Below are 40,866 nucleotides of genomic sequence, written 5' to 3'. Positions count from 1 at the left end.
ACGCCCGATGTCGGCGATCGGCGGCTGAGAGCCTGTCGGATGACCTTGGGTCGGAGAGCGGACGCGGCATGGCGCGTGCGATTCCAAGGCGCCGGCCCGCGACGAGGACGGTGCGCGGGCGGCCCTCCGGACGGAGTTCGGCGATACCGGCCTCGGCGGCGTGCCGGGCGGCGGTCCGTACCCGCGCGCCCGCCTCGGCCGCACCGCGCAGCAGATCGCGGCGGTCGGCGAGGGCGAGGGCTTCCGGTGCGTCGAGGAGGGTCTCGTCGAGCATGTGGCGGGCCTCCGGTCGTCGAAGCGGGGACCGGCCGGGCGGCCGGGTTCCGCGTGGTCTTCCTGCCGAGGGGCTTACCCGGTTCTCCGGGGGCCTCCCGGGATGCCTGGGTTTCCCTGTGTCCCGGGTGTACCGGGCCGGGTGTACCGGGTGTCCCGTGGCCTGACGGGCCGGGGGCTCCCGGGTCCGGGTCCGGCGGGGCCGCCCGGGGCCGGTCGCGTCGTCCAGCCATCCGGGTCGTCCAGTGGGATTCCCCCTGGGCCGGATCACCCAGTGGGGTCATCCGGGCGGACGGCCCGGTGGGTCGCCGGGCCGGGCGTCCGAGCCGGGTCAGGCGGGGCGGCGCGCCTCGTCCACGAGCAGCACCGGGATGTCGTCGCGGACCGGGTAGGCGAGACCGCAGCCGTCGCCGGTGCAGACCAGCTCCGGGGTCTCCTCCGCCGTACGGTCGTCCAGCGGGGCGTGGCAGGCCGGGCAGGCCAGGATGTCCAGGAGGCCGGCTTCGAGCGGCATGTGCGGTCCCTTCGGGGGCGGTGCGGCTGCGTACGCGGGGGCGTACGGGCATGCGGGGCGGACGGTTCCGGCCCCGGTCAGCCTACCGCCGGGTCAGGTGCGGCGCCCGCCCCCGCGGGGCCGGCGCCGGGGACCACGTTCCGTGGCCCGTGTGACGGACGAGCGGCACGGGGTGGGCGTGGCGCGGAACAGCGGGTGTCCGGGAGAGCGCGCGAACGCGCGGTGCCCGTGGCGGGAACGCGCGAAGCGCGCCCGCCACGGGCACCGTAGGACCGGCCGTCGGCAGAGCGACCGTCAAAACGACCGCCTCAGCCCCGGATCACGCCGGATCAGCCCCGGATCAGCCCCGGATCAGCTCCAGCGCCTCGTCCCGCACCTTCGCCATCCGCGCCTCGTCCCGCGCCTCGACGTTCAGCCGGAGCAGCGGCTCGGTGTTGGAGGCGCGGACGTTGAACCACCAGTCGGCGGCGGTGACCGTCAGTCCGTCCAGCTCGTCCAGGGTGACGCCCTCGCGGTCGCCGAACGCCGCCTTCACGGCGGCCAGCCGGGCGGCCTGGTCGTCGACGGTGGAGTTGATCTCGCCGGAGGAGGCGTAGCGGTCGTACGAGGAGACCAGCCCGGACAGCGGACCGTCCTGGCCGCCGAGGGCCGCGAGGACGTGGAGCGCGGCGAGCATGCCGGTGTCCGCGTTCCAGAAGTCCTTGAAGTAGTAGTGGGCGGAGTGCTCGCCGCCGAAGATGGCGCCGGTCTTCGCCATCTCCTCCTTGATGAAGGAGTGGCCGACCCGGGTGCGCACCGGCGTGCCGCCGTGCTCGCGGACGACCTCGGGCACCGACCACGAGGTGATCAGGTTGTGGATGACCGTGCCGCTGCCGCCGTGCTTGGCCAGCTCGCGCGCCGCGACGAGCGCGGTGATCGCCGACGGGGAGACCGGGTCGCCGTTCTCGTCGACGACGAAGCAGCGGTCGGCGTCGCCGTCGAAGGCGAGGCCGAGGTCGGCGCCCTCGGCGCGGACGCGCGCCTGGAGGTCGACGATGTTCTTCGGGTCGAGCGGGTTGGCCTCGTGGTTCGGGAAGGTGCCGTCGAGCTCGAAGTACATCGGGACGACGTCCAGCGGCAGACCGTCGAGGACGGTGGGCACGGTGTGGCCGCCCATGCCGTTGCCCGCGTCGACGACGACCTTGAGGGGCCGGATCGTGGTGAGGTCGACCAGTCCGCGCAGGTGGGCCGCGTAGTCGTGCAGGCTGTCCCGCTCGGTGACGGTGCCCTCGGTGGCGGCCGCCTCCGGCGCGCCCTCCTCGCTCCACCGCTCGACGAGCGCGCGGATGTCGGCGAGGCCGGTGTCCTGGCCGACGGGGGCGGCACCGGCGCGGCACATCTTGATGCCGTTGTAGCGGGCCGGGTTGTGGGACGCGGTGAACATCGCGCCCGGCAGGCCGAGCTGCCCGGAGGCGAAGTAGAGCTGGTCGGTGGAGCAGAGGCCGATCAGGGTCACATCGGCGCCGAGGCGGGTCGCGCCGCGCGCGAAGGCGGCGGAGAGACCGGGCGAGGAGGGGCGCATGTCGTGGCCGATGACGATGGCGTCGGCCTCGGTCACGCGGACGAACGCGGCTCCGAACAGTTCCGCCAGGGCCTCGTCCCACTGATCCGGCACCACCCCGCGGACGTCGTACGCCTTCACGATCTGCGACAGATCAGCAGCCACGGATCAAACCCTCCTGAAGTCTCGGCATGTCGCACCGGCGCGATGCGGTGCCCGTACGGATACGGAACGCCCAAACTACCCGGGACCGGGCCCTGGTCAGTTCTCGGGGGAACGCAGCACCCTCAGATGGCCGCGCCGGCCGACCTCCATCGGGTCGCCGCCGCGCGGGCCGCCCTTGCCGCCGGCCTCGGCCGCGCGCTCCTGGGGGCGGGCCGCCTCGCGGACCGCGTTGGCGAGGGCTTCGAGGTCGTCGCCGCTGGGGCGGGTGGGGACGGTCGCGTCGGAGAGCCGCACGACCTCCCAGCCGCGCGGCGCGGTGAGGCGCTCGCTGTGCTCGGCGCACAGGTCGTAGCAGTGGGGCTCGGCGTAGGTGGCGAGCGGGCCGAGGACCGCAGTCGAGTCGGCATAGACGTACGTCAGTGTCGCGACGGCAGGGCGGCCGCACGCGGTGCGCGAACAGCGACGTACAGGGCTCACGACGTTGGACGGTACCGCACTCTTGAGCGGGCCGCGACGACTCTCCCCCAGGTCACTCCACCGTGTCGCGGTGTGACGTCCGCCACGGCGGCTGTTCCCGGCACCCCTCCGACCTGCGGAAGTGGCCGGATTCAAGGCCCCGGCCGAGGCCTGATCCGGAGGGTCGGAGGGGGCGGGAAGAGGGTGGTGGGGGGTCCGGGGAGGGGCTCGGGAGGAGCGCCGGGAAGAGCGCCGGAGGAAACGGGAAAGCGTGAGCGGATGGAGAGAACGCCGGGAGGGACCGGAGAGAAAACGGGGAGGTCCTGGGAGGGGCGAGCGGGGAGGCGAGCGAGGCGGCGGGACGAGGGTGGGAAGGGGCCGGGAAGGGAGGGCCGCCCGCCCGTCGGCAGCCGGGCCCGGCGGGAGTTACGCTGCGTCAGTGACGGACACCACCGAGAGCAGGGGCACTCCTGCCGCACCGCGCCCGCGGCACCGTGACCGGCACGGCCGGGGCATGCGGGGGCCGGTCGCCCCGCCGCAGGTCCCGCTGTCCGCGAGCCGGGCGGACACCTTCCGCGATCTGGTCCTGGACTCGGTGGAGCGGCTGGAGCGCGGCTGGCCGCAGCTCACCGATGTCGAGTTCATGGTGCTGGAGGTGCCGCCGGCGGAGCCGGCCGACACGGTGCCGCTGGGGGTCGCGCTCCCGGCGGGCCGGAAGGACCCGGCCCGGGTGATCGTCTACCGCCGCCCCATCGAGCTCCGCGCCAAGACCCGCGACGAGCGGGCCCTGCTCGTCCACGAGGTCGTGGTCGAACAGGTCGCCGACCTGCTGGGACTCTCCCCCGAGACGGTGGATCCGCGGTACGGGGAGGAGTGACCGGGCGGGCGGAGCCGCCGTACGAGGAGGTCCGCGCCTTCACGGCGGTACGGCACCCGGCCCGCGCCGGGACCGGCGCCCGTGCTCGGACGCGGCCCCCGGCCCGCGTCCGCTCAGTCGTCCAGCACCTTCAGGTCCTGGCGGGCCGGCGGCACCTCCACCGAGCTGCGGTCGTCGGCGAAGGTCTGCACGGTGAACATCGGTACGCCGTCCTGCGGCAGGGCCAGCGTGCGCGCGGCGTACACCGGGCCGCCCGACAGCCGCTCCACGGTCAGCGCGTAGCCGCCCTTCGCCCCGTCCGGGACGGGCCCGTCCATCGAGACCGTGCTGCCCGCCTTGATCGTGACGTTCTTGGTGACCGGCGTACCGCCCTCCGCGCCCGCCGACGCCGTGATCCGCACCTGGGCGGCGTCGCCGGGCGCGCTGAGGGCGAGGGTGGTGCCCTTGGCGCGGTTGTCGGCGACGGTGGCCCGGCCCTCGATCGCCGCGGTGGCCGGGATGAACGCGATCTCCTTCTCGGCGCCCTTGCCCCGGACGACCTTCACCGCCGCCACGACGGGCACCGGCTTCTTCGGATCGGCGGAGGTCAGCAGCAGCGAGCCGGGCTCGCCCCGGGTGAGCTCGGGCAGGTCGACGGCGGCGGTCATGCCGGACTTCACGTGCAGGGAGTCGGCGCCCGCCGGGACGATCGTGCCGGTCGGGGTGATCAGCTGGACCTTCAGGTCGGCGTCGTCGTCGCCGGGCGCGAAGGCGACGAGCCGGACCGAGGTCGCGTCGGCCGGGATGCCCGGCAGGACGAGCTTGCCGGCCGCGTCGGCGGCGGCGGGCAGCCAGTCGCTGCCCAGCTTCTCGTCGGCGACGCCGAGGGCCGCGCCGACGCGGCCGCTGCGGGTGGTGACGTGGACGGTGAGGTCCTGCTGCGCCGGGTCGGTGGTCAGGGTGGAGAGCAGCACCGGCACGGTGCTGTGCCCGGGAACCGGGATGCCCTCGGTGACCTCGGTCTTCAGGGCGCCGTCGGGGCCGTACAACTCGATGTCGGCGACGGCCGCGCTGTCGTCGGGGTTGGTGAGGTGGACGTAGTCGTGCCGCTCCTTGGCCGTGGAGGCGGCCGGGAACCAGAAGTCGGTGTCCGGGGCGGTGCAGGCCACACCGAGCAGGCCGCGGGCGCCGCCCGCCGGGACGACGGTGGTCTGCTGGACGGTCCAGCCGGGGGCGAGCGCGCCGTTCGCGGCGCCGGTCAGGGCGGGCACGGAGCCGCCGTCGAGCTGTTCGGCGACGGGGGTGCCGGGCTTGGTGACGGTCGGCGGGGCCTTCGGCTCCTTGGCCTTCTTCTCCTGCTTCGCGGCGTCCTCGCCGGGGATCGCGGCCCTGGCGGCGGGCTTCAGGACGGCCTCGGCGGCGCTCTTGCCGCCGGCGCCGGCGGCCGTGCCCGTGCCGGAGCCGCCCTCGCCGCCCTGTCCGTCCTGGGGCTGCCCGGCGGCGTTCCTCGCCGGCGGGGTGAACGAGGTGTACGTCGTCTCCGCCACCTCCGAGGTGCTCGGCGCCGGGCAGAGCAGCCCGGTCCGCTCCACCGGGAGGCGGGCCGCCTTCGGGGCGGCGACGGGTGCGGCGCTGTCCGGACCGGGGGCGGTCACGGCGGCCACGCCGGTGACCGCGGCCAGGACGGTGGCGACCGCGATCAGGGAGAGGGTGGTGCGCTTCACTGGTTGCTGCTCCCGTCGGAACGCTGCTGCTGCCCGTAGCCGTACGGGTCGTAGACGTCGTAGCCCTGCTGCTCGTCGTACCCGGGGTGCGCCTGGCTCTGGTTCTGGCCCTGCGCCTGGCCCTGACTCTGACCCTGGCCCTGCTCGTGGGGCTGGGGCTGGGGCTGGTCGGTGGGCTGCTGCGGCGCGTACGGGTCGTACGACTGCTGCTCGTAGTACTGCTGGTCGTACCTCGGCTGGTCGTACGACTGCTGGTACGGCTGCTGCTCGTACGCCTGGGACTGTTCGTACGGCTGCTGCTGGGCGTACGGGTCGTACCCGTAGCCCTGCTGGTCGTACCCCTGGTCGTACTGCTGGTCGTACGACTGCTCGTACCGCTCCTCGTACGGGGCGGCCTGCTGCGGGACGGCGGCGTACTGGCCGTCCCACTCCTGCCGGCCCTCGGACTCGGCGGAGTCGGAGCCGGAGCCGGAACGGGAATCGGAGCGGGAATCGGACTCCTGCTCGTACACCGGCTGGTGCGGGACGGGCACGGGCTCGGGCATGCCGGGCGCGGGCGCCTCGGCCTGGTCGCCGGCGGCAGCGGCGGTGGCCGCGGCGGCCTCCGCTTCGGCGGCGGCGCGCAGCCGGCGGGCGCGACGGCCCTCGCCCTCGATGCTCCGGGCCTCGGCGGCCTCCTGGGCCGGCAGATCGGCGTCCTCGTCGGGCAGGTCGTCGTCGACGTCGTGGCGGCGGCCGGGCAGCGCGAGGACGATCAGGACGAGGGCGAGGAACGCCTGGGCCCAGATCCACACGGTGTGGGTGACCGGCGCGTCGTACGTGAGGTCGAGGCGGCCGCCCTCGGCGGGCAGTTCGAAGCCCTGCGCCCAGTCGTCGACGGTGATCGGCTTGAGCGCCTTGCCCGCGAGGGTGGCGGTCCAGCCGGAGTCGGCGCGGTCGGCGATCCGCAGGACGCGGCCGGCGGGACCGGCCGGGATGTCCGTGTGGGCCTCGACGGGACCGGCGGCGACGGCCACCACGCCCTCACCGGAACCGGAGGCCGAACCGGCACCGGAAGCAGCACCGGAAGCGGCGCCGGACCCTGCGGCCTTCGCGGCGGCCGGGGGCACGATCATCACGCGGGCGACCTTGCGGTCGACCCGCCACAGGGCGCTGCCGTCGAGCTGGCTGAGCCGGGTCAGGCCGGGCGTGGAGTCGAGGACGCGGCTCATGGCGCGCGGGGCGCCGTCGCGGACCAGGACGTAGCGGATCGCGAAGCCGCCGAGCTCGGTGGTCTGGTCGGCGCCGGAACCGGCGACGAGGTGGGAGACGACCTGGTCGAGGCGGGTGTCGGCGTCGCCGGAGGCGGCAGCGGCGGTGGCGGAGTCGGTGAGTTCGGCGTCGCCGAGCCGGCTGCCGGAGCCGCGGACCAGGCTGTACGCGACCTCGCCGGGCGCGCCCGCGCCGAGGACGAGGGTGCGGGCCTGGTCGCGGGTGCCGCTCTCCTCGGCGACGAACGCGGGCACCTGGACCGGGTCGCGGCGGGTGAGCGGGCCGTCGGCGCCGCCGATCATCCAGCCGGCCGCGGCGACGACCGGGCCGATGGCGCAGGCGAACGCGATGAGCGCGGCGAGCGGCTGGCGCCAGCCGAAGCCGTGGGCGGCGACGCGGGTGCGGCCGCCTTCGGCGCCGACCATGGCGGCGGCCAGCAGGGCGGCGCCGTAGACGAGGGTGGCGGGGCCGGCCCAGCCGGTGGCGCCGTCGCCGGAGCCGTTGGTGAGGACGGCGAGGAGCAGGCCCGCGAGGGCGGCGGCCCAGGCGGCGCGCACGGCGAGGGTCCGCTCCTCGCGCAGCAGGGCGCCGAGCGCGGCGAGCACGAGGCCGGCGAAGACGAGCCCGCCGAAGGTGCCGGGGCCGCCGGGGCTGGCACCGAGCAGGTCGAACGCCGAGGCCGTGCCCGTACGGATGTCGAGTCCGGCCTCGCGCAGGAAGCCGGAGGGGCTGGTCAGCAGGGTCAGCGACCAGGGCGCGAGGAGGAGCAGCGGGGTGCCGGCGGTGGCCAGGAAGCGCAGCCCGTACGCGGTGATGTCGCCTCGGCGCAGGACGAGCACGCCGAGTCCGAGGACGACGGCGAGCGGCCAGACGACCGGGGTGAAGGCGGTCGCGAAGGTGAGCAGGAAGGTGTACGCCCAGGTGGCGCGCCAGCTGCCGCGCTCGCCGTCGGCGCGGTTCAGCCCGTACGAGGCGACGGCGGCGCGGGCCATGAGCGGGAGCAGGATCGCGAGGACGGCGGTGCCGAGCCGGCCGGTGGCGAGGGCGCCGGTGGCGGCGGGCAGGAAGGCGTAGGCGATGGCGGCCCAGGCGCGCAGCAGCCGGGATTCGACGATGCCCCGGGAGGCGAAGTACGCGGTGAAGCCGGCGAGCGGGACCGAGCAGACGAGCAGCAGGGTCAGCGCGAGGGAGGTCGAGCCGAGCAGCAGTCCGGAGAGCGCGGCGAGGACGGCCAGGTAGGGCGGGGCGGTCTGGGTGCCGCCGGTGCCGAGCGCGTGCCAGCCGTCGGCGTAGCGCGACCACAGTGCGGAGACGGTGTCGGGGGCGGGCAGCAGGGTGCCGCCGGCGAGCGAGCCGCCGCCGAAGAGGTTGCGGCAGGCGACCAGGGAGACGACGAGGAGGAGGGCGAAGAGGACCGGGCCCGGCCTGCGGGCGATCTTCTTCAGCCGGGCGAACTGCTCGATCTCCAGGAAGTCGGCGTCGTCGCCGCCGGGGCCGGATTCGACGGCGCCGTGGCGGGAGCCGCCGGACTCGGCGTCGTCGGCGCCGAAGTGGGAGGCGACCTGTTCGGCGGTGGCGCGCAGGGTGGCGCCGGGCGGCGGGAAGAGGGGGCGGAGCTCGGACGCCGGGACGGCCGGGGTGCCGCGCCGCTTGCGCGCCGCGAGCACCTTCTCGGGCCGCAGCAGGGTGCCGAGCAGACCCATGATCTCGTCGACGGCCTGGCTGGGCGCCTTGCCGACGAGATAGCCGAGGGTGCGCACCAGGGTGCCGAGGACGAGCCGGAGCAGGACGTACGGCAGGGCGCGGCCGCGGGTGTTGGCGAGCAGCGTGTAGACGGCGCCGGCCTTGTCGACGCGGTGCGGGTTGGTGGCCGAGCGGCCGGCGCAGTCGACGGTGCGGCGTTCGCGGGCGGATGCCTCGGCGTGCCGGAGGACGGCGCTCGGGGCGACGAGGACGCGGTGGCCGGCGGCGTGGGCGCGCCAGCACAGGTCGACGTCGTCGCGCATGAGGGGCAGCCGGCGGTCGAAGCCGCCGAGTTCCTCGAAGACGTCGCGGCGGATGAGCATGCCGGCGCTGGAGACGGCGAGGACGGCGCGGACCTGGTCGTGCTGGCCCTGGTCCTGTTCGCGGCGGTCGAGTCCGGTCCAGCGGCGGCCGCTGCGGGCGATGCTGACGCCGGCTTCGAGCAGCTGCTTGCGGTCGTACCAGCCGCGCAGTTTGGGGCCGACGACGGCGGCGGTCTCGTCGGAGTCGGCGACGCGCAGGAGTTCGGCGAGCGCGCCGGGCTCGGGGGCGCAGTCGTCGTGCAGCAGCCAGAGCCACTGGACGGGTTCGCCGTGCGGCAGTTCGGGCAGGTCGTAGTTCTCGTCCTGCCAGGTCCGGGTGACGGGGTCCCAACTGCTGGGCCGCTTCAGATAGGTGAGGTCGTCCGGGCCGAGGACGGGCGCGGTGCGCGCGGCCTCCTCGACGGCGGCGCCGAACCCGGTGCGGCGGGCCAGGTGGAGGACGCGGTCGTCGCCGAGCGCCTCGGAGAGGAGCCGCGCGGAGTCGTCGGCGCTGCCGGTGTCGGCGGCGACGGCGTTCTGGACGGGGCGTTCCTGGGCGAGCAGCCCGGCAAGGGCGTCCGGCAGCCAGCGGGCGCCGTCGTGGGCGACGAGCACGGCGGTGACGACGTGTCGTGGGAACTCAGGAGTTGAGGACATCGAGCTACGGGCCCTCCGGCCGGGGGTCGCCCGCGAGGGGGCGTGGGTGCGTCTCGGACGGAGCCCCACACTAACGGCTGGTACGACGACGGTCCGCCGCCTGTGGATGGAGCACAGGGGGCGGACCGTTCGTTGTGGGTGTCTTTGGGTGCGTCTTTGAGTGCGTCTTCGGGCGGGGGCCCGGGTGGGTCCGGGGTGGGGCCCGGGCCTTGTGCCTGTGGGTGGTGCCGGTGGTGCCGGTGGTGCCGGTGGTGCGAGGACGGCGGGTGGTGCGGGGTCGGCCGCGCGTCCGGTGCGGTGGTCGCCGTCAGCGGAGGCGGCCGGTCGGCTCGTACGCACCGGCCCGTACGAGCCGGTGCGCGCGAGGCGGGTGCGAGTCGTGCGTACGTGCCGTGTGTGCGAGCCGTGCGTACGAGCCGGGTGTGGCCGAAATCGAACGGTGCCGGTCTCAGACCGCGGCCTTCTTCAGGCGGCGGCGTTCACGCTCGGACAGCCCGCCCCAGATGCCGAAGCGCTCGTCGTTCTGGAGCGCGTACTCCAGGCATTCGGAACGGACTTCGCAGGCGAGACAGACCTTCTTGGCCTCGCGGGTCGAGCCGCCCTTCTCGGGGAAGAAGGACTCGGGGTCGGTCTGCGCGCACAGGGCGCGTTCCTGCCAGCCGAGCTCCTCGGCCGCGTCCTCGACCAGCAGTTCCTGGAACAACTCGGTCATCTACGCCCCTCGTCTGTCTGTGCGTCCCCGTGGGGTTGCCGTTTCCGGTCGGCCGAACGACACGAGTGAAATTACAAGTTCGTCGCTCAGTACGAGTCAAGCCGAGATCTGCTATTAGGCCCCGTATTCACTCTGCGGAACCAACCCTATGCGGAAAGTACTCGAATCGGCAAAAAACGTGACACAAGCGACCAGCTTCGCCGCGCCCGCCCTCTCTCACCGGGAGGGACGCCCAGGAGGCGGATCATGTTGCGATCCAGCCATGGAAGCGATCCGGATCACAGCCCGATCACGGGACCTCCGTCACGTTTACGGCACCGGATGTTGCGCCATCTCTCCTGGCCGCAACACGAACAAACCTTTCTCCGTGCACAGTAACCGGATGAGGTGAAACATTACCCCCAAATCGGTCATTGAGTTGACAGTTGGGTATCGATCCCGCCACGTTGGTGGCATGCCAGCGACCGCAGCATCCACCGCGACCCACCGCCATGGGGTCCATCGGGCTGCTCTCGTTCGCTGTCGCTGTCGCTGCTGTCCCAGCTGTTGAGAGCGCCCTTCTCCGGCGCCTCCGGCTTCCCTGCGGTCCGCCCCCGACCGCTGCCTTGCGTACAGCTCCCCTTGCTCGACCTCTGTTCGATCCCCGCGTGATCCCCGCTTGAGCTCCGTTCCCCGACGGATCTCTGGCTGATTCCCCTCGCTCCACCCCTCCCCCGCATCACCCGTTCGGCTCGTTTACCTGCGTTTCCAGCGTTTCCAGCGTTTTCGACGTTTCTGCGTTTCCCCGTTCTGCGACACCCCGACTTCTGCCGAGGAACACCCGCATCCCATGAACATGGACAGCGACCTTCAGATCGCCGGCGACATCCTTGAGGTCCCGCACCTCCTCCAGCCCCCGCGCGCGCACCCGGCCACGGTGGCCGAGTTCGCCGGTCTCGCCCGGGAGATCGCCGCCGACCGCGACCAGTGGGCCCCCTACGTCCAGTACGACGCCACCACCCGCTGGTACCACCGGCTGCGCACCGGCCCCGGATACGAGGTGTGGCTGCTCTCCTGGCTGCCCGGCCAGGGCAGCGGACGCCACGACCACGGCCCGTCCTCCGGTCTCCTCACCGTCCTCGCGGGCGAGCTCACCGAGCGCTCGCGGCGCGGGCCGCGCGCCTTCGCGCCCGGCTCCCAGTACGTCTTCGCCCCGGGATACGTCCACGAGGTCGTCAACGACTCCCTCGAACCCGCCGTCAGCCTGCACGTCTACTACCCCGGCCTCACCGAGATGCCGATGCACACGGCTGGACGTGTGGAGGGTGGGATGGCGCGAGTGGCGGAACCCGCGCTGCCCGGCGTACCCGGTCAGGGGGCGTGACGGCCTGACGGGCCACCGGGGCCGGGCTGCTGTCCGGGGCTTGTCCGGGCCGTCGTCCGGGTCCGCCCGACGGCGTTTCGCCACCCCCCGGATGGCGGTGGCCCGCTGCTGACAGACTGTCCGCATGCGCATTGTGGTTCTGGCCGGTGGCATCGGTGGTGCCCGCTTCCTTCGCGGCCTCAAGCAGGCCGCGCCCGACGCGGAGATCACGGTCATCGGCAACACCGGTGACGACATCCATCTCTTCGGCCTCAAGGTCTGCCCCGACCTCGACACCGTGATGTACACCCTCGGCGGTGGCATCGACGAGGGACAGGGCTGGGGCCGCGAGGACGAGTCCTTCACCGTCAAGGAGGAACTCGCGGCGTACGGGGTCGGGCCCGAGTGGTTCGGCCTCGGCGACCGCGACTTCGCCACCCACATCGTCCGTACCCAGATGCTGGGCGCCGGCTATCCGCTCAGCGCCGTCACCGAGGCGCTGTGCGCCCGCTGGCGGCCCGGCGTCCGGCTGCTGCCGATGTCCGACGACCGGGTCGAGACGCATGTGGCGATCGAGGTCGACGGCGAGCAGCGGGCCGTCCACTTCCAGGAGTACTGGGTGAAGCTGCGCGCCGCCGTGCCCGCGCGGGCCGTCGTGCCCGTCGGCGCCGAGCAGGCCAAGCCCGCGCCCGGTGTCCTGGAGGCGATCGCCGAGGCCGACGTCATCCTCTTCCCGCCGTCGAACCCGGTCGTGTCCGTCGGCACGATCCTCGCCGTGCCCGGCATCCGCGAGGCCGTCGCCGCCGCGTCCGCGCCGGTCGTCGGCCTCTCCCCGATCGTCGGCGACGCGCCCGTGCGGGGCATGGCCGACAAGGTCCTCGCTGCGGTCGGCGTGGAGTCCACGGCGGCGGCCGTCGCCCGGCACTACGGCTCCGGGCTCGTCGACGGCTGGCTCGTCGACACCGTCGACGCGGACGCCGTCGCCGACGTCGAGGCGGCGGGCATCCGCTGCCGCGCCGTCCCGCTGATGATGACCGACCTCGACACCACGGCCACGATGGCGCGCGAGGCGCTGGCGCTGGCGGCGGAGGCCGGTGCGGCGAAGGCCGAGGCTGGGGCTGGTGCCGAGGCCGGGGCCGGGGCCGGGGAGGGCGACGCGTGAGAACAGGGGGTCCGGAGGCCCGGTTCGAGGTGTGGGCGCTCGACGGGATACCCGAGGTGGCGCCCGGCGACGACCTCGCCAAGCTGATCGCCTCCGCCGTCGCGCCCGTGTCCGCGCCCGTGTCCGGTGAGGTGTCCGGCGGCACGCCGGGGCTGGCCGACGGGGACATCCTGCTCGTCACCTCGAAGATAGTGAGCAAGGCCGAGGGCCGGTCCCTCGTCGCCGCCGACCGCGAGGCGGCGATCGACGCCGAGACCGTACGGGTGGTGGCCCGGCGCGGGCCGCTGCGGATCGTCGAGAACCGGCAGGGCCTGGTCCTGGCCGCCGCCGGCGTCGACGCCTCCAACACCCCGGCCGGCACCGTGCTGTTGCTGCCCGAGGACCCCGACGCCTCGGCCCGCCGGATCCGGGAGGGCCTGCGCGAGGCGCTCGGCGGCATCGACGTCGGCGTCCTCGTCACCGACACCTTCGGGCGGCCCTGGCGCAACGGGCTCACCGACGTGGCGATCGGCGCGGCCGGCATCCGGGTCCTCGACGACCTGCGCGGCGGCACCGACCCCCACGGCAACCCGCTGAACGCCACCATCACCGCCACCGCCGACGAACTCGCCGCCGCCGGCGACCTCGTGAAGGGCAAGCTCGGCGGGCGGCCCGTCGCCGTCGTCCGCGGGCTCTCCCACCTGGTGGGGGAGGACGAGGAGCCTGGTGCTGGTGCGGGTACGGACTCGGGTGCGCGGGCGCTGGTGCGGGACGCCTCCGAGGACATGTTCCGGCTCGGCACCTCCGAGGCCGTACGGGAAGCGGTGACCCTGCGCCGTACCGTACGGGACTTCACGGACGAGCCCGTCGACCCCGGCGCGGTACGCCGGGCCGTCGCCGCCGCCGTCACCGCGCCCGCCCCGCACCACACCACCCCCTGGCGGTTCGTGCTCCTGGAGACGGAAGCCGCGCGGACCCGGCTGCTCGACGCGATGCGGGACGCCTGGATCGCGGACCTGCGCGCGGACGGCAAGTCCGAGGACTCCATCGCCAAGCGCGTCCGGCGCGGCGACGTGCTGCGCCGGGCGCCGTACCTCGTCGTCCCCTGCCTCGTCATGGACGGCGCGCACCACTACGGCGACGCGCGCCGTGACGCCGCCGAACGCGAGATGTTCGTGGTCGCGGCCGGCGCCGGCGTACAGAACCTGCTGGTGGCGCTCGCCGGAGAACAGCTCGGGTCGGCGTGGGTGTCGTCCACGATGTTCTGCCGCGACGTCGTCCGCGACGTCCTCGCGCTGCCGGACGACTGGGACCCGATGGGCGCGGTCGCCGTGGGCCGGCCCGCCTCGGCGCCGAAGGAACGGCCGGCGCGGCACACCGCCTCGTTCATCGAGGTGCGCTGAGGGATCGCTGAGGGGTCGCTGAGGGGTCCGTCTTCTAGAAGGCCCTGATGTCGCCGGGCGCCATCCTCGGCGCCCGGCGCGGCGGCACCCGGCCGCTCAGCAGGATCAGCCGGGCCGCCCGGTGCCGCTGGCCCTCGTACGGGGCCAGCAGCTCCAGCATCGCCGCGTCGTCGGCCGACCGGTCGCCCGCCAGCGCCCAGCCGACGATGCCCGGGAGGTGCAGGTCACCCGTCGTGACCTCGTCCGGAGCGCCGTTGCTGCGCTGGACCGTCTCCGCCGACGTCCACGGGCCGATCCCCGGGATCAGTTCGAGCCGCTTCCTCGCCTCCGCCGGCGGCATCCGCGCGGCCTCCTCAAGCCGGGCCGCGACCCGCGCCGCCCGGACGATCGTCGCCGCGCGCTTCCCGTCCACATTCGCCCGGTGCCACTCCCACGACGGGATCGCCGCCCAGCCCCGGGCGTCCGGCATCACGTACATCCCCTCCGGCACCGGGCCCGGCGCCGGCTCCCCGAACGTCCGCACCAGCTGCCGCCAGGAGCGGTACGCCTCCGTGCTCGTCACCTTCTGCTCCAGGACCGTCGGAATCAGCGACTCCAGGACGAGCCCCGTCCGGGTCAGGCGCAGGCCCGCGCGGGCGCGGGCCGTCACCGCGACGATCTTGTGGCGCGGGACGAAGGCGGTCGGGTCGTCCTGCGCGCCCAGCAGGGCGGGCAGGGCGTCGAGCAGCCAGGCGGCGCCGGGGCCGTAGGCTTCCGCGTCGTCCGCGTCGCCGTTGCCCGGGTGGATGCGGAGGGTGCCCGGGCCGTCGGGGGTGCGGCTGGCGCGCCAGATGGAGCCGTCGGGGGTGGTCTGGAAGGTGGGGTCGGCGGGGCCGCGGCGGAGGGGGGCGAGGGTGAGCGACGCGTTTGCTTTGGGGGTGAAGCGGGCGGCCATGTCTTTGACGGTAACGCGGTTTGAGGTGGGCGCGGGGGGCTGCAAGGGTGAGCGCGCCACCCGGGGCGCCGTCCCGTGTGCCCACCCGTCCCGCCCTGCGGGACGATTGCCCACCCGGGGGTGGGACCCGCGGGGCCGCACAGGCGGGGGTAGTGGGTGGTGCGCGGGGTCCGGTCAGGGGTCGTGTTCTTCACTGCATGATTTACGGCGCGGGGGCCTTACTGGTGCGTTGAACGTTCTTCTTCCGCGCCACAAATCACGCTTTACGTTCCGAACACGACCCCTCCCCTCCCCCCGCTCCCCTCACCACACCCCCTCGCGCCGCCCCTCGTCCCGAGTAGGGGGAGGTCGACCTTGGCCGGCGCTGTCTTGTCTCTGCGGGCTGCCTCGACCGAGGCTCCGCCTACGGCGTCGTGACGTCATAGCCCTGCGGGCCACCCGTCACAGAGACAGTGAGCCCATCGCGAGAGGAGGGAAGGGACGGTGTGCCGTCCCACGGGCCGCCGGTCCAGGATCGGGGAGCTACGAGGCTCCCCGGCCCCCTACTGATCCGACGAGAAGCGGATCGAACCGCCCGGCAGCACCGTGTCGCACCACACCCGTGCGCCCCCGCGCAGTTCGTTGTCCGGGCCGATGTGGGCGCCGTCGCCGATGACCGCGTCCGTGAGGATCGTGCGGGCGCCGATGCGGGCTCCCGCGCCGATGAGGGAGTCGGTGAGGACCGCGCCGGGTTCGACGGTCGCGCCCGCGAGGACGGCGGAGCCGTGGATGCGGGCGCCCGCGCCGACGGTCGCGCCGGGGCCTATGACGGTGCCGCCGGTGAGCTTGGCGTCGGGGGCGACCTCGGCGGTGTCGAGGACGAGGCGGTCGCCGCAGCGGCCGGGGACCGCCGGGGAGGGGGCGCGGCCGAGGACGAGGTCGGCGGAGCCGCGGACGAAGGCCTGCGGGGTGCCGAGGTCGAGCCAGTAGGTGGAGTCGACCATGCCTTGGAGGTGGGCTCCGGCGGCCAGGAGGTCGGGGAAGGTCTCGCGCTCGACGGAGACCGGCCGGCCGGTGGGTATGGAGTCGATGACGGAGCGGCGGAAGACGTACGCGCCCGCGTTGATCTGGTCGGTGACGATCTCCTCGGGCGTCTGCGGCTTCTCCAGGAACGCCGTGACGCGTCCGGTGGCGTCCGTCGGCACCAGGCCGAAGGCGCGCGGGTCCGCGACCCGGGTGAGGTGGAGGGAGACGTCCGCGCCGGAGTCGCGGTGGGTGGCGACGAGGGCCTGGATGTCGAGGCCGGTGAGGATGTCGCCGTTGAAGATGAGGACCGGGTCCTCGGGGCCGGAGTGGAGGCGCGAGGCGACGTTGCGGATCGCGCCGCCGGTGCCGAGGGGTTCCTCCTCGGTGACGTACTCGATGCTGAGGCCGAGGTCCGAGCCGTCGCCGAAGTGCGGTTCGAAGACCTCGGCGAGGTACGAGGTGGCGAGCACGATGTGTTCCACACCGGCGGCGCGGGCGCGGGCCAGTTGGTGGGTGAGGAAGGGGACGCCGGCGGCCGGGACCATCGGCTTGGGGGTGTTGACGGTCAGGGGACGCAGCCGGGTGCCTTTGCCACCGACCAGGAGAATCGCTTCGGTCACCTGTCGTCTCTGCTTCCTGTTCGGGTCCGGTTGTCGCCGGGTGGTTCTCGTACGGACGGCAGCCTGCACCCGTCCGTACGATATGACCGGTCAGTCTATGCAGAGGGTTGCTCAGCTCCTGCCCTGGTACTTGGCGGAGGCCGACCGCGCGGTGCCCAGCTTTCCGTAGAGACGTTTGCCCGGGCACTCGGTGGAGAAGCCGTCGCGGTGTCCCGAGATGACGTTCAGTTTGACCTTGCTGCCCTTCTTGAAGCGGTTCCCGCCGCCGGAGGTCAGGGTCGTCTTGCCCTTCGGGTTCGCCTCGAACAGGCCCAGCTTCCAGGCCGTCAGGCGGGCGATCGCGGTGACGGCCGCGGCCGGCGGGTTGGTGCTGCCGTAGCTGCCGAGGACGGCGATGCCCATGCTGTCGCTGTTGAAGCCCATCGTGTGGGCGCCCTGGACCGCCTTGGCGACGCCGCCCGCGCGGCCCTCGTAGATGGTGCCGCACTTGTCGACGGCGAAGTTGTAGCCGATGTCGCGCCAGTGCATGCTCTTGACGTGGTAGCGGTAGATCCCGCGCAACACGGACGCCGCCTCGCCGCACTTGTAGGAGTTGCCGGTGGCGCTGTGGTGGACGAAGGCCGCCTTCACCGTCTTGGTGTAGGAGAAACCGCCCTCCCGCAGCCCCTCGTCCGCGCCCCAGCCCTTACGGGTGACGATCTTCGGCCGTGCTCCGATGTACGGCTTCGCCCCGGGGGCCTTGTGGAGGGACGCGACCGTCTGCGCGTGGGTCTGGGCAGGGATCGAGGAGACGCCGTACGGGGCGAGTTCGGCGTTCGCGCCCGCGCTCTCGGCGGCCGCGGTCGCCTCCCGTACCGCCTGCTCCGCCTTCTCGGACTCCCCGGCCGGTCCCGACTGCCCCTGCTTCCCCGGCCGGCTCGGCTTCCCCGGCTTCCCTGATTGCCCCGAGTGCCCCGGCTTCCCGGGCTTCCCCGACTTCCCTGGCTGCCCGGCCTGTCCGGCCTGTCCGGAGCCCGAGGACGTGGGGCCGCCCACCGGGTACGGACGGGTGAACTGGCCGGTGTAGCCGGGATAACCGGGATACCCGGTGTAGTGCGTGTACGGCGCCGCCACACCGCCGCCGCCGTCGGCCGGGGCGCTCATCGCCCGGGTGCGCGGGGCGCGCTCCGGTTCCCGGCCCGGGTCGACGAGTTCGAGGCGCAGTCCGCGCGGCAGCTCCCCGGCCCGCTCGTGACGGTCGTGCCGCTCGTGACGGTCGTGCCGCTCGTGCCGTTCGCTTTCTTCCGGCCGTACGCGGACCTCGACGCCGTCGGAGGCGCCGACCCACAGCGGCGCGGTGCCGCCGCGCGGGGCCGCGCCGCGGTCCTCCGCGGTGCCGGGGTCGGCGCCGTGCTCCTCGTTGTGGGTCTCGACGTCCCGCCAGCGCGACCACGTGCCGTCCGCCGCGGACCGGGAACGGACCTGCACCGTGCCGTCCAGCGGCGCGTGGGCGTCGTCCCAGACCACTCCCACGAGCGAGAACGGCCGGACCTCACTACGGGTCAGGCCCCGCTCCCCCGCCGTCGTCCCGCCGCCGGCGCGGTTGCGCGGTCCGTCGGGGGCGAGCGGTTCGAGCGGCAGGGACTGGGTGGAGCCCGCGACATCGGCGTCGGGCACGGTGGGTGCGGTGGGTGCGAGGGCGGGCGCGAACCGGGGCCCCGGGGCCGCGGCGGCCGCCGGGGCCGTGAGGGAGAGCGGCAGCGCGAGCGCGGTGGCGCAGCCGACGGCGAGCGAGGTGACGAGGGAGGCACGCATGGGGTGATCGTGAGGGTGCGACCGGGATTCCGCGCGCGATGACCCGCGCGGCGGACAGGTGACAGTGCGGGCCGCCCGGTGGACGCCGTCACCGGTACGGGGGATCCGAGGCGGGGTCCGCGCGTACGCTTGCCCGCGTGAATGCCAGCGACCGCACCCCCGCCGACCTGCTGCGATCCGCGCTCGCCGCGGACCCGGCCCGCCCCTTGGTCACCTTCTACGACGACTCCACGGGTGAACGGGTGGAATTGTCCGTGGCCACCTTCGCCAATTGGGTGGCGAAGACCGCCAATCTGCTCCAGGGCGAGCTGTCCGCCTCCCCCGGCGACCGGCTCGCGCTGCTGCTGCCCGCGCACTGGCAGACCGCCGTGTGGCTGCTCGCCTGCTCATCGGTGGGCGTGACGGCCGAGATCGGCGGCGATCCGGCCGGCGCGGACTACGTCGTCGCCGGGCCCGACGCCCTGGAGGCGGGCCTGGCCTGCTCCGGGGACCGGATCGCGCTCTCCCTCGCGCCGCTCGGCCGCCGCTTCCCCCAGCCGCCCGCCGGATACGCGGACTACGCGGTCGAGGTGCCGGGGCAGGGCGACCGGTTCGCGCCGTTCGTTCCCGTCGACCCGGACGAGCCGGCCCTCGTCGTCGACGGCATGGAGCTGACGGGCGCGCAGCTCGTGGACCGGGCCCGCGCGGACGCGGCGAAGCTCGCGGCCACGGCGGGCGACGGCGCCGGTCTGCGGGTGCTGTCGGACCGCGCGTACGACAGCTGGGCCGGGCTCTCGGCCGGGCTGTACGCGCCGCTCGCGGCGGGCGGGTCGGTCGTGCTGTGCCGGAACCTGGACCAGCTGGCGCCGGAGAGCCTGGCGAAGCGCGTGGAGAGCGAGCGGGTCACCGTCCGGCCGGCGGGCTGAGCGACCGGAGGGCTGACGGGTCGGCGGGTCGGCGGGTCGGCGGGCTGACGTTGTTCCCGGGGCCGTCTTGAGGCTGCCCCGGGGGCCGTTCCCGGTTCCGCCGTCCTCGCGGATCCGCCGTCCCCGCGCGCGCGTGCGCTCGTACTCCCGTTGTTTCCGTCGTTCCTGTCATTCCTGTCATATGCCTGACGGCCGGGGCCGTTCCCGGTTCCGCCGCCCCCACGCGCGCGTCCGCGCCGTACCCCCCTCGCACCGCTGTCATATGCCGGTCCGCCCTTCCCTCCACCCGTACGGCCCATCGACGCGCCGCGTACCCGCGTAACCGGAGGGCGGGCGGGTCATGATCGGCCGGGAGCGGAGTGCAGTCCTCCGCACAACCAAGCCCGGGATCCGGCCGTCTAGCCCTGCATGACGACGGACTCCCGGCGCGCAGCGGACGCCAGCGAGGACGGACTCAGACGTGACGGACAGCGCGGACACGCCCACGGGGACGGGTGGCGGACGCAAGCCGCGGCACTGGCTGCGCTGGACGGCGCTGGGGACGGCCCTCCTGGTGCTGGTCGCGGCCGGCGTGGGCTGGTGGGTCTACCGGAAGCTGAACGCCAACATCACGGCGGACGCGGCCGCCGAGGCCGAGCTGCGCGCGTACGAGAAGGAGCGGCCGGCCGCGGAGGTCCGCGGCGCCCGCAACCTCCTGCTGATCGGTTCGGACTCCCGGGCCGGCGCCGGGAACTCGGAGTACGGGCGGGTCAAGGGCCAGCGGTCCGACACCACGATCCTGCTGCACATCGCCGCGCACGGGTCGAGCGCGACGGCGGTGTCCGTGCCGCGCGACCTGATGGTGCGGGTCCCGAGCTGCGCGCGGCCGGACCGGACGCGTACGGCGGCGCAGTACGCCCAGTTCAACTGGGCCTTCGCGGTCGGCGGGCCGGCCTGCACGATCCGCACCCTGGAGAAGCTGACCGGCATCCGGATCGATCACTTCGTGGTCGTCGACTTCCGCGGCTTCAAGGAGATGGTCGACGCCGTCGACGGGGTGACGGTCTGCCTGAAGGAGCCGATCGACGACCGCGACGCGCGGCTCAAGCTGCCGGCGGGCCGGCAGCTCCTGCGCGGCGAGCAGGCGCTCGGCTTCGTACGGGCCCGCAAGACGCTGGGCGACGGCAGCGACACCGAGCGGATGGACCGCCAGCAGCAGTTCCTCGGCGCCCTGGTCGACAAGGTGCAGAGCGACGGTGTGCTGCTCAATCCCGCCAAGTTGTATCCGGTGCTGGACGCGGCCACCAGGTCGCTCACCACCGATCCGGGGCTGGCCTCGCTGCGCGATCTGTACGGGCTCTCGCGTTCGATGCGGTCCGTCCCGACCGACCGGGTGCAGTTCCTGACGGTGCCGCGCGAGCCGTATGTGAACGACCCCAACCGCGACCAGCTGGTGCAGCCCGCGGCGGACCGGCTCTTCGCGCGGCTGCGCTCCGATCTGCCCGTGACCGTGCACCCGTCCCCCACCGGGGGCGGTTCGAGGGGCGGTTCGAGGGGCGGTTCGAGGGGCGCGCCTGGGGACGACTCCGGGAACGGCCCCGGGAGCGGACCCGGGGACGACTCCCGGGGCAAGACCGCGACCGGGAACGTGACCGGAAACGGCCCGGGAAACGGGGCCGGAATGGGTGCCGCCGCCGCCCCGGGTCCCCTCGCCGCCCCGTCCCCGACGCCCTCCTTCGCGGGCCGGAACGCCGCCCAGAGCTGCTGACTGTGCAAAGAAGCGGCCAAGGGGAGGGCCGTGGCGGATGAGGTATGGGCAGATTGCCCAGGTGTAAGGGACGTGGAATTTGTCACGCACGTCGCCCCGCGCTGAACTGGCCGGATAGTGTGACGCGATCCGGTGCTACCGGCCGCATGGTCGCGCACTCGATGGACCAGACCGAGCGCCCGAGGGGGAGGCGCCTCGCGTGGCACCGACGGAGGACCGAGGAACCGTGGACGCGCACAGCCGTGGAGGGGCGGAGGAGATCGACCCCGCCGACCAGTGGGTCCTCAACCCGCAGACCGGCAACTACGAACTGCGACTGGACCACTCCGCTGAGCAGCAGCCCGGCCCGGCGGGACCGCCCCGGCCGCGTCGTTCGGCACCGCGCGGCACGACCCCGCCCGGACAGCGGTCACACCCGCACGCACCCGGGCAACTCCCCGACCAGGGGTACGAGCAGAGCTACGAGCAGAGCCACGCGCCGGGCTACGCCCAGGGGTACGCCCCGGGTTACGACCAGGCACAGGCACAGGGGCAGGTGCAGGCGCAGGGGCAGGCGTACGAGCGCGTCCCCGGCCCCTCCGCCCCCGGCCCCGTCCCGGGTGCCGTCCCCGGCCCCTCCGCCCCTGTCCCCGGCCCCGGCACCGGCGCCAGGCGCCGCAGGGGTGGCGAGCAGGGCCCCGGCGGCCGTTCCGAGTTCGGCCCCGAGGCCGACTCCGGCCTCGCCTCCGGCCCTGGCTTCGACTCCGGCCCCGCCTCCGACTTCGGTCCCGAGACCGGCTCCGAGCGCGCCTCCGGCCGTGCCGCCGGACGCACCGCCGGCCGTACCGCCCGTGAGCGGACCCGCGAGACCGACCCGGCCGACCCGGCCGACTCCCCCGCCGCCGCTCCGACCGTCCCCGGGCAGCGCCGTCGCCGCGCGCCCGAGCCCGCCGGTGGTGGCGGTAGCGGCCGACAGACCGCCGCGAGCCGCCGCAAGCGCCGGCCGGAGAAGAAGTCCACGAAGAAGAAGGTCCTGTTGTGGACCGGCGGCACGATGGCCTTCGTCCTGGTGGGCGGCGCCGCCGGCGCGTACGCGCTGTACAACCACTTCAACAACAACATCAACACCATCGAGGTGGCGGGCGGCACGGCGGAGGGCTTCCAGGAGGGCCAGCCGTTCAACATCCTGCTCATCGGCACCGACAAGCGGACCGGCAAGGGCAACTCCGGCTACGGCGACAAGGACAGCCCGGGCCACGCGGACACCACGATCCTCTTCCACGTCTCCGAGGACCGGACGAACGCCACCGCGATGTCCATCCCCCGGGACCTGGTCACCGACATCCCCGAGTGCCAGACGAAGATGCCCGACGCCTCCCTGAAGACGATTCCGGGGACGAACGCGGTCCGCTTCAACACCAGTCTCGGCCAGGACGAGCGTGACCCGGGCTGCACCATGCGGACGGTCAAGGCGCTCACCGGCCTGACCATGAACCACTTCATGATGGCCGACTTCAACGCCGTCAAGGAGATGACCACGGCCGTCGGCGGTGTGAAGGTCTGTCTGGCCAAGCCGGTGGACGACCCGAAGTCGCATCTCAAGCTGCCGGTCGGCGAGTCCACCATCGAGGGCGAGCAGGCCCTCGCCTTCGTCCGTACCCGTCACAGCTTCGGCAACGAGAGCGACCTGGACCGCATCAAAGTCCAGCAGCAGTTCCTGAGTTCGATGATCCGCGAGATGAAGTCGAACGACACGCTGACGTCGCCGACCAAGCTGTACGACCTCGCCGACGCGGCCACCAACGCCCTCACCGTCGACAGCGGGATAGGCACGATCGGCAAGCTGAAGTCCCTCGCGGGCGAGCTGGCCAAGATCGACCCGAAGAACATCACGTTCACCACGCTGCCGGTCATCGACAACCCGGCGGAGCCGCGTCCGGTCACGGTCGTACCCGACCCGGTCAAGGCGCCCCGGCTGTACTCGATGCTCAAGTCCGACACCTCGCTCACCGAGGTGAAGAAGAAGGAGAAGGACGCCAAGAACGCGCAGGTCAAGGCCCAGGCCAAGCTTCTGGAGGGGGAGCGCGCCACCGAGCGCGAGGTCCGGGTCGACGTCTTCAACGGCAGTGGCATCCAGGGCGCGGCCCAGTCCACGGTCAACTGGCTCCAGAACGAACACGGCGTGACGCGGTCCACCAACAAGTCCAACGCCCCCGAGAAGGCAGCGAAGACCACGCTCACGTACGCACCGAACCAGGCCGCCCAGGCCCGCAAACTCGCGGATCTGATGGGCCTGCCCGCCTCGGCTCTCAAGCCGGGCACACAGGACGCGGGGGAACTCGAGCCCATGACGCTCGTCCTCGGTTCCGATTTCAAGGGCGCGGGGGTGCCCCTCACCGGATCGGCGAAGGCGCCGGACGGTGCGCAGACAGCAGACAAACAGGTGTGCGCCAAGTAGCCAAGTGGCAATCCCGGGCCGCCTGTTGGCGACCCCCGGGCCTTGGGGCGCGGCATCTGCAGTGACGAGGGAGACCTGGGGTGGGACGCAGTAGCGTGCGCAGGGAGGGGGCGCGGGAACGCGCCCCGCACGCCCGCAGTGCGGAGTGGGACGACCGCGCGTACGAGGAGGGGGGTGATGACACCGGCCCGGGCGGAAGCCCGGACGGTGGCGCGCCCCGATCCCGTCGTGCCAAGGACGGCGGTGCGCGTGACCGGGGAGGCAAGGGCACGAGCCGCTCGGCGCACCGCCATGGTGGCGGCGGCGGAGCCGGTGGTGGCGGCAGGGCGCGGCGACGGGCCAAGACGAAGAAGTCCGGAAAGCGCCGGATATTCCGCTGGGTGGCCATCACCCTGTCGGTGCTGATACTCGGTACGGCCGGCGCCGGATACCTGTACTACCAGCACCTCAACAACAACCTTCGCGGCGGCAGCCGCGCGGGCGGCGAGAGCGGTGTGAAGAAGGCCGCGCCGGACGCGCTCGGCAATACGCCGTTGAACATCCTGCTGCTCGGTTCCGACGACCGGTCGAGCGACGCGAACGTGGCCCTGGGCGGTGGAAAGGACATCCGCAAGGACAAGCCGCGGGCCGACGTGCAGATGCTGCTGCACATCTCGGGGGACCGGAAGAACGCGTCGATCGTCTCGGTCCCGCGCGACACCGTCGTCCCGATCCCGGAGTGCAAGGACACCGACGGCACGACGTACCCGGCGACGACCAACCAGCCCATCAACGAGACGCTGACCCGCGGTGGCCCCGGCTGCACCCTCACCACCTGGGAGAAGCTCACCGGGGTCTACATCGACCACTGGATGATGGTCGACTTCGCCGGTGTCGTGTCCATGGCCGACGAGATCGGCGGTGTGCCCGTCTGTGTGAAGACCGGGGTGTACGACCGGTCGACGCCTCAGCAGAAGGGCGGCTCCGGTCTGAAGATCCCCGCGGGCACGACCGAGGTGCAGGGCAAGCAGGCGCTCCAGTGGCTGCGGACCCGGCACGCGTTCGGCAGTGACCAGAACCGGGCCAAGGCCCAGCACATGTACCTGAACGGCATGATGAAGAAGCTCCAGGAGCAGAACGCCTGGACCGACACCGGCCGGCTCATGGGCCTCGCGGAGACCGCCACCAACTCCATCCAGGTCTCCGACGAGATCAAGTCCGTGTCGAAGCTCTTCAATCTGTCGATGCAGCTGAAGAACGTGAAGCTCGACCGGCTGAGCACGACCACCGTCCCGACGGTGCCCTACCCGCCCAAGCCGAATTCGTGGCTGTCGCTGGTTCCGTCGGCGGCCGACAAGATGTTCGCGATGGTCCGCGACGACGTGGCCTTCGACAAGAACGGCGGGCCGAAGAAGCCGAAGGGCGACGGCGACGGCGACGCCTCCGACAAGCCGAAGACCGAGCCCGAGGCGCCCGGCGCCTTCTCCGTCACCGTCGTCAACGGCACCAGCGGCGACGGGCAGCCGGCCACCCCGGGCCGCGCCTCCGCGCTGGCGACGACCCTCCAGGGCAAGGGCTTCACCCGGGCCGAGGCCACCCGGGAGGGCGAGGGCAGCAAGGACACCGCGGTCCTCTACCCGAAGTCGGGCGGCGACCAGGCCAAGGCGAACGCCGAGTCCGTGGCGAAGGCCCTCGGTCTGCCGGGTTCGGCCGTCCACGGCGACGCGAAGACCGTGACCATCACGCTCGTCGTCGGCTCCGACTGGCGCACCGGCACCGTCTACAAGAAGCCGCAGATCAACGACGGCGACCTGCCGGAGGGCGCGGACGACAAGACGGAGTGCATGGACGTCTACTCGGTCTACCGGTGGGACGGGACGAGCTGACGCTCCCGCTCGCCGGCGCGCGTGTACGGCGAAAGGCCGGGCCCCCTCGGTGGGAGGGGGCCCGGCCTTTCGCCGTACGGAAGTGGGGTGGTGGGGTGCGCGGGTGGTGGGGTGCGCAGGGCGGTGAGGTGCGCGGGACGGTGAGGTGCGCGGGACGGTGAGGTGCGCGGGACGGGGGTCAGACCGTCTCGGTCTTCACCGCCGGGCGCTTGCTCGCGATGACCTTCCGGGCCAGCGCGCGCGGGCTGGTCAGGAAGCCGAAGCCCCAGGACATGTGCATGGTCGCCAGCGCCACCGGGATCTGGAGCCGGGCCTTCAGGGACAGGCCCTTGCCCGCCGGGATCGAGCCCGCGACGATCGCCGCGAGGTAGCCCGCCGGGACGACGAAGCCGACCGGGGTGAGCGTCGCGCCCACGAGGAGACCGGCGGCGATTGTGACGACGGCGGCCGGCGGGGCCAGGTAGCGCAGGTTGATGGAGCCCTCGTGGTAGCGGGCCACCACGTGCCGCCAGCGGCCGTAGTCCTTGTACTGCTTGGCCAGCGCGCGCACCGACGGCCTCGGCCGGTACTGCACCCGCAGCTCCGGCGAGAACCAGATCAGGCCGCCGGCCTCGCGGATGCGGAAGTTCAGCTCCCAGTCCTGGGCGCGGATGAACTCCACGTTGTAGCCGCCCTGCCGCTCCAGCGCCTCGCGCCGGAAGACACCCAGGTAGACCGTCTCCGCCGGGCCCGCCTTGCCGCCGGTGTGGAAGGCGGCGTTGCCGACGCCGATCTTCGAGGTCATCGCGGCGGCGACCGCGTCCTCCCAGGCGTTCTCGCCCTCGGCGTGCATGATGCCGCCGACGTTCATCGCGCCCGTCTCCTCCAGGAGGCGGACGGCGGTGGCGATGTAGTTGGGCGACAGCATGCCGTGGCCGTCGACCCGGACCACGATCGGGTGGCGGGAGGCCTTGATGGCGGCGTTGAGCGCGGCGGGGGTACGGCCCGTGGGGTTCGGCACGGTGTGGACCCGAGGGTCCTCCCGTACGAGTTCGGCGGCAATCTCGTCGGTACGGTCCGTGGACGGGCCGAGCGCGATCACCACCTCCATCTCGCCGTCGTACTCCTGCGCCAGGATGTGACGGACCGAGTTGCGCAGATGCCGCTCCTCATCGAGGACCGGCATGATCACGGAAACAGGCGGATTGGCGTTCATCGTCGGCCACGTTACCGCGAATGGGGGATACGGTCGCGCGCCCCCGGGTCGCTGCGGGACGGCGCTGATCTCGGGGCCTACGGTGCTCGGGATCCGCTTGTCGTACCAACGGAGGTGTCCCTCGTGCCCACTCCGCCCCGTCCGACCCGGTCCACCGCCCGCCCCGCACCGGCCTCCCGGACAGGGACACAGCCAGGGACGCGGACAGGGACACGGGCAGGGGCGCGGCAGCTGGGGTGGGAGGACGAGCGGGCAGAGGGGCGGACGGGGCGGGTTCAGGAGCGGGGACAGGGTCGGGAGCGGGGGCGGGGTCGGGTCAGGCATCCGGGGCAGCCGGCCTGGGGGACGCGGGTGGCGACCACCCTCTCGGTGGTGGTGCTCGCCGCCGGGGGGTTCGGGCACGCGCTGTTCACCGGCCTGGACACCGGTCTCACCCGGGTCGACCCCTTCAAGGACATGAAGAACCGGCCGCAGGGCGGGCACGGGCTGAACTTCCTGCTCGTCGGCACCGACGAACGCGCCCGGATCACCCCGGAGGAGCGTCAGGAGTGGCGGCTCGGCGGCGAGCCCTGCCACTGCACCGACACCGTGATGCTCGTCCACCTCTCCGAGGACCGGGACCGCGCGAGCGTCGTGTCCCTGCCGCGCGACTCGTACGCCGAGATGCCCGAGCACACCGACCTCACCACCGGCAAGATCCACCACGCGCACCCGGTGAAGCTGAACGCCGCGTACGCGGAGGGCGGGCCCGGGCTGACCGTACGGACCGTGGAGGCGATGACCGGTGTGAAGATCGACCACTATCTGGAGGTCGACTTCACCAGCTTCATGCGGACCGTCGACGCGGTCGGCGGTGTCCGGATCTGTACGACCACGCCGATGAAGGACCCGTTCACCGGTCTCGACCTGCCGGCCGGGACGCACGAGCTGAACGGCGGGCAGGCGCTCCAGTACGTACGGTCCCGCCATGTCGACGGGGCCGCCGACCTCGGGCGGATGCAGCGCCAGCAGAAGTTCGTCGCGGCGCTCGTCGACCGTGTGACCAGCGGCGGGGTGCTGCTGAACCCGGTGCGGTTCCGGGAGGTCGCCACGACGATGCTGAACTCCGTACGGGCGGACCAGGGCTTCGGTACGGAGCAGCTGCTGTCGCTCGCGAAGGCGATGCGCGGCTTCACCCCGGCGTCGTCGGAGTTCGCGTCCGTGCCGCTCGGCGATGCCAGTTTCCAGGTGAAGGGGATCGGGTCGACGGTGAAGTGGGACGCGGGGAAGGCGCAGAAACTGTTCCAGTCGCTGCGCGAGGACCATCCGCTGGCGACCGCCGCCGCCGCACCGGCCTCCCCGGCTCCCTCTGCCTCCTCTGCCGCGCCGGCCGAGGGGGCCGAGGGGGCGCGGCCCGGGGCGGTGACCGTGGAGGTCGCCCCGTCCACCGTCCGGGTCCAGGTCTACAACGGCACCCACACCGCCGGCCTCGGCGCCCGCACCGACGCGGCCCTGCGCGCCACCGGCTTCGACACGACCCGCGACCCGCAGACCCGGCAGAGCACCCACAACCAGGCAGGCACGGTCGTCGCCTTCGACCCGCACTGGGACCGCTCCGCCCGCACCCTCGCCGCCGCCCTCCCCGGCGCCACCCTGCAACCCGTCGCGGGCCAGGGCGCCACGCTCCAGGTGACGGTCGGCGCGGATTACAAGGGCGTGACTCCGGTGCGGACGCGGACGCCGGAAGTGGGGGCGGGGCAGGGGGCGGGATCGTCGGGTGCGGGAACGGGGGCGTCGGAGGCGGTGCGCGGGGACCAGGTGGTGTGTCCGTAGAACGCGACGCGCCCCCGAGTGGCTTGGGGCCGCTCGGGGGCGCGTGCGTACGGGCCTAGAGCCCGCCGTGGGCCACGCCGTCGATGAAGGCGCGCCAGCCGTCGAGCGCACAGGTCACGACGGGCCCGGCGTCGACCTTGCTGTCCCGCATGGCGATCTCGCCGTCGAGGTGGGCCACCTCGACGCACTGACCGTTTCCGTTGCTGTGGCTCGACTTGAACCACTCGGCGTTCTCAACCTTTTCCATAACTCCCAGCCACCTCAGAGATCAGGCGCAGCGACGCTTACAGACCGCGCTCAACCACACTTCCGATGAATGCGCGCCATCCTTCAACCCCACAGGTCACGACGGGCCCAGACTCCACCTTGCTGTCCCGCATGGCAACAGCGCCGCCGAGGTGCGCCACCTCGACACAGGAGCCGTTTCCGTTGCTGTGGCTCGACTTGAACCACTCGGCGTTCTCAACCTTTTCCATAACTCCCAGCCACTTCAGAGATCAGGCGCAGCGACGCCTGCTCATCGAGCGATGCTTCCCAGATGTCGGTGAAGGCCGCGTCGTACTGTTGCACCTCCCGGTCCTTGTCCAGGTACAGGCCGCCGGTGTACCCGTCCGCGTAGACCGTCGGCGGCTCAGTGGCCGTCCCGTCACCGGTCAACGGGAACCGGAGGATCACGAAGGAGCCCGTGACGACTCCCGAGTGCAGACCGGCAGCAAGCGGCGTGACTCGAATCGAGATGTTCGGCAGCCCTGCGACGTAGGCCAGGTGGGCGAGCTGCCGCATCATCACCTCGGGACCGCCGACGGGACGCCGTAGCACCGCCTCGCCCAGCGCGACCCGCAACACCGTCGGGTCGGTGGCTCGGGTCAGAAGTGCCTGCCGCTCGATGCGCAGCCGCACACGCCCATCGAGTTCCGCTTCACTGATCCCACGGATGTGCGTACGGATGACCTCGCGCGCGTACCCATCCGTCTGCAGCAGCCCGTGAACGAGGTCGCTCTCGTACAACGACAGAGATTCGGCGGCTTCTTCGAGTCCCACGTAGACATCGAACCCATCCGGGATCACGTCACCGTAGGCGTGCCACCATCCCCGCGCCTTGGTCTCCTTCGCGAGCCCCATCAGGGCCTCGGTGAGATCCGCCGGCGCGCCGTACACCAGACACATCGCCTGGACGTCCAGGCTCCGCAAGGGAGTCTGACCCGTCTCGATGCGCCACATCTTCGCCTCGGACCACTCCAGTTTCTTCGCCGCCGCGCGCACGGTCAGGCGCGCTCGGTTGCGTAGATCTCGGAGATTCCGTCCCAGTTGACGACGCGGAACTGTCGATCCGGTCGGGCCGTCAGCCATCCCAACTCCTTTGCCGTGTCCTCAGTATGAAGGACTTTTGCCCCTCACGATGAAAGCCGTCCGGCACTCGCCGCGCAGTGCAGGACATCCGTTCGACACCTTCTGAGCGGTACAACGCCATGAAGTCTTGCACAGCTCTCGTCACGCCGTGCACTGTGGACATGCACTCTCCGTGAGCGATCATTCTGCCCGCGTTTGCCGCGCTCCCCTTACCCAAGTCGTCGGCAGTGCGGGGCACTTGCCCGTGAGGAATCCGCATGATCGACCTTCCACCAGCCGTTCCCGTGGCTCTCTGCCCGCCTCCTGACGGCCCTCCGTCCACCTTGCTGCTGGCGAGCGACCCTCAAGTCGCGGCGCATGCGCGCGCGTTCGCTCGAGAATTCCTTGGCTACAACTCGCCACAAGCTCCGGCGCCGCACCTCGACGACGTCGTTCTCGTGACGAGCGAGCTGGTCACCAACGCGTACCGGTACGGCACCGAGCCGGGCGACCAGATCCAGGTCGTCCTCCACAGCGACGACAGGCGAACGCGCGTGGAGGTGCACGACCCCGTGCGTCGGTACCCTTCGCACCGGCCCGTGTCCGACGAAAGCACGCGTGGACGCGGCCTGTTCATCCTCGACGCGCTGTGCATGGGGATGTGGGGCTGCGAGGACCGGCCGTTCGGAAAGTTCGTGTGGGCGGAGATCCTGCGGATCGACCGGCCCTCGTGACCCTCGGCTCGGCCGGCTGGGGCCTGGGCCCGCGAATGGCGCTGACGCTGAACGCGGCGGACGGGGAGAACGGGCCGCCGCTTCAGCTCACCACCGCCCGGAACACCGGCCTGGCACCGGCGGGTTCAGCCGAGATAGGGCCGCTCGCGCCCTTCCAGGAAGTGGCGGAGCCGGAGGAGCTGCGTGTGGTGCATCGGCAGCCCGTCCAGCTCATCCGGCGCGACGAACCGGAGTTCCGTCGACTCGTCCGAGATCGCCAGTTCTCCGCCGGTGATCCGCGCGGTGAAGCAGACGTTGAACTGCCGGCGCACCTCGCCGTCCGTGTAGGCGATGACGTGCCGCGGGTCCGTGTACGTACCGACCAGGCCCGTGATCTCCACGTCCAGGCCGGTCTCCTCCTTGACCTCACGGACGGCCGTGCCGGGAAGCGAGTCGGTGAGATCCATGCCCCCGCCGGGGAGCGCCCACAGGTCGTTGTCGCGCCGCCGCTGGAGCAGGATGCGCCCCCGCTCGTCGGTGACGACGGCCGACGCCGCGACGACCATGCTGTTCGGCCGGGGCGCGTTCGGGTCGTCGTAGTACTCGGTCCGTGCCATGGGTCACTCCTCGTGCGGTACGGGCGTCGCCGTGGACCACACCGCGTCGAAGCTCTCGGCGTAGGTGTCGAACATGCCGCCGTCACCGCTTCGCCGAAGATGCCACACCGGGGCCCCGTACGCGGTGACCCCCCAGACGTGGGCGTTGACCAGCATGTGGTCATCGGCCCGGTAGAGCGAGTTGTAGAGAGTCGTCCCGTGGGTCCGGACGTCGATGCCGGGCACGCCGATCAGGGGTCGGTAATGCATGAGTGCCAGCCGGCAGCGGGACTCGATGCCGTGGCCGAACTTCTCCTCCCGGCCGCGCGCCCGGACGTTCTCGCTCCCGGCGTCACCCACCGCGATCCGGATCGCGCAGCCCGCCGCGGCGCGCTTGCTCAAGAGATCGTTGAGCCGGGGATACGTCTCGTGCAGGAAGAGGGCGGCGTACACCAGCACATCGATTCGCTCACGCGCTTGGTCCAGCATGTCGACGAACGTCGACACGGGGGTGTCCGCCCTCTGCGCGTAGAGCGCCACGAGTTCCGTACTACCCGCTCGTTCGGCACGCACCGGCCGGAGTGCCGGCCAGAGTGCGTGCATGTCCTCCCCCAGGGCCTCTGCCACCCGCATGGCTGTGCCGCGACGTGGCGTGCGGCCGAGATTGACCCATCGTTCAACGGACTTGGGGTCCACGTCGACCTTCTCCGCGAGGCTGGAGTACGTCCAGCCTCCATCCGCCATCACGGCACGCAGTCTCTCGTTCGGCACGCGTCTCCCCCTGCTCCTCGGGACGGCCCCAGGGACGTTCTACCGGACAGGGGACGTCCCGAAGTGGGGTTTGGAGGAGGTTCCTCCGTCCTTACGACAGACGTGATGATCGCGAAGCGCATCGGTCATGAGGACTGATCGCACCACCTTCGTTGACAACGGCAACCACAAGGGAGCACCCATGGGATGGGGAACAGGCAAGGGTGGCAGCGGCGGCGACGGGAAGCACGCGGGGGACAAGGATCCGGGGACCGCCAAGCCGTCGTCGGACTCGAAGATGCCCCAGCCCGAGCCGAAGCACAAGAAGAGCAAGTGAGGACGAGGTGACGGATCGCGAGGTGGTGGCCGAGCAGACCGCGAAGCGTGGTCTGCTCGGCGCGGTGACAGCGGATCTCGGGGAGCCGTTGGCCCCCGCCTGGGAGGAAGCCTTCTGGGCGGTGCCCCGGCACCGGTTCCTGCCGGATCGGGTGTGGCTCGGTGCCGCGCTGGACGTGTGCGACCGGAACACCGACCCCGGTGGATGGCTGAGCGCGGCCTACGCGGACGGCTCGGTGGTGACGCAGGTCAACGACGGCCGCGACCCCGGCGAGGGTGACCCGTGGCCTTCGTCGTCGGCGTCGGCACCCTCGATCGTGTTCCGCATGCTCGGCATGCTGGACGTACGGACCGGGCACCGGGTGCTCGAAGTGGGCACCGGAACCGGTTGGAACGCCGGTCTCCTCGCCCACCGCGTGGGCGCCGGGAACGTGACGACGATCGAGGTGGATCCCGCTCTCGCCGCACAGGCCGCGCTGAACCTGAAACACACGGGTCTGGAGCCGAGGGCGATCGACGGGGACGGCGCGGCCGGCCACCCGGCGTCCGCACCGTACGACCGGATCATCGCCACCTGCTCCGTGCGCCAAGTGCCCCGCGCCTGGCTGGAGCAGACCCGCCCGGGCGGGGTGATCCTCACGCCGTGGGAGACCCCGTGGGCCTGCTACGGGCTGGTGCGCCTGGTCGTGGAACCCGGAGGTCCGGCCTCGGGCCGGTTCCACCCGCACTCCGCGTTCATGCTGATGCGCAATCAGCGCACCGACCTGCGGATCTTCCGGGACGTGGTGCGGGACGAACACGTCCCCGACGAGTCCGCGACCGACCTCTCTCCCTGGGCGGTCGCGGGGGACGACTGGGCGGCCCGGTTCGCCGTCGGGCTCCGGACGCGAGACGTATGGCATGCCTGGCACGACGACCCCGGCGTGGACGGTGTCGCCTCACGGCTCTGGCTGGCCACCACGGACGCCACGTCCTGGGCCGCGGTCGACTGGGACGGCCGGACCCGCGAACGGTTCACGGTGTGGGAACACGGCCCGCGCCGGCTCTGGAGCGAGGTGGAGACGGCGTACACCTGGTGGCGGGAAGCGGGCCGACCGGGACCGGAACGCTTCGGGCTGACGGTCGCCGCCGACGGAACGCACACGCCCTGGCTCGACCGGCCCGACCACCCGGTGCCCACACCTGTCCGACCTGCGGCGTAGCGAAAGCCGGAGCGCTCCTTGGCCCCGGCCCCTGCGGGGTGGGCGTCAGGGTGGCGGGCCTCGGCGGACCAGAGGCGCTGATCGAGCCAATCACGCCGCTCGGTCTTGACCGCTGCCTCCCGCAGGGGGAGCGTGCGCAAGGATTGCCAACTGGCTTGCTGTGGGAGGGAATCGTGGCTCTAAAGTTCGTCGGAAAGGATCCGAACTCACCCAATGGAGGCTCTCCGACGGTGTGGTTCGAGGACGAGAAGGATGAGATCGTCATCCAGGGCTGGCTACCGGACTCCGAGATGATGGTCGAGATCGACGAGACGGAATGGGTGCCCGGTGATCGCGTCGGCGTGCCTGATCACGAGGGCGTGGTACGCATCCCGTCCCGGATGATCCCGTTCCTGAAGGAGGCGTGCGATGCCGCAGAACGACGTGCCGGACTTCGGAGCGTTGCTGAGGAGCGCTGAACGCTCGGCGGTCCACCTGGAGATGCGTGACTCCTATATGGAGGACGATGCCTTCGCGGCTTGGCGAGAGGGTCGCGAGATCGGCTTGCCCAGCGCGTATGGAGAGTGGCGCTCCCTCGTGGAAGGGACCGTCGCTCGCGGGGTGGCGGTGCGCCGGGCGCGGGTGGTCTCGGAGCCGGTGACCGACTACATCCGCTGGGAACACTCCCTGACCGGCTCACACAACGTCGCTGCCGGCGAGTCCGTTCGTTGGCTGCCGCGTCGGCTCGCGTCCGATCTGGCTCTGCCGGGCAATGACCTGTGGTTGATCGATGACCGCCTCGTGCTGTTCCACTGGTTCACGGGCGCCGGCGAATGGGCAGGCCACGAGTTCACGGAAGCCCCGGACACGGTGAAGATGGCCGTCACGGCGTTCGAGGCTGTCTGGGACCGGGCCATCCCGCACGAGAAGTACGCGGTCTAGAAGTGACCTGAAAACCTTGAAGTCACGCCCGGCTCGCACCGCTTCGGATGGACCGGTATTTCCCCTTCCTCAGGTGCGAGCCGAACGATCGGAGCAAGGTCTTCATCGCCCGTCCAGATCTCAGTCCACCTCACCGGACAATCCGCATGTCGTCTCCATCGTCATCGTCCAGCGTCGCCGAGGCGCGCAAGGCCCTTGCCCACCGTCTGACCAACATCCGGAAAGATGCGGGACTTTCGGGGGAGGAGCTGTCTGTCCAGTGCGGTTGGGGAGCCTCCAAGACCAGCCGCATCCAAAGCGCGGCGCGGCCTGCGTCCGAGGCCGACATCAGAAGCTGGTGCGTCGCGTGCGGGGCCGAGGACCGGATCCCCGACCTGATCGCCGCCGCCCGGGCCGTCGAGTCGATGTACACCGAATGGCGGCAGATGGAGCGTGCGGGGCTCCGGGCCGCGCAGGACTCCGTAACCGCGCTCTACGAGCGAACCCGCCTGTTCCGGGTCTACGCGAGCAGGGTGCTGCCCGGCATGGTGCAGACCCGCGAGTACACCACCGCGGTGCTGCGCTCCATCCAGCATGACCGAGACGTCGTCGTGAACGACGTGGACCAGGCCGTGCAGGCCCGAGTGGAGCGGCAGCAGGCCCTGTTCTCCGGGCGTCACGAGTTCGGGCTGCTGATCGAGGAGTACGTCCTGCGGGCAGCGGTGTGCAACGCGGAGGAGATGGCCGCACAGCTTGACCGCCTGATCTCGGTCAGCACCAGGCCGTACGTCAGCGTGGGCATCATCCCCATGTGCATCGGCCGCCCCTCACTGCCCGCGGAGGACTTCTACATGTTCGACAAGGCCGAAGTGGCCGTCGAGCTGACCTCCGGCTACCTGCGGATCACCCAGCCGAGCGAGATCGCCGACTACAAGCGCACCTTCGCCCAACTGGCGTCCATGGCCGTCCACGGTGCCGCGGCCCGCACCCTGATGCTGAAGGCGATCGATTCCCTCAGGTGAATGCGGGCAAGAACCGGCAACTTGATTGAGCCCACGCACGGTGTGTTCCTAGCTTGGCAGTTGCCACCCGAGGCCGAAGGACCCCGGGCAGCCGCCGAAGCGGCGGGTCGCCTCGCGTCCGCACGTCGCACCGCGGCCCGCCGACCTCCTGTCGAGAGGAACACCACCATGAGCACGACCACCGTCGAACGCCGGGAACTCGGCCGCTTCCTGGCCGTCGCCCGGCAGCGATTCGACAAGGGCGAGGCCCCCGCCGAGATGTTCTCCCCGGCCGTGGACGCCGAGTGGCACAAGCTGCTCGGCACCCCCGGCTACACCGCGTTCAGCGTCGAGCACGCCGGGACCGTCCTGGGTCACCGCGAGGTGAAGGGCTTCGGCCCGATCACGTGGGTGGCCGCGTACGAGGAAGCGTACGGAGCGCTGCCCGAGATCTGGTTCACCGACGCCAAGGGCATCCTCGACGAGGCCGCGCTCGCCCGCTACCGCGAGACCGGTGCCGTCGTGGCCGAGTGGGACTGCTCCCCGGCCGGCGGCGACGGTGACGGGGACGACGAAGCCGCTCCGGCCACGCGGTGACCCTCACCCGCATCGACGGAGCGTCCCGGCCGACCGCCGGGGCGCTCCGCCTCGTCGAGGCCGGCACCGCCACGCCGACCACGGTGGACATCGCCGCGTACACCCAGCGAATGACGGCCCACTGCCCGTATCTGGCCGCCTCGCTCCAGCACGGCTTCACCACGTGGACCGTCTACCGTGTCGACGGCGAGGCCGAGGCTGTCGAGGCCGAACTCTTTCACGCGGGCGCACAGGCCGCCGAACGGCTCCGTCCCCTGATCCGGCGGCCACACGGCACCTTGCTCTGCGAGAACATCGTCCTCCTGGGTGATGCCCAGGGCGCCCGGCACCGCGACCTGATGACCTGGCCGTACTGGGCCCTCAGGCACCTGTACGGGCCGATCGGGATCATGTTCGGCAAGTTCTACGCGGGGGAGGAGGAGCTCACGCGGTCCGGCGAGCGCAGCCCCGCAGCCCCGGTCTCGTTCCTCCCCGTGCGGGCTGCCATACGCGGACGCGACCCGCGGTTCCTCCGCTCCACGCCCGAACTGGCCGCCGCACTCGCGGCGGGCGAGGACGACGGCCGCGACGTCTACCAGCACCTTTCCTACGACTGGCAGGAGATCCGCCGATGGTCGAAGCGCCACCTCCCCCGAGCGAAGCCCTCAGCCTCCTCCAGAACCACGTCGGCCGCCCCTGCACGGCCCGCCTCCTGAGCGACCGCCGAGGCTCGCGGGCCTGGAAGGTCAGCGGCCCGCGCGGCGCCGCAGCCGTCAAGGCGAACAACCCCGATGACGAGTCCGCCCGCGACAAGGCCGCCGAGATCGCCCAGGAGGACGACCATGTCACCCGCCTCATCGCCACTGGCGCCCTCGGCCCGGGATACAGGATCGACGCCGGCACATGGACCCGCGGCCGATGGCTCGCCGTCCGCTGGATCGACGGCACTCCACTGTGGCGCACGCTCGCCCTCGCCCGCGGCCCCGAAGGCGACCGGCCCGCAGTCCGTCCCTGGCTTCTCCGGATCGCCCGCACCTGGGCCGACAGCCTCGCCCGGATGCACGCCGCCGGCTGGGCCCACGCCGACATCCAGCCCATGAACACCCTCGTAAGGGACGGCCGAGCCGAACTCGTCGACTACGCCCTCGCCTGCGGCCCCGACGATGTTCCTCGCCTCCCGTACCGGGGCGCCCTTACGCACACGACCGCCCCGGAAATCGCCGCCGCCGTCCTGGCCACTCCCACCGACACCCACATTCAGGCCCGGCCGCCTGCCGATGTCTGGGGCCTGGGCGCGTCCCTGTTCTGGTGCTGGACCGGATACACCCCTGTCGCCTACGAGGACGACGTTGCCCGGTCCGAGAAACTGCGGGCCATCGCCAAGGGCACAACGCTCTCCCTCGCCGAGTTCCGGCCGTGGTCGTTCCCGCAGTTCGAGGCCGCGGTCACCGCCTGCCTGGCGCCCGCCCCGGAAGACCGGCCGACGGCCGCTGCCGTCGCCGACATGCTCGCCGGCAGGTGATCACACTCCGGGAGCTGACCCCGGCCGACATCCCTGCCGTCCGACGTATATACAGCGGGGCGTCCGTCCGCTTCACCCACGCCCGTCCGTTCACCATCGAACGCGCGCGCGAGCGCGTCAGTCGAGCCGTTGCCGCAGCGGGCGAAACATCCCGCAGCCGTTGGGACTTCGGCATCGTCCACGCCCAGGACCTCGTCGGTCTCATCTCCCTCAGCGTCCGCGAACGGGGCACCGGCACCCTGAGCTACATCCTCCGCGAGGACACCTGGGGACATGGCTACGCCACCGAGGCCGCACATCTGGTCGTCGCCTTCGCGTTCACCGGTGCCGGCACCGGTGCCGGCCTGGAACGCCTGGAGGCCAAGCACCACCCCGAGAATCCCGCCTCGGGCAGGGTTCTCGCGAAGGTCGGCTTCACACCAGCCGGCACCGTCGACCTGTTCGGCAAGGACGGCAAGGACGGCACCGTGTCGTATCCGGTCTACGGCCTGCGCCGACCAGCCGTCGGCAGTTCGACGGATCGCCTCCCTTGACCGCCGGGCCGCCGCCCCGAACGGCGTGCCCCGAGACCGCAGGCGCGCAGTCGAATGCTTCTACCGGAAAGAGCCGAGGGGCAGCCCGGTAGCAGGAAGTCGTCTTGGAGCGGGCTGCGTCGGGGGAACAGTGCCGAACGCGCACAGGCCCGCGAGGAACGAGTGGGCCGAGCACGATCGGTGCTGTGAGTCCGACACCGGCGCCCCGGAGGGGAACCGAGGCATAAAAAAAGGGGGCCTCAGTCCTCCAGGCCGTCGGCCGCGCGCTGCTCGCGGAGGTCCTTGATGGCGCGGCGGCGGGCCAGGCGGTGGGTGCGGCGGATCTGGGCTTCCTGGTAGCGGCGCTTGTCGCGCTCGGTCTCCGGGATCACCGGCGGGACCGGGCGGGGCTTGCCGTCGCCGTCGACGGCGGCGAACACGAGGTAGGCGGTGCCGACCTGGGTGGCGGGCGTGGACTCGTTCCAGCGCTCGGCCATGACCCGGACGCCGACCTCCATCGAGGACCGGCCGGTCCAGTTGACCTGGGCCTTCACATGCAGCAGGTCACCGACCCGGACCGGCTCCAGGAAAGCCATCTCGTCCATGGAGGCGGTGACGGCCGGACCGCCCGAGTGCCGGCCCGCGACCGCTCCCGCCGCGTCGTCCACCAGCTTCATGATCACGCCGCCGTGCACCGTGCCCAGGAGGTTGGTGTCGTGCGCCGTCATGATGTGGCTGAGAGTGGTACGGGAAGCCGAGGTCGGCTTGCCGGGGATGTCGCCCTGATCTGTCATGCCCTCTACCTTATGCCCCGCCGCGACACACCCCTGTTTTGCATCAGCTTGGCAACAGCGGGTTCCCGATCCCGCACCCGCCCTGTCGGGGCGGGCCGGGCAGACGGCAGACTTACCGTATGAATGACTGGCCCGACGGGCGGAGCGAAGACCGCGGATACGGACGCGGCGGCGCGAGCGGACAGCCCGAGGGGGCCCGCCGGATGCGCCATGTCCAGCGCTCCCAGGTCCCGCCGCAGCAGCAGGGCGGCCGAGGGCAGGGCCCGGCGTACGGCCAGGGGCACCAGCAGGGCTACGGCCAGGGTTACGACCAGGGGCGCCCGCAGAGCTACACCGACGCGCGCGGCACCGGATACGACTCCGGTTACAACAACGGACAGGTCTACGGCGGCAACCCCGGCGGCCCGCAGGCCGGTGGCGGCCACGGGGGCAACCGCGGCGGCGGGCACGGAACCATCCCGCCGCAGTACGACCCGCGTCCGGCGGGCGCGGGCGGCGGCCGGCCGGGCCCCGCGCCGGACTGGCGCAAGCGCATCAAGGTCGGCTCGATCGTGGCGCTCGTCGTGATCGTCGGCTGGAGCGCCGGTACGTACGCCTGGGCCAGTTCCCGGATGCGCAACGAGGTCGATCTGGCCAAGGTCATCGAGCGCCCGGCGGAGGGCGCCTGCACGACGTATCTGATCGTCGGCTCCGACAGCCGCGAGGGCATGACGGCCGAGGACAAGAAGAAGCTGCACACCGGCTCCGCCGAGGGCAAGCGGACCGACTCGATGATGATCCTCGCGTCCTGCTCCAGCGGGAACACGATGGTCTCGCTGCCCCGTGACTCGTGGGTGACGATCCCGTCGTTCGTGGGCTCGGAGTCCGGCAAGAAGTACGGCGAGCGCGGCGGCTCCAAGCTGAACGCGGCGTACGCGATGGACGGCGCCGAACTGCTCGTCCGCACGGTCGAGTTCAACACCGGTCTGCGCATCGACCACTACGCGGAGATCGGCTTCGCCGGCTTCGCGAACATCGTGGACGCGCTCGGCGGTGTCGAGCTGAACATCGAGAAGGGCTTCAAGGACAAGAAGTCCGGCGCCGACTTCCAGTCCGGCACCCAGACCCTCAACGGCGAGCAGGCCCTGGCCTTCGTCCGGACCCGTTACGCGTTCGCCCAGTCCGACCTCCAGCGGACGAAGAACCAGCAGAAGTTCCTGTCCGCGCTCGCCAACCAGGCAGCGACTCCGGGCACGATCATCAACCCGTTCAAGCTGTACCCGACGCTGGGCGCGGGTCTGGACACCCTCATCGTCGACAAGGACATGTCCCTGTACGACCTGGGCAAGATGTTCTTCGCCATGAAGGGCATCAACGGCGGCGACGGCAAGTCGATGAACATGCCGCTGAGCGGCACCGCCCCGCAGAACTCGCTGCGCTGGGACATGCCCAAGGTGAAGCAGCTGGTCAAGGAGATCCAGAACGACGAGCCGGTGACGGTCACCTCCGACCGCTGACCTCTCTGATCCGACGACACACGCAGGAGCCCCCGGCGCCGTACGGTGCCGGGGGCTCCTGCGTATCCGCGTGACCGCGTGACCGCGTGAGTCCCTGCCTACGGGAGGTTGCGGGCCATGACGATGCGCTGGACCTGGTTGGTGCCTTCGTAGATCTGGGTGATCTTGGCATCGCGCATCATGCGCTCGACGGGGTAGTCACGGGTGTAGCCGTAACCGCCCAGGAGCTGCACGGCGTCGGTGGTGACCTCCATCGCGACATCGGACGCGAAGCACTTCGCCGCCGCACCGAAGAAGGTGAGGTCGCCCTCGACCCGCTCCGACTTCGCGGCGGCCGCGTAGGTGAGCTGGCGCGCGGCCTCCAGCTTCATGGCCATGTCGGCGAGCATGAACTGCACGCCCTGGAAGTCGGCGATCGGCTTGCCGAACTGCTTGCGCTCCTTGACGTAGCCCTTGGCGTAGTCGAGCGCACCCTGCGCGATACCGAGGGCCTGCGCGGCGATGGTGATACGGGTGTGGTCCAGGGTCTTCATCGCGGTGGCGAACCCGGTGCCCTCCGCACCGATCATCCGGTCGGCCGGGATCCGCACGTTGTCGAAGTAGACCTCACGGGTCGGAGAGCCCTTGATCCCGAGCTTCTTCTCCGGCGCACCGAACGACACACCCTCATCCGACTTCTCCACGACGAAGGCGCTGATGCCCTTCGACCGCTTCTCCGGGTCGGTGACGGCCATCACCGTGTAGAA

Annotated in this window: 37 protein-coding genes and 1 pseudogene; 20 read left to right on the top strand and 18 right to left on the bottom strand. The window is 72.0% G+C overall.

Annotation, left to right across the window (positions count from 1 at the left end):
* The 4 genes and pseudogenes from ABZ990_RS27715 to ABZ990_RS27700 form a co-directional block, all read right to left on the bottom strand.
* Window positions 1-274, bottom strand: a pseudogene (locus ABZ990_RS27715) (hypothetical protein); the annotation flags it as partial.
* 330 nt (window positions 275-604) lie between these two features.
* Complete coding sequence (locus ABZ990_RS27710; RefSeq protein WP_361237140.1) at window positions 605-787, bottom strand: Trm112 family protein; 183 nt, start codon at window positions 785-787, stop codon at window positions 605-607.
* Window positions 788-1,127: 340 nt separating this feature from the next.
* Window positions 1,128-2,492 (bottom strand): phosphomannomutase/phosphoglucomutase, encoded by a 1,365-nt coding sequence (locus tag ABZ990_RS27705; RefSeq protein WP_361237137.1) that lies wholly within the window; start codon window positions 2,490-2,492, stop codon window positions 1,128-1,130.
* A gap of 96 nt (window positions 2,493-2,588) precedes the next feature.
* The gene (locus ABZ990_RS27700; protein ID WP_361237146.1) at window positions 2,589-3,020 is read right to left on the bottom strand and encodes a DUF3499 domain-containing protein; all 432 of its coding nucleotides are present in this window, start codon (window positions 3,018-3,020) and stop codon (window positions 2,589-2,591) included.
* A 367-nt stretch (window positions 3,021-3,387) separates the two neighbouring features.
* Here ABZ990_RS27700 and ABZ990_RS27695 point away from each other — a divergent pair, with 367 nt between their 5' ends.
* On the top strand, window positions 3,388-3,825 hold the full coding sequence (locus ABZ990_RS27695) for a metallopeptidase family protein (RefSeq protein WP_361237134.1): 438 nt from the start codon (window positions 3,388-3,390) through the stop codon (window positions 3,823-3,825).
* A 113-nt stretch (window positions 3,826-3,938) separates the two neighbouring features.
* Here the strand turns inward: ABZ990_RS27695 and ABZ990_RS27690 are convergent, their stop codons facing one another.
* From ABZ990_RS27690 to ABZ990_RS27680, 3 genes are all read right to left on the bottom strand, one after another.
* A complete protein-coding gene (locus tag ABZ990_RS27690) occupies window positions 3,939-5,528 on the bottom strand; it encodes a DUF5719 family protein (RefSeq protein WP_361237131.1) in 1,590 nt (529 codons plus the stop codon).
* Window positions 5,525-9,481 carry a glycosyltransferase gene (locus tag ABZ990_RS27685; protein ID WP_361237128.1) on the bottom strand — a complete coding sequence of 1,319 codons (3,957 nt, stop codon included), beginning with the start codon at window positions 9,479-9,481 and terminating at the stop codon, window positions 5,525-5,527. Before ABZ990_RS27685 ends, ABZ990_RS27690 begins: the two co-directional genes overlap by 4 nt.
* 448 nt (window positions 9,482-9,929) lie before the next feature.
* Complete coding sequence (locus ABZ990_RS27680; protein WP_361237125.1) at window positions 9,930-10,193, bottom strand: WhiB family transcriptional regulator; 264 nt, start codon at window positions 10,191-10,193, stop codon at window positions 9,930-9,932.
* A gap of 829 nt (window positions 10,194-11,022) precedes the next feature.
* Here ABZ990_RS27680 and ABZ990_RS27675 point away from each other — a divergent pair.
* The 3 genes from ABZ990_RS27675 to ABZ990_RS27665 all read left to right on the top strand — a co-directional run bounded on the left by ABZ990_RS27675 (window position 11,023) and on the right by ABZ990_RS27665 (window position 14,079).
* Window positions 11,023-11,556 carry a cysteine dioxygenase family protein gene (locus ABZ990_RS27675; RefSeq protein ID WP_361237121.1) on the top strand — a complete coding sequence of 178 codons (534 nt, stop codon included), beginning with the start codon at window positions 11,023-11,025 and terminating at the stop codon, window positions 11,554-11,556.
* Window positions 11,557-11,680: 124 nt separating this feature from the next.
* Window positions 11,681-12,697 carry a 2-phospho-L-lactate transferase gene (cofD, locus tag ABZ990_RS27670; RefSeq protein ID WP_361237118.1) on the top strand — a complete coding sequence of 339 codons (1,017 nt, stop codon included), beginning with the start codon at window positions 11,681-11,683 and terminating at the stop codon, window positions 12,695-12,697.
* A complete protein-coding gene (locus ABZ990_RS27665) occupies window positions 12,694-14,079 on the top strand; it encodes a coenzyme F420-0:L-glutamate ligase (protein WP_361237115.1) in 1,386 nt (461 codons plus the stop codon). The genes cofD and ABZ990_RS27665 overlap by 4 nt, the downstream gene beginning before the upstream one ends.
* Before the next feature lie 34 nt (window positions 14,080-14,113).
* Here ABZ990_RS27665 and ABZ990_RS27660 read toward each other — a convergent pair whose 3' ends face one another.
* The 3 genes from ABZ990_RS27660 to ABZ990_RS27650 form a co-directional block, all read right to left on the bottom strand.
* Entirely contained in the window at window positions 14,114-15,013 is a 900-nt protein-coding gene (locus tag ABZ990_RS27660) for a DNA-3-methyladenine glycosylase 2 family protein (RefSeq protein WP_361237112.1), read from the bottom strand.
* Window positions 15,014-15,555: 542 nt separating this feature from the next.
* Window positions 15,556-16,638: an NDP-sugar synthase gene (locus ABZ990_RS27655; protein WP_361237109.1), complete on the bottom strand. Its 1,083-nt coding sequence runs from the start codon at window positions 16,636-16,638 to the stop codon at window positions 15,556-15,558.
* A 111-nt stretch (window positions 16,639-16,749) separates the two neighbouring features.
* Entirely contained in the window at window positions 16,750-18,432 is a 1,683-nt protein-coding gene (locus tag ABZ990_RS27650; protein ID WP_361237106.1) for an N-acetylmuramoyl-L-alanine amidase, read from the bottom strand.
* A 137-nt stretch (window positions 18,433-18,569) separates the two neighbouring features.
* Between ABZ990_RS27650 and ABZ990_RS27645 the strand changes: the two genes are divergently transcribed.
* From ABZ990_RS27645 to ABZ990_RS27630, 4 genes are all read left to right on the top strand, one after another.
* Window positions 18,570-19,337 carry a TIGR03089 family protein gene (locus ABZ990_RS27645; RefSeq protein WP_361237103.1) on the top strand — a complete coding sequence of 256 codons (768 nt, stop codon included), beginning with the start codon at window positions 18,570-18,572 and terminating at the stop codon, window positions 19,335-19,337.
* A 460-nt stretch (window positions 19,338-19,797) separates the two neighbouring features.
* A complete protein-coding gene (locus tag ABZ990_RS27640) occupies window positions 19,798-21,084 on the top strand; it encodes an LCP family protein (RefSeq protein WP_361237100.1) in 1,287 nt (428 codons plus the stop codon).
* A 226-nt stretch (window positions 21,085-21,310) separates the two neighbouring features.
* Window positions 21,311-23,521 carry an LCP family protein gene (locus ABZ990_RS27635; protein WP_361237097.1) on the top strand — a complete coding sequence of 737 codons (2,211 nt, stop codon included), beginning with the start codon at window positions 21,311-21,313 and terminating at the stop codon, window positions 23,519-23,521.
* Between the two features lie 380 nt (window positions 23,522-23,901).
* On the top strand, window positions 23,902-25,386 hold the full coding sequence (locus tag ABZ990_RS27630; RefSeq protein ID WP_361237094.1) for an LCP family protein: 1,485 nt from the start codon (window positions 23,902-23,904) through the stop codon (window positions 25,384-25,386).
* Between the two features lie 178 nt (window positions 25,387-25,564).
* Here the strand turns inward: ABZ990_RS27630 and ABZ990_RS27625 are convergent, their stop codons facing one another.
* Complete coding sequence (locus tag ABZ990_RS27625; RefSeq protein ID WP_361237091.1) at window positions 25,565-26,581, bottom strand: glycosyltransferase family 2 protein; 1,017 nt, start codon at window positions 26,579-26,581, stop codon at window positions 25,565-25,567.
* A gap of 351 nt (window positions 26,582-26,932) precedes the next feature.
* Here ABZ990_RS27625 and ABZ990_RS27620 point away from each other — a divergent pair, with 351 nt between their 5' ends.
* On the top strand, window positions 26,933-28,393 hold the full coding sequence (locus tag ABZ990_RS27620) for an LCP family protein (protein WP_361237088.1): 1,461 nt from the start codon (window positions 26,933-26,935) through the stop codon (window positions 28,391-28,393).
* A gap of 55 nt (window positions 28,394-28,448) precedes the next feature.
* Here ABZ990_RS27620 and ABZ990_RS27615 read toward each other — a convergent pair whose 3' ends face one another.
* Genes ABZ990_RS27615 through ABZ990_RS27605 form a run of 3 tightly spaced genes read right to left on the bottom strand, consistent with a single transcriptional unit; the run spans window position 28,449 to window position 29,743 of the window.
* Window positions 28,449-28,640: a DUF397 domain-containing protein gene (locus ABZ990_RS27615; protein ID WP_361237085.1), complete on the bottom strand. Its 192-nt coding sequence runs from the start codon at window positions 28,638-28,640 to the stop codon at window positions 28,449-28,451.
* Between the two features lie 37 nt (window positions 28,641-28,677).
* On the bottom strand, window positions 28,678-28,869 hold the full coding sequence (locus tag ABZ990_RS27610; RefSeq protein ID WP_361237082.1) for a DUF397 domain-containing protein: 192 nt from the start codon (window positions 28,867-28,869) through the stop codon (window positions 28,678-28,680).
* Entirely contained in the window at window positions 28,856-29,743 is an 888-nt protein-coding gene (locus ABZ990_RS27605; protein ID WP_361237079.1) for a helix-turn-helix transcriptional regulator, read from the bottom strand. Before ABZ990_RS27605 ends, ABZ990_RS27610 begins: the two co-directional genes overlap by 14 nt.
* 257 nt (window positions 29,744-30,000) lie before the next feature.
* Between ABZ990_RS27605 and ABZ990_RS27600 the strand changes: the two genes are divergently transcribed.
* The gene (locus tag ABZ990_RS27600; RefSeq protein WP_361237076.1) at window positions 30,001-30,456 is read left to right on the top strand and encodes an ATP-binding protein; all 456 of its coding nucleotides are present in this window, start codon (window positions 30,001-30,003) and stop codon (window positions 30,454-30,456) included.
* A gap of 125 nt (window positions 30,457-30,581) precedes the next feature.
* On the opposite strand, the gene ABZ990_RS27595 is transcribed toward ABZ990_RS27600, so the two are convergent.
* A complete protein-coding gene (locus ABZ990_RS27595) occupies window positions 30,582-31,052 on the bottom strand; it encodes an NUDIX domain-containing protein (protein ID WP_361237073.1) in 471 nt (156 codons plus the stop codon).
* A 3-nt stretch (window positions 31,053-31,055) separates the two neighbouring features.
* Window positions 31,056-31,802 (bottom strand): helix-turn-helix domain-containing protein, encoded by a 747-nt coding sequence (locus ABZ990_RS27590; RefSeq protein ID WP_361237070.1) that lies wholly within the window; start codon window positions 31,800-31,802, stop codon window positions 31,056-31,058.
* Window positions 31,803-31,983: 181 nt separating this feature from the next.
* Here ABZ990_RS27590 and ABZ990_RS27585 point away from each other — a divergent pair, with 181 nt between their 5' ends.
* From ABZ990_RS27585 to ABZ990_RS27545, 9 genes are all read left to right on the top strand, one after another.
* A complete protein-coding gene (locus ABZ990_RS27585; protein WP_361237067.1) occupies window positions 31,984-32,118 on the top strand; it encodes a hypothetical protein in 135 nt (44 codons plus the stop codon).
* Window positions 32,119-32,125: 7 nt separating this feature from the next.
* Window positions 32,126-33,319, top strand: coding sequence for a methyltransferase domain-containing protein (locus ABZ990_RS27580; protein WP_361237064.1), 1,194 nt, complete (start codon window positions 32,126-32,128; stop codon window positions 33,317-33,319).
* Between the two features lie 173 nt (window positions 33,320-33,492).
* Window positions 33,493-33,777 (top strand): hypothetical protein, encoded by a 285-nt coding sequence (locus tag ABZ990_RS27575; RefSeq protein ID WP_361237143.1) that lies wholly within the window; start codon window positions 33,493-33,495, stop codon window positions 33,775-33,777.
* Window positions 33,728-34,240 (top strand): DUF6879 family protein, encoded by a 513-nt coding sequence (locus ABZ990_RS27570; protein ID WP_361237061.1) that lies wholly within the window; start codon window positions 33,728-33,730, stop codon window positions 34,238-34,240. The genes ABZ990_RS27575 and ABZ990_RS27570 overlap by 50 nt, the downstream gene beginning before the upstream one ends.
* 146 nt (window positions 34,241-34,386) lie before the next feature.
* Complete coding sequence (locus ABZ990_RS27565; RefSeq protein ID WP_361237058.1) at window positions 34,387-35,241, top strand: helix-turn-helix transcriptional regulator; 855 nt, start codon at window positions 34,387-34,389, stop codon at window positions 35,239-35,241.
* Between the two features lie 168 nt (window positions 35,242-35,409).
* Entirely contained in the window at window positions 35,410-35,817 is a 408-nt protein-coding gene (locus tag ABZ990_RS27560) for a hypothetical protein (RefSeq protein WP_361237054.1), read from the top strand.
* Window positions 35,814-36,512, top strand: coding sequence for a hypothetical protein (locus ABZ990_RS27555; RefSeq protein ID WP_361237051.1), 699 nt, complete (start codon window positions 35,814-35,816; stop codon window positions 36,510-36,512). Before ABZ990_RS27560 ends, ABZ990_RS27555 begins: the two co-directional genes overlap by 4 nt.
* On the top strand, window positions 36,428-37,318 hold the full coding sequence (locus ABZ990_RS27550; protein ID WP_361237048.1) for a hypothetical protein: 891 nt from the start codon (window positions 36,428-36,430) through the stop codon (window positions 37,316-37,318). Before ABZ990_RS27555 ends, ABZ990_RS27550 begins: the two co-directional genes overlap by 85 nt.
* Window positions 37,315-37,851 (top strand): GNAT family N-acetyltransferase, encoded by a 537-nt coding sequence (locus tag ABZ990_RS27545; RefSeq protein ID WP_361237045.1) that lies wholly within the window; start codon window positions 37,315-37,317, stop codon window positions 37,849-37,851. The genes ABZ990_RS27550 and ABZ990_RS27545 overlap by 4 nt, the downstream gene beginning before the upstream one ends.
* 239 nt (window positions 37,852-38,090) lie before the next feature.
* On the opposite strand, the gene ABZ990_RS27540 is transcribed toward ABZ990_RS27545, so the two are convergent.
* On the bottom strand, window positions 38,091-38,624 hold the full coding sequence (locus tag ABZ990_RS27540; protein WP_361237042.1) for an acyl-CoA thioesterase: 534 nt from the start codon (window positions 38,622-38,624) through the stop codon (window positions 38,091-38,093).
* 119 nt (window positions 38,625-38,743) lie between these two features.
* On the opposite strand from ABZ990_RS27540, the gene ABZ990_RS27535 reads away from it, so the two are divergent.
* Window positions 38,744-40,120: an LCP family protein gene (locus ABZ990_RS27535; RefSeq protein WP_361237039.1), complete on the top strand. Its 1,377-nt coding sequence runs from the start codon at window positions 38,744-38,746 to the stop codon at window positions 40,118-40,120.
* Window positions 40,121-40,218: 98 nt separating this feature from the next.
* On the opposite strand, the gene ABZ990_RS27530 is transcribed toward ABZ990_RS27535, so the two are convergent.
* The coding region (locus ABZ990_RS27530; RefSeq protein WP_361237036.1) for an acyl-CoA dehydrogenase family protein at window positions 40,219-40,866 on the bottom strand (648 nt) is incomplete at its 5' end.

The organism is Streptomyces sp. NPDC046203, assembly GCF_040646255.1.
Taxonomy (GTDB): domain Bacteria; phylum Actinomycetota; class Actinomycetes; order Streptomycetales; family Streptomycetaceae; genus Streptomyces.
This window is presented reverse-complemented; position numbering and strand designations above follow the sequence as displayed.

Coding starts and splice junctions, on each gene's coding strand:
- ABZ990_RS27710 (WP_361237140.1), bottom strand. CDS start 787: ATGCCGCTCGAAGCCGGCCTCCTGGACATCCTGGCCTGCCCGGCCTGC.
- ABZ990_RS27685 (WP_361237128.1), bottom strand. CDS start 9,481: ATGTCCTCAACTCCTGAGTTCCCACGACACGTCGTCACCGCCGTGCTC.
- ABZ990_RS27680 (WP_361237125.1), bottom strand. CDS start 10,193: ATGACCGAGTTGTTCCAGGAACTGCTGGTCGAGGACGCGGCCGAGGAG.
- ABZ990_RS27675 (WP_361237121.1), top strand. CDS start 11,023: ATGAACATGGACAGCGACCTTCAGATCGCCGGCGACATCCTTGAGGTC.
- cofD (WP_361237118.1), top strand. CDS start 11,681: ATGCGCATTGTGGTTCTGGCCGGTGGCATCGGTGGTGCCCGCTTCCTT.
- ABZ990_RS27660 (WP_361237112.1), bottom strand. CDS start 15,013: ATGGCCGCCCGCTTCACCCCCAAAGCAAACGCGTCGCTCACCCTCGCC.
- ABZ990_RS27650 (WP_361237106.1), bottom strand. CDS start 18,432: ATGCGTGCCTCCCTCGTCACCTCGCTCGCCGTCGGCTGCGCCACCGCG.
- ABZ990_RS27625 (WP_361237091.1), bottom strand. CDS start 26,581: ATGAACGCCAATCCGCCTGTTTCCGTGATCATGCCGGTCCTCGATGAG.
- ABZ990_RS27615 (WP_361237085.1), bottom strand. CDS start 28,640: ATGGAAAAGGTTGAGAACGCCGAGTGGTTCAAGTCGAGCCACAGCAAC.
- ABZ990_RS27610 (WP_361237082.1), bottom strand. CDS start 28,869: ATGGAAAAGGTTGAGAACGCCGAGTGGTTCAAGTCGAGCCACAGCAAC.
- ABZ990_RS27605 (WP_361237079.1), bottom strand. CDS start 29,743: ATGGCTGACGGCCCGACCGGATCGACAGTTCCGCGTCGTCAACTGGGA.
- ABZ990_RS27600 (WP_361237076.1), top strand. CDS start 30,001: ATGATCGACCTTCCACCAGCCGTTCCCGTGGCTCTCTGCCCGCCTCCT.
- ABZ990_RS27595 (WP_361237073.1), bottom strand. CDS start 31,052: ATGGCACGGACCGAGTACTACGACGACCCGAACGCGCCCCGGCCGAAC.
- ABZ990_RS27585 (WP_361237067.1), top strand. CDS start 31,984: ATGGGATGGGGAACAGGCAAGGGTGGCAGCGGCGGCGACGGGAAGCAC.
- ABZ990_RS27570 (WP_361237061.1), top strand. CDS start 33,728: ATGCCGCAGAACGACGTGCCGGACTTCGGAGCGTTGCTGAGGAGCGCT.
- ABZ990_RS27565 (WP_361237058.1), top strand. CDS start 34,387: ATGTCGTCTCCATCGTCATCGTCCAGCGTCGCCGAGGCGCGCAAGGCC.
- ABZ990_RS27560 (WP_361237054.1), top strand. CDS start 35,410: ATGAGCACGACCACCGTCGAACGCCGGGAACTCGGCCGCTTCCTGGCC.
- ABZ990_RS27550 (WP_361237048.1), top strand. CDS start 36,428: ATGGTCGAAGCGCCACCTCCCCCGAGCGAAGCCCTCAGCCTCCTCCAG.
- ABZ990_RS27540 (WP_361237042.1), bottom strand. CDS start 38,624: ATGACAGATCAGGGCGACATCCCCGGCAAGCCGACCTCGGCTTCCCGT.
- ABZ990_RS27535 (WP_361237039.1), top strand. CDS start 38,744: ATGAATGACTGGCCCGACGGGCGGAGCGAAGACCGCGGATACGGACGC.